Below are 57,671 nucleotides of genomic sequence, written 5' to 3' on the forward strand. Positions count from 1 at the left end.
TGGCCAAAGCTCATACACAAAAACTGATGCCAGCAGGTGAAATTGCGAACTCGATAATTACCGCCGTACTTGTCAACATACTTGGTAAACTCTTTGTGATTGATCAAACTCATCAACTGCGCAAAGACATATTTACCTCGATTCATTAGCTACCCTCTTTTGGGCGCTAATTTGGCCTTCTTCGCAGGCGATTCAAATCGTTTCCGAAGAAAACCGTTGTAACTTATTGATAAACAGAAACCTTATGAAGGTTCCTTGTTTTTTAACCGGACACTACTGAAAAAACATAACTTTAAAGGAAGAGGTTGCCAACGAAAAAGGTAACCTCTTTTTTTGAATAAATTTATTTTAGCTTTCACTGAAATTCCAATTAGATGATCCGCAATCACCGCTCTGAACTCCTCTCTGACAACTGGTACATTCTCCGTAAGCACACCTATGAATTTCGGCAGCAAGATGGCGAATGGGTAGAACAAGTGCGAGAAGCTTACGACCGTGGTAACGGCGCAGCTATACTTTTGTACAACAAAGCACAAGCGACCGTGCTGCTTACCCGCCAATTTCGCTTGCCTACTTTCCTGAATGGTAATCCTGACGGGATGATGATCGAAGCCTGTGCGGGCCTATTGGATGAAGCTGACCCCGCCGAATGCGTACGCCGTGAGACCGAAGAAGAAACAGGCTACCGTATTCAGGAAGTTGAAAAAGTGATGGAAGCATATATGTCTCCCGGAGCGGTCACGGAAATATTATACCTTTTCATTGGTGAATATGAAGCCCACCAAAAGGTGAGTGAGGGCGGTGGATTGGCCGAAGAAACCGAAGATATCGAAGTACTGGAATATACGCTCGACCAGGCGATGGCGATGGTAAAATCTGGCGAGATCAAGGACGCGAAGACCATTATGTTGTTGCAGTATGCAAAGTTGAATGGGGTGGTTTAGGGGGAAGGTATTTTCATCTCAAGAGACAATTTTAGAGATTTTGTCAAAAAAAAATTTCCGCAACTTTCGGGCAAGCCCTTGTGGTACAAACTCCTCAAAAAGAAGTGCAGAATACCGGAAAAGCCTAATTTTAGTGAGCAAACTAAAGAAAATGAAAAAGAGAAGCCAAATTGTTTCATTTCTACGGGAAATTGCCATCGTGGTCCTTGGGGTATTGATTGCTGTTTCAGTAAGTAATTACAAAGAAAGAAAAGACAATGAGAAGTATATCGAACAAACACTCTTGGCGATTGAAAACGAAATTAGGTTGAGCAACAATGAGGTAGATACTGTGCTAAAAAAACATGTCAAACTTTTTGAAATCCTGGAAGAACAAATAGAGGAAAAGGATCAGACACTCGGTGAATTGGTGGCAAATTCGGGTGGCTTTCAAGTCGCATCCATCAAGAATGTAAGCTTAAGGTTTTTCGTCTCCAACAAAGCCGAATTGCTTGATTTCAAGCTCATTTCGCAACTGTTAGATATTGAGTTACAAACAAACCTGCTTTCAGATAAAGTAAAAAGATTTGCGGATTTTGCCTATGAGCACGTTAACGACAAAGAGGAAGAGGTGATGTTGAAATTCGCCTATCTCCTAGCGGACGTAATTGATGGAGACGCAGACGCTTTTGGCATCCTATTCGGATTTCTTAGCGTTGGAGGAGAATAAAAAATATTTAAAAGATGGTACTCAATAAAGCCTAAATTAATCGGTAAGCCAAACGGATGAAATGCGCTTTCATACTATAGACATTATCGAAAACTTCCATCAGGGGTGATAAATGTTCAACTTGATTCAGCCCCACAAATATCGAAAAAACCGAAGTATGAAACTTCCAAAAATACTAGTATTGCTCGGCGGCGTTGTATTATGGGTTTTACTTGACATGTNCTTGCCCACCGAAGAAGAACGAGAAAAAGCCAAACTAAAAGAAATAGGCAATAGAAATATATTGGAAAAGCAGTTAGTAGGAAAGTGGAACCATAATGACTACCCTGCCGGGCTGGACAATGATAGATGTTACCACCTCTTGAGTGCAGACGCAAGTTATACTTATCGGGGCATCGAGAAAAGCAAGATGTATGGGGGTGGGCACTGGTCCATCCGCCTCAGTGACTCCGTTTTATTAATCGAAAAAAAACCTCCCCATGACGACATCATCTATAAAATAAAAGAAATATCGCCCGACCATGTGCGTCTGCAGCAAATTGGGAAGGATAGCCTCACCAGGTTGACAGAATGGTTCCGGCACCCATGAAATCCCGATGAAACGGTGAAAGACTCTCCAGCCTATGCAACGCAAGCAACTCCCTTACTCCACCAAATACCCATAAGCCCGCAATAGCTTCTGTAAGCGTTTAAAATCCTTGGTCCTTACCAGTATACGATAGCCTTCTGCCTTGCTGCAAAGTTCCCGAATCTTTTCGTCCTGGGCCAATAGTTGCAAGAGTTTCTGGTCATTGGGATTGATCGAAAAGACGAGGAACTCTTCTTCGGTTAGCGGATTGGCTTTCTGCGAAAGCTCCCTAAAGAAGGCCTGCCAATTGGCGGGTAGATCGCCTGGAAAGAGGGTGCTAAAAAGATCAATCTTCTGTTTTAGATCCTTTGCCGTATTGCAATCTTGCAAAAACATATCGGCATTGGTCTGGAAGCGTTTACTGCCTACGGGCCGCGCAAAAGATGCAATGGCACGGCTGGCCAATTCCATGTCGCCGGCAGTTAGCAAAATGGAGAGAACATCGTCAGAGAGTTCCAACTCAAAGGGCTGTGTGATTTCAGATTCGTATTCATCTGTGTATCCTAAAACATAGGCTCCCAAGGGGGTAAGTCGAATATATCTCACGCCATCGTAGGGACTGTCACAGGTGTAGCCAATCCCTTTACAATTGGGCTCTTCGCACACCAGGTCAAGGAGCCCCCAGGCCGCAAAGAGGAACAGGTGCGCACGCAGGATCGGCCATTGGATAAGTTTTTGCCCATAAAAGGGGGCAACCTCCATTGTTGAGGGAAAAGAACTGCTTGTAAATTCTCCCGGAATCTCCAACATTAAGCGGTTTAACTCTCTAGGCTCAACAAAATCAATATGGTAAGCAGTTCTTTCCTTTTGATGCTGCCAGTCTTTATGCGCTACCCAACCTTGTTCGTAGAGCGGCTGAAAGTACTCCACCGAATCATGCTCCACCTTTCGGAAAGCGGGCGCTCTTAAACTGGAAACGCCATTAACGTACGTCAGTAAATGCAGGGCGGAACGAAATTGCTGGGGGTAGGTTTTCGTAAAAAGATGTTTGATCAAATCCGGCGGACTGGCATTATTGGGCAAGTCATCCAGCTGTAGCAAGAGGCTGGCCAACATATTGGCCCGCATATGCATAAGTTCCTTTTGCTTGGTCTCCGGATAGAATTCTGTAAGTGCCAGTTTTTTACCCAAAGCGCGGATGGAAGCAGCATTGGGTCGCCCTTTTTTACTGAGTTTAGGGCGTTTGTTATTCAGAAAAATAATTAAGCCCGGCAACTCTCGTAAGATCAATTCTTCTCCATAAAAGACACCCATTTTCTTTGCACTCTCTGGTAGTTCTGGATAAGACGGCAGTCTTGCCTCAATCGGTGACGAGAGAATAGCAATGATCTTTTGCAACAGCTTGGGTAACAGAAAAACAATTTTAGCTTCTCTGCCATAATAATAACTAAACGGCTCACGGGAGGGTAAGACACGAAACTGGGGTAGTAGCTTTATGCTCGGCCGATTGTAACGGTGCATCCCACCTTCCTGATACTCTTTTTCGTAGGTGGTAATAGCCAGTTCGTCCTCAATCATTTGATGGTTGAGTGGCCCCTTCAAGGCAAGATATTCCATCAAGGTCTTCACCTCAGGGTCAAGGTTTGCGACAAAACGCTGATACAGGCTCCTGGACATGAACGGCAAGCTACACACCTTGATCATCAAAGATTTCTGAGGGGAGCGGTTGCCATAAGTTGCCCACTCGCGATAGATCGCCGAAGCAGCAGGTAACTGACTCAAAATCAGCTTCCGCTCTTCCTTTACGAAAGGTACTGCCAAGCGCCAAAAGGTTTGCGACAAATCGTTCTTGTTCAATTCGTCAAAACCTTCTGCAACATCACTCGTTTTCCAGCCCAAATTTCCATCTTCTTGTATCATCTCTCCTGGCTATTTCCCTAAGATAAAATCGATATCCTCTGCCGTAATATTCTTAGCTGCAGCGCCGTCAGCACCGATAATGTTATCAAACAACTCTTGTTTCTTTTCCTGTAAAAGTCGAATCTTCTCCTCAATGGTTCCTACCGTTATTAGCCGCAAGGCATGTACTTTATTGACCTGGCCTATCCGGTGTGTACGGTCGATGGCCTGCTTTTCGGCAGCGACATTCCACCAAGGGTCATAGATAAAGACGGTGCTGGCGGCCGTGAGATTGAGGCCTGTGCCACCGGTTTTTAGCGTCATCAAAAACACCCGACAAGAAGGGTCTTCCTGAAAACGGTCTACCAATTCCTGCCGGTTGCGGGTGGCTCCACTCATGCTTACGTAATCTACGCCTTGCTCATCAAGCGCATTGCCCAGCAACTCAAGGCCGGCGAGGAAGTTGACAAAAATGAGTGCTTTGCGGCCATTCCCGATCACTTCCCAAAGTTGTTCGAGCAGCAATTCTTTTTTGGCCGACTGTACTTTACCGTTGGTCTTACTTTCCGGGATCGTAGCTATCTGGCGGAGTTCGTTAAGGGCCTGAAATATGATAAACTGGCTCTTACTAATTCCCTTACTAGCTACTTGCTGCTCAATCAGCTCCTGATAGTATCGGCGGCGCATCTCATAAAGCTGAGCTTGTTCGGGGCTCATATCCACATACAGCGTCTGTTCTACCTTGTCGGGCAGATCATCCAATACATCTTCTTTGTGGCGACGAAGAATAAAGGGGAATATCTTCTTACGCAAATGGCGGGTCGCTACCGCATCGTTTTCCCTTTGAATGGGATAGCCATAATCCTGCATAAACTGTTTGAGCGTACCAAACATTCCAGGATTGAGAAAACGAAATAAGGAATACAATTCTCCCAGGTTATTCTCTATGGGCGTACCACTGAGCGCCAGGCGATGATCTGCCTGTAATAACAAAACAGCCCTGGTGGTTTGGGTTTCAATATTCTTGATATTCTGTGACTCATCCAGGATCACATAACAAAGATCAATGTCTTTAAGGTCTTTGATATCATTACGCATTGTAGCGTAGGTCGTAATCACAACTTGCGACCCGGCAGTAGCTTCCCAGTTTCGGTCTGTTCCGTAGTGGATGTAGGTGGTGAGCTGTGGCGCAAAACGCTCACATTCTTTACGCCAGTTTTGCAATAAGCTCCGAGGAGCCACGACCAGCGAAGGTCGCTTTTCTTCCGGGTTGCTGTAAACTTTGGCCAGCACACTGATGGCTTGTAGGGTTTTCCCCAAGCCCATATCATCGGCAAGGCAGCCGCCCAGGTTTTGCTCCCGTAGATAGTTCAGCCACTTGAACCCATATTTCTGATAGGGCCGCATGGTAGCGTTCAGTTTAGGTAGCTGTGTTTTCTTTTTTGCTAAATCAGCAAAACCTTCAAAAACAGCCCGCGAACGCTTAAATGGAGACTGATCGGTCTGCTCTGCAATCAAATCTTCGATGAGTGGCAAATCGAAGACCGATAATTGCAGGGTCTTTTTTTCTTTGTCTTTATGCTTAAAAAGCCGTTCCAGGCGGCGCACATAGTGCTCATCGACGATAGCTGTGGTGCCATCTCCTAAAACGACATAGCGCTGTTTTTGAAATTGCCGCAGCAAATCAAAAAGCCCGATGCTTTGTTCACCAAAATCAACGTCCACCTCTCCTTCCAAAAAGTCGATGCCGTGGCTGAGGCGCATACTTACCTTCGGGGATTGTACCGTGATTTTATATTCTTTCAGCTGCTCTGCTCCCAGTACGCGGTAGCTTTGCAATAACTTCGGGAGGTTCTCGGTAATAAAGGTGCTGGCGCAATCCTGCTCCAACACAAACAAATTATCTTCCCGAAAGAAAGACTGCTGTTTACCTCGCCCTTTTTGCAGCATCCGCTCCATGGAGTAGAGTAAATCTTCATACTGATTTTGGCGAATGACCCGCAGCGTGATTCTTTTCTCCAGTTCATTCACCTGAGCATAGCGAACAAGGGGGTAATCCTGCATCCGGTCAATGTCAATATGTGGCAGCGTTTGGCCTACCCTCAAATAGAGGCTCTGATCAACATCAATTTTTTCGAAAACCAAACAAGGCTCTGCTTCAATGAGCTGCTCGGTTTGATGAAGCTCATACTGATCGTAAACCAGTTTTATATTGTCAATTTGGCTAAAGTAAAGCGACAAGAAGAAAACNTCATCGGCTTTATTAATGGTGGTATTAAAAACAGAAAGGAAGGCAAAACCACCACCAAGAGGAGAGACTTCGATAATTTGCTGCTCCCAAAGCACCATGTCTTCGGTGAGCATTACAAAATCCGCGTGGCGCTTTTCATTAACAATCAAAAAATGCTTGGCCTCTAGCTGATCATCTTCTTTGGGGTCAAGTTGAAAAACCATCCGCCCTTTACCCGTTGAGAAAGTGATGCTTTCTCCTTTTTCGTTTTCCAATCGGGAGCAATGCCGCAACAAGGCCAGTAGATAGGGATGCTCGTGAAGGAAAATACTATTACTCGGTTGTGCCCAATCAATTACAAAATCCTGCTGCTGCTTTAATTGATGCAGGGTACTGAGCAGTTGCCTTTCATAGCCGACGCTCTCATTATAATCTATCTCTACTTCCGCCCCGTTGGCATTCACGACTCGTAGCGCGATTCCTTGCTCTTCTTTACATAACCGAAAATGGAAATCAGCAGAAGCCTGTGTCGCTTTCTTTTTTCTTTTTATCGCTTGTTCTTGCCTGAGGGCACTCAACCACTTGGGATCCATTCTTTGGGTAACTGGTTTACATGTGGCGCAAAAATAACGTAAAAAAACAGGGTAGGAAACAGCACAAAAACAAATTGAGCATTCGTTTTCCGAGTAGAAGGTTAAGTGTTTCATTTTGAGCGAGTTAGGTGTTTTGGAAACCTAAAGAAGGTTCAATTTGTTTTTTACGCAATACAATTGACTTATCTTTAGAGTATGTTTGGGACGGTTTCGTCACGAGAACCAAGGAGTTGCGATTCGCAGCAGGAACAAGTCCCAAACACACTCTAAAAAGGACTAAAAATATTCCTTATGCCCGCTCGCCCCTCTTTGCCTCCGCTTGAACCAGCCGAGGATACACTGGCCATTTTCGGCCGCCCTTCCGGCTGGATGCTGTATTGGGGGAGTGGGGTGATTGTAGTGTTCTTTGCTTTGCTGCTGCTGTTTATCAGTTGGGTCAATTATCCAGATAAGATTACCACGGAAGTGGTCATCACGGCAGGGGCTCCTCCGGTGCCGGTGGTTACGCGCACAGAAGGTGTTGTTGCTCAAGTTTTCGTAACAGAAGGAGAATTTGTCGAAACCAATGCGCCGTTAATCGTTCTCGACAATCCTGCCGATTTGCAAGATGTCTTAAAAATGGAGGAATTGATCGCAAATCTAAGGCCCTTTTCCAGCCCTTTGGATATCCCTTCCGTTAGTCTTCCTTCCTCCCTTAAGCTGGGGACCATGGGGCGTACTTATACCCAATTGCAAAACCTTAGTACAGAAATCGACTATTGGCTGCAGCGGCAGAGTAGTAGTCCACGCGCCCAAGAGATAACAAAACAATTGGAAGAGATAAAAAAGCTACAAGCCAGTCTTCAGGAGCAACTGGAAACCCAGGAGTTAGAAACAGCAATTGCCCGAAACCAATTGAATCAATACGAGGAGCTTTTCATTAAAGAAGCAGCCAGTCAACTGGAGGTGGATCAAGCTGCAACCAATTATTTACGTTCGGAAAGGCAAATAAAACAGCAAGAAAATCGGCTGACCGAAAGCCGGAACAGAGAAGCTGAACTCCGCGAAAGCCGCCTCGCGCTGGGTGAAAATGTCAGCGACCAAATCATGGAACGCTGGCTAAAGTGGCAGGCTTCGTTGCGCCTTTTACAGCAAGAGCTTTACGAATGGCAAGAACTTTACGTGCTACGGGCAACACAAAGTGGCAGTATTTCTTTCTACGAAAACATCTATCCCGGCCTTTTTGTGCCCCCCCACCAGGTCGTCATGGGTATTGTTCCTGCCGACACTACTGGCGTATACCTTGCTGAGGGGCTGCTCCCACAAACAGCCAGTGGTAAAATTCTTCCCGGAGCCAAAGCCTACCTGGAGTTGGATGCTTATCCTAGTCGCGAATTTGGACAGATCCGTGCAGAAGTACAACAAATAGCATTAGCTGCAAATGCAGAAGGAGGAAGCTACCGCTTGGTCTTGGGGCTCCCAGACAGTTTACGTACTTCTTATGGTATAACATTACAAGCTCGGCAACAAATGCGCGCTCAAGCCGTCTTGCTTAGCGAGAACAAAAGCCTACTCAGGCGGCTGCTCGATCATTTATGGGAAGTGGGAAGAAATGAATAAGTTGGACTTTTGCCCAAAGTCCGAGAGTCCAGCCCAAAAGATCAGGAGAAGGGGAATAAGCGGCACCTGCCCACTAACAAAAAAAGTAACGGAAACGCTAATAATTTCAAAGTAAAGCTTATCTTTGCAGCCCGTTAGGAAATTTTTCAAACAAACAACTACTAATGTTCGCAATCGTAACCATAGCTGGTCAACAGTTCAAAGTTGAGGAAGGTCAGGAGATCTTCGTCCACCAGCTAGAAGCAAGCGAAGGTGATAAAATGTCGTTTGATCAGGTTTTAATGATCAACAACGACGGTAACACCTCGATTGGCACGCCGGTTTTGGACGCCAAGGTTAATGCTACGGTATTAGGCCACCAGAAAGGCGACAAAGTGATCGTATTCAAGAAGAAGCGCCGTAAAGGATACCGCGTCAAGAATGGTCACCGCCAGCATTTTACCAAAATTAAAATAGACAGCATTGCCGGCTAAGTCGGTTGCATCATTGTTCATCTAAAAAGCATTAAACCATGGCACATAAAAAAGGTGTAGGTAGTACCGACAATGGACGCGACAGTCAGAGTAAACGACTTGGCGTTAAGCTATTCGGAGGCCAAAACGCTATCGCAGGTAACATTATCGTTCGTCAGCGTGGTACCAAGTACCATCCTGGTGATAACGTATACATGGGGAAAGATTTCACCCTACACGCTAAGATCGACGGTACGGTAACTTTCCGCAAGCGTCGTTCTAACCGTACTTACGTAAGCATTCTTCCTGCTGATGCAGTAGCTGAAGCACCTGCTGCTCCAGTAAAGAAAGCTCCAGCTAAAAAAGCTGCTCCAGCTCCTGTAGCTGAAGCACGTTCTGTAGCTGCAGAAGCACCTAAGGCAGAAGCACCAAAGAAAGCTGCTCCTAAACAGAAAGCTGCTAAGATTGAATTACCAAATGGTAAGAGCATCAAGCAGGATGACCTCAAGATGGTAGAAGGTGTCGGTCCTAAGATCGAAGGTCTACTACACGACGGTGGCATCATGACTTGGGAAGACTTAGCTAATGCACCTACGGAAAAAGTACAAGGCATCCTCGACGAAGCCGGACCACGCTACCGTATGCACCAGCCTACCACATGGGCCAAGCAGGCACGCCTTGCTGCCGATGGCAAATGGGACGAGCTGGTAACTTACCAGGATTACCTTGATGGTGGTCGTGAACCAGAAGACAAGTAAGTTAGCCTAGCGCTAGTTGCTACTATAAAAAAGCCCCGCTGCCATTTGGTAGCGGGGCTTTTGTGTTTGGCGCTAGATGAAATCGTTTGGTTGTAAAAGTGTAGGCTGGACTTCAGTCCGGCCACAATCGCAATATCTTCCCGCTCGGACTGAAGTCCAAGCCACGTCTTAAGCATTCAACCCCAAACGATTTCATCTAGCGCCCACCTTTTATTAGCGCAAGCGAGCACTAAACCCCACGGCCAGCATACTGAGATAATGTTGGGCATCGCTACTAGAAGCTACGGATGGCTTGATCAGGTTTAATTTAATAAGAAGAATTCCTAATACCGCTCGATAACATCGGGGTATAAGGTTCGCCGGTCACGTTTTCGTTTCTGGCTTTCAAGAACCGGGGCTGAAAGTTTATCATCCAATAAACTTGGCAGCAATGGTATCGTCATGTTCCCTTTTAAAGGAAACGTAAGGTAAGCAGCACTTCTGTCAGGTAAAGATTGTTCCTCTTCCTCTTCTATTGGTGTGCTGTCGTTTATTTCTGTAGATAAAAAGTTTGTAGCCTCTGGCGCCGCTTCCACAAACTCAGTGGTATTGGCAGGAAGCTGACGGTACTCGGGATTCGTCGTGCTTCCTACCTCCACTTTAAAGGGCGCGTTCTCAGTGTGTAATGGGTTTTCTGTAGTCGTTGTAATATTAAAACTACTCAGAGTAACAGTGTTTTTATTTGGATCATTAAGCACCCACCAGCACAAGGCTCCAATAATGATCAAAATCAAGCCTCTAAATATCCATGCTGTCAAGCGGCCGCCGGCTGGCGGAGTCTCTTCTTTGGGGGCCATTGTACCACCGCCTTGGTCCAGGAGTTCATCCATCTGCTCCCAGGCCGAGGCATCAAAGGCAAATTCGTGTGCTTCTACTTTAGACCGAAGCTCGTCTTCCCATTTGTTGTAGTCGAAACTCATGCCGATCTGCCTTTTTGGTTATACAATTGCCCCAGCCAAGACTGTAAGGTCTCGCGAGCTTTAGCTAGTCTCCATTTACTCGTACTGAGGGTGATGCCCAACAGGTTGGTAATTTCCTCATGTTTGTATCCTTCGATCACATACAAGCTGAAAACAACACGTAAATGATCAGGTAAGCGCTGAATAATCTGAATGAGTTCTTCGACCGCCAGGTTTTCCTCGGCCTTGCTTCTCATAATGGGTACGTCTTTGGCTTCCAGGCTAATACGTTCCCGATAGCGCTGCTCGTAACGTAAGTGATCCATCGTTGTTCTGAAAGTAATGGTTGCCATCCATCCCTGGAATGACCCTACTTCCCGGTATTTTCCCAGCCCATTAAAAATGGTTAGAAATGCCTGATTCAATATTGCGGTAGCTTCCTCCTTATCGCGGGTATAGCGCATCGGAATACCTAGAAGTTTACCGTAAAAGCGACGGTAAAGCTCCTTTTGCGCCAACCGATCCCCCGCCAGGCATCCCTGTCGCAAGTTCTCTTCGGTGCTATGTTTTCCGTATGACATATACGTTGATAATGTTTTTTATAGAAGGATTTTATAAAGAGTGCTGTTTAATATAGCCGTCTCAATCATGCCTTCTATCCCTACTATCGTTGGAAAAATTAAAAAGGTTAGTGAAGCAGCCATCTTTTTTTATTTTTTTTGAACTCGGTTGATCGCTGAGGCTTATTTGGTTATATCTACATCACTTCAAAACACATCTTACAAACTTGTTCTTTAATACACAATTATTTACATAATTGATATTCAACCCAAGCATCTTTCCAGGTGGACAAACGAGCTTTAATCTAATACATGATAGCTATGAGCGATACTCCTTTCCGTTTAGATCGGACGAAATTCAAGATGCAGACCTTTAATGAAGCTAGCCACCAGTTAAGCTACTGGCAAACTAAAACACCTGTTGAAAGATTACAGGCTGCCTATTTTTTGATAAGTCAAGCCTATAATTTCGACTTGAATAATCCTCCTAAGGAACAGCACGAAAATAAAACACGATTTTGACTTTCACAATAGTTGGCCAAGCGGTTCATTTTAAGCGGGTTAACTATTTGAAAGTCTTATAAAAAATCGTGTTTTATTTTCTGCGCAATACTAAGATAGATCGGCAGAAATTTTTCATACGTAAACATGCCCATTGATGAGTAATATTTTTAACGAGCTTCTAGAAGCAAAAAGAGCCGTATTACGCCCTAAAGATCAAGACGATATTGAAAACCTAACAAAACGATAGCTTCGATTTCATCCCTCCCTTTTCCTCTTTCATCGAATATTTTTCGGTTTTTTCCGCACAATTCCCACCTTAGAGTGTAATATTTTTGAGTCCGGTGTTACTAATAGATCGCAGTTTGTTTTTCACCAAACAATCCACTGCGAACAACCAGACTCAATACAATCATTTTCGTAAAAAATAAACCAGAATGAAACACATTTTCTTGCTTTGCGCATTGTCACTAGGATTTTTCATGGGTAACGCGCAAGAGAAAGCCGTTACGGATATTACTGCTGACGAGATCATAGAGGCTTACCTCGAAAACATTGGTGGTAAAGACAACTGGAAAGCCCTCACTTCTATACGAATGGAAGCCAAAATGGCTCAGATGGGTATGGAATTCCCTGGCGTAATCATGCAAATGCCACCTAACAAGCAGCGCATGGAAATCAATATTCAAGGTCAGGAGATGATCCAGGCTTATGATGGAGAAACAGCTTGGTGGATCAACCCATTTATGGGAGCAGCTGATGCACAGCCGATGCCTGCCGAAATGGCCAATGAATTTACCAAAGAAACCTTTGAGGATGATTTTATCGACTACGCTGACAAAGGTCACATGATTGAGCTACTAGGTGAAGCCGAAGTGGACGGAGTGATGACTTATGAAGTAAAATTGACTAAAAAAGACGGTACGGAGGAATTCCATTATTTTGACCCAGAATACATGGTGCCTATCATGCAAAAAACCATTGTGGAAGAAGGACAGATGGCCGGCCAAGCTGTAGAGACCTACCTAAGTGATTACGAAGAGTATGAAGGATTAATGATCCCGATGTACATCGAATCAAAAGTAGGCGGTGCTACTCAATTTTCATTGACGGTAACCAAGATTGAACTAAATTTAGAGTTAGATGAAACGATCTTCGTCTATCCTAAAGCTGCAGACAAAGGCAAGTAATTCTTCTGCTTGCCAGCAACTAATTCACTGGCCCTACGGCAAACGTCGTCAGGGCCAGTGTTCGTTAAACGAGAAATTCAACCTATTATGCGAATTCTTTTTACCTCTTGCACCCTTCTTTTCAGTCTTTTATTTTTCCAGCAAGCCCAAGCCCAGGATAGCCAAATTACGACCAGCTCTATACTGATCGACGGCCTTCGTGCCCGACAGATCGGCCCAGCAGTAATGAGTGGCCGCGTGAGTAGCATTGCGGTACACCCGGATGACCCCACCACTATTTATCTAGGTTCTGCTGGTGGAGGCGTTTGGAAAACCGTTACCGGAGGTACTGTACTCCGCCCCGTTTTTGATGACCACACCCAGTCCATTGGCAAAGTGGCTATTGCTCCCAGTGAGCCGGAAACGGTGTACGTAGGTACTGGTGAACAATGGACACGTAATAGCGTCTCTGTCGGAACCGGCATGTACAAAAGTACCAACGGCGGCACAAGCTGGAAGGCTATCGGCTTAGAGAATACCGAGCGTATTTCCGACATCATCATCCACCCTACTGATCCTAATACAGCCTATGTGGCCGCTCTCGGCCATTTGTGGAACGCCAACGAAGAAAGAGGTGTTTTTAAAACTACCGATGGTGGGGCAACTTGGGAGAAAGTACTTTACATCGACGAAAACACCGGCGCGACCGACCTTGATTTCGACCCAGAAAACCCTGAGGTTGTCTACGCTGTCACCTGGAGTTTTCGGCGTTACCCATGGTCATTTGACTCTGGATTTACTGGAGGTAGCGGTGTTTACAAAAGTACCGATGGGGGAGGTAATTGGACGCCAATTCAAAATGGTCTCCCTGATGAAAAACTCGGTCGTATGGCTATTGGTGTAGCCCCCACTAATGGCGACGTCATTTACCTTTCGGTAGAATGTAAAAGTGCTGATAAGAAAGGTTTATACCTTAGCACCGATGCTGGTGCCAACTGGGAAATGGCCAGCAATGACTTTGGTACCACTGTGCGCCCTTTTTACTTTAGTAACCTGACTGTTGATCCTACCAATGATAGTATTGTTGCAAAGTGTGGATTGAACGCTATTATCAGTGAAGACCGGGGCCGCGTTTTTCGGGCAATAGGAAACAGTGTCCACTCCGATATTCACGATATATGGATCGACCCTGCCAACCCCAAGCACATTCTGGTAGCAACTGATGGGGGTATCTACGAAAGTATCGACCGGGGCCGGACCACCAAGATGTGGATGAACCTACCTGTTTCTCAATTTTACCACGTAAGTGTAGATAACGCTAAACCTTTCAACGTCTATGGTGGCTTACAAGATAATGGCTCTTGGGTTGGCCCCTCACGCCGAGCCGGTGGTATTAGTAATAATGACTGGACCAACGTCTACGGTGGCGATGGCTTCTACACCTTTCCTCACCCTATACACGAGGATATCATTTTTGCTGAATACCAGGGCGGTAACCTCGTTCGCTACAATAAAACAACAGGGCAAGCCAAGTCAATAGCCCCTTACCGTGGAGAAGGAGAGGAGGAACTACGCTACAATTGGAACTCACCAGTTCATATCAGCACTTTGCGCCCGGAACGGATGTATTTTGCCAGTCAGTATCTTTACCGCAGTGAAGATATGGGTGAAAGCTGGGACCGTATTTCTCCAGACCTTACCACAGACAACCCAGACAAGCAGCAGCAGTTTGCCTCTGGCGGATTGAGTATTGACAACTCTACAGCAGAGAACAACTGTACCATCTATACCATTGCAGAGTCGCCAGTAGCCGATCAAACCATTTGGGTGGGTACTGATGATGGTCATCTACAGGTCACCAGTGATGGTGGCAAAAACTGGCAAAACGTCATTGCTAATGTTCCCGATCTTCCGGAAAACACCTGGATCACTTTCGTTGATCCCAGCCCACATGACGCGAAGACTGCGTACGTGACATTCGACCACCACCGTATGGGCGATATGACGACCTATCTCTATAAAACTACCGACCTGGGGGCTACCTGGATTTGCCTGACCAACACAGAAGATGTATCAGGCTATGCATTGAGTGTTCGCCAAGACTTGGTACAACCCAACCTCTTGTTTTTGGGCACCGAATTTGGTCTATACATTTCACTAGACGATGGTACGACCTGGGCACGTTTCACCAACAATATGCCGAAGGTAGGCGTACGTGACATGGTGATCCATCCTCGTGACAACGCACTGGTAATGGCCACCCACGGCCGGGGTATTATCCTACTGGATGACTTGAGCCCATTGCGGCAAATTACCGCAGAAATGCTCACCGAAAAAGTAGCTTTCTTTGAACTCCCTCCAACACTACTGCGTGACCCTGGTGCAGGCGGAAGCTGGTTTGGTGGTTCTGGTAACTTTACGGCAGGCAACCCCAGCTCGGCAGCCCCAGTGATGTACTACAGCCAGAAACGCCATACTTTTGGTAAGATGTATATCGAAATTTACAAGGATGGTGAAAAGATAAAGGAAATTCAAGCGAGCAAATCTGCGGGAATCAATGTGGTGCGAATGCCTACCAGCCTGCCACAACCCAAAGCAGCACCTACCCGCAACCGGAGTGCCCTCTTTGGTTCCATTTTTGGCCCTAACCTGGAAGCTGGGGAATACGAAGTAAAGCTGATCAAAGGCAGGGACACTTATACCACCAGCTTTACTCTGGCTTTTGATCCTGATGCCCCTTATACCCTTGAGGAACGTGCTTTGCAACGCAAGGTCACCCAACAGCTTTATGACATGAGTGAAGACCTGGCCTACATTTACCAGGTATATGACCAACTTGCAGGTCAGTTAGAAGCCTTGGACGGATTAAAGAAGAAGCGACAGTTAGCGGTAGATCGTTTGGCTCAGGACATTCGCACAACCATGAATTCCCTGGTAGCTCTGGAAGGTGACTTCTATGTAGATGAAGGCGAGCAGATTCGGGAACGTATCTCGAACCTTTACATGAAGGTGAGCCAATACCCCGGCAAACCTTCTGATTCGCAAGTAGGAGAAGCAGATCGGCTAAGCCTTGCCATGCAGCAAATCAATGTTCAATTCGCCCAACGCCTTAGTAATGAGGTAATGGCTATCAATGCCTTGCTGGTAAAAGAAGACCTGGAGCCTTTGAGCTATGATAGCAAAGAGACTTTCTTTGCAACCGAAAGCGATAGCGGCAGCAACGAAGGCGGGCAACTAGATTGGAAAGGAAATGAAATGTACCGCGCTATGAACAGCACTGCCTTGGGGTGGCGCTGGATCATGATGTGGTAACTTTTTAGGTACTTGGTACGAAGTATTAGGTTTAAATATTAGTCATCCCGAATTTTGATTGTCATCAAAATCCGTGCTGACCAATCGCAAAACCTATAGTTAAAGAAGAAACCCCATGATTTCACTAATAGAAATCGTGGGGTTTCCTACAAAAAGTCAGATAAATCACTCTTTTCAGGTATTTACGGACTCTTTCTAAGTTAACGTCAGGCTGGATTTTGGCTAAGGCCAAAATTCGGGATGACTCATGTTTTTGGGCAAACCTCTCAGCGTTTCCACGGCCTATTTTAAGAAAAATCTGTGTTGATCAGTCTGATCCGTTCAATCCGTGGTCTATCCTATCCTAGTTGCCTCGGTCGGATCCCCAACCATTATACTAATCGTCTAGACGAAACTTGACCGGAAGGTTGAACTGTACCTTCACCGCGCGGCCTCGCTGCTTTCCTGGCACCCATTTACCCGGCGCACTCATTTGCTCTACAAGGCGTACAGCTTCCTGGCCACAGCCTGCTCCAATATCACGAATAAGGCGAATATTACTTAGGCTGCCATCTTTTTCTACAACGAAAGTTACGACGGTCGTTCCTTCTACGCCATTTTCTTTAGCGATGGCCGGATATTGTAGATTATCATAAATAGCAGACAACATTGCCTCTTGGGCACATTCCTTTTTTTCGCTTCTAGTGGCCAAGCTTTCGCAATCAGCTTGCATATAGCGTGGCATATTCTCCACTACTTTGAATATTTCGGCAGCTTGCTCTCTTGCTGGTGGCGGCGGTGGTGGAGGGTAGTTCTTATCTGCTTCTACTACAGGAAGGTCTTCTTCTATTTCTGCCTCTACTACAGGTAGTGGCGGCGGCGGTGGCGCATCTTCCGTGACCTCTTCATCTCTCCATTCTCGAGCGACTGGACTTTGTTGCAACATCTCCCGTGATGGCGCTATATCTGCTACCGTGATTTCCATTTCTTCCTCAACGGCTTCCTCTTCTTCTTCAGGAGTAGGAATTTCCTCTTTATCGAGTTTAAACCTAACAGGAAGATTGAACCTTACAGCAACGGATCTACCCCGTTGTGTCCCAGGATTCCAACGGATGTTTTCCTTATTCATCTTGTGGATGACCATAGCGGCGGCGTCTCCTAAGCCCGCGCCTGGATCACGTACTACTTTAATGTTTTCTAAAGAGCCGTCTTTTGCAACAATAAAAGTTACGACTGCCATGCCTTCCTGGCGATTTTCTCTTGCTTTTTCAGGGTACACCAAGTTGGAATAGACATAGGCTAACAAAGCTTCCTGCGAGCATTGCTTGCGTTCTTGTTTGTCAGTCATCTCTTCGCAGCCTGGAAATTCCGGCATCTGCTCTACGACCATAAATATTTCTTCCGATGGTGCTGACGCTCTAGGGGGCGGCGGAGGGGGGGCTGGTTCGTCAATGACTTGTCCGATGGCCATTACGGATACCATTGAAAATAGTATCGTCAAGAAGCTTAGTTTTAAGCGCATAGTTTCTTTTTTGTATGAATAAATCAACCTTTTTGAAAAACTTGATTGCTAAAGGTCGGGTTTAGTAACCAATTTTGGAAAAAAAATGCCGCTAAACGCCTTCTAGCCAGTCTCGTTCTTTGCGGGATAGCGATGCTGCATCTATTAAAACCACTTTTGTATTGGGAGAAGGCATAGTTAACATTCCATCCATTTCACCTCCTGGACTTATAATTAGTTTCTCGCACGTCATGTCACCTGAAATTATACTTTCCGCTTTTATCTGAAGAAGGCCACGGGTATACAACTGCCCTTTAAATGTACCATAAATGATAACCTTGCCTCCTTTGGAAACGAGGGTGCCTTTGATGTTGCCTTTATTCACAAACACGGCCTTTTCATCTATCAAGATAGACACGCCTTCAAGGTTCGCAGTGCATACGGTAGATTCCGTGATGATAATTTCTTTTGTGCCAGCATCCACTTGGGTTAATAGCGCAAAGGAGGCGTACTTGCCTTCATTGAGGCGTTTCCAGAGGCGGCGTAGCATAGACTATTGTTTAAGGAAGGATTTCAGAAATACCTCTCCGTTGGCTAGGTTTGCTTTTAGATAAAATACCCCTTTCGGTAAAGTGCTTATATCAATTGTACTAATATCCTCACCCACTAGTAGCAAACGCCCAGCTGTATCAAGGATCACATAACCGATAATGGATATAGAGGATGGCACATCCAGGTGAAGGAGATCACTAGCCGGATTGGGGTAAATTTTGACCTCGTCTTTGAGCGGAATATCCCCCACATTGGTCAACGAATCACAGGACAAGAAACCGGATTCGTAACTCACAGTTCCATTATTGTAGCAGACAAATTGTCCAGAGCACCCCATGGTCACCAAAAAACACGTTTCGCCAGTAAGCCCCATGCCAGTGCTTCCTATATCCTCGATAATGATGCTTTTAGTGGTACAACTTTCTATTCCTTCTTCGGGGGTAACAAAGGTCTTGTACATTACGCCATTGATCTCTATTTCTCCCACTGTGATGACATAATAGGGAATTAGATGAGGCAGCATTTCATCCTCCATATAGCCAGTAATGGAAAAAAGCCTGCGATCTACCGGATCGTAAGACATGACCGTATCGCCGGCCTCTGCCTCAAAATCGTACATCAGGTAAAAGGAAGGATCCTCGTAAAAATAGACTTTGTGGTCGTTTTCCCAGACCAAGAGCGAGTCTTGTGTTAGCCAGTCCATTTCTTCATCGCTCCATTGATAACCGGTAATCCATGAGCAGTCCTTATCGTCAATAAATTGCTCGCTGGTGACGGTGTATTTGATGTGGTTGCCCTCGCAATAGACATCAAAACCCTCGTACTTCCACTCGGCGTGTAGTGGGGCGTAGGTCTTCTGGCTGTAGGTTATATTGAGTAATAAAAAGAGTGTAGCAAAGGTCAGAGATGGTTTCATAAAGCACGTTAGTTTTTCAAAAAAGAGCGTTAATAAATCGCATTTATTCAAAATAAGGAATTTCACAAATTACTGAACCATGTAAGAAACGTAAGGTCATCCAAGTTACTAAATAAGAGATACTTGCGTGTTCCTATATGCCCCTAATATGTTTCAGACCTCATTTCTTGACTAAAGTCAATGGATCGCGGATGATTACAGCTGACCTTTGAAGAAAATTACTTCTTATGAGACAGCATTTCATTTTTTCAATCGCATTATGTTTTCTGATTCTTACAACGGCTTCCGCCCAAACAGCTGACGAGAACACGTTTACACCAAAACATTTCATTGGCAGCACCTTTTTTGTATTAGCTACGCCAATCCTTTCGCCATCGCCCGAATATTATCAACTCAATTACGGTTACCGATTCAGCCCTAAAGATGTGATTTCCATCGAGGCCATCACCTGGGCGTACCGAGGACCACTGGGCATACCTTACGGGCCTGATTATGACAATGAGAGCTCCAACTTTCCCGGCAAGGTAAAAGCCTATGGCCTCGGGCTGGCTTACAAGCGGTTCTTATGGAAAGGCATTTACGGGCAAGTACACGCTACGGCCTTTCGGCAAAACTACCTGGATGAAGGAGGGGATAAGATTCAACACGGGTTTCAACTTTTTACGACCCTCCGGTTTGGTTATCACTTTGAGTTGTTTAATAACCGCCTATTTATAGAGCCTTCCATCGCCGCTACCAGTTGGCCCATCAACACCAATCTGCCTGCCTCTTTTCAGGCTGAGGAAGATAAGTGGAATAAGTACTTTTTATTCGAACCAGGATTGCACTTTGGGGTGAATTTTTAAGTTCACTTAACCGCGAGACGCTTTCTTATTCTGGAAAGCGTCTCCGGTTTTACTCCCAGATAACTAGCGATTTGATGCTGCGGCACCCGCTGGAGTAAGTCTGGCCGAGTGGCTTGCAACGAAAGGTATTTATCTTCTGGCGTTTTTCTGGCAAAGGCTTCCGTTTCCTCGTTTTTTTGGCCCACCATCTTCTCGAATTCTACCCGGCAGATCGCTTCAAACCGAGGAAACCTTTTGTATAAAGCGGCTTCCTTTTCTGTATTGATAACCGCTACCGTCGCCTTTTCTGAACAAACGAAAAAATACTTCGACGGACTTTGGTTGGCCAAGCTATTAAAATCAGCAACAGAATCACCCTCGGTGTAAAGCCCCGAAGTAACTTCCTCTCCGTCTTCAATATGGTACCTTCTGATGCAGCCTTCAATGACCAAAAATGCATCTCTGGCAATTTGCCCTTCCTTTAGCAAGAAAGTGCCTTTCCCGAATATTTTGATTGGAAAACTTTGCTCGATGGCCTGCTTCTCTTCCGTGGAGAGCCCGGTCATTTGAGACAATTGTTCTACGAGTATGTGGCTCATCTATTATTCGTCTTTTACGCCTATCCCAAAACCTGTTTATCTCCAAGGAAAGGTTGGTCATATTGTCTTTCGCCTGTGGCTTTGAAAATAGCATTGGCTACGGCTCCAAAAATAGGGGGAAATGGTGGTTCTCCCATGCCTGTCGGAGCGATTTCGTTTTGCACAAAATGCACGTCAATTTCTTTAGGAGCTTCACCCATCCTGATCATGCGGTATTTATCAAAATTACTCTTCTCCGGCACACCATCCTTGAAGGTCAGCTCTCCGTAAAAAGCATTCCCGATACCATCTGTGATAGCGCCTTCGGCCATGTTTTTAGCAGCATCCGGGTTCACGACGATGCCGCAATCAATAGCGCAACATACTTTTTGCACCACAGGCTTGCCCTTTTCTATCGTCAAATCCAGAACATGAGCAGCATAGGTGTTATGGCAAAAATACGCCGACACGCCTCTATGGACATTCCCTTGGTTTTGCCCCCAGGCCGCTTTTTCGCGAACGAGCTCCAATACTCCGGCATAACGCTCGGCATCATAGTCATTTTCTTCCCCAACCGGGTTATCTTTCGCTTGTTTCAGTAAGTCGAGTCGGAATTGAATCGGATCCTTACCCGCAGCCTCGGCCACTTCATCCAGAAACGACTGTTCGGCCCCAGCCATAAAATTGGAGCGTGGCGCACGATAAGCCCCGATGGTAATATTGGAGTCAATCGACCATTCCTCTGCCAAATAATTGGCTACCGCACCGGCAGGGAAACGATTGGCAAACAAGGGGCTTTCTGGAATACCACCCGCTTTCACATGTAGTGCTACCAGGTTGTTGTTTTCATCCAAAGCAGCCCGGTAAGTAGCTTGGTAGGTGGGGCGATAAATACCGTTGGTCATATCGTCTTCACGCGTATAGATCAGCTTTACAGGAGCATGTACTTTTTGCGAGATCAACGCCGCTTCCACCACGTAGTGAGCATACGCTTTACGACCAAAACCACCGCCCATTCGTGGCATTTCCATTTCGATATTTTCCGCCGGAATTCCCAGGCCAGCAGCAATGGTAGGGATGATAAAGCCCGGGATTTGGATCGGCGCGGCAATCGTTGCTTTATCTCCTTCTACATGCGCAAAAGCGTTGATCGGCTCCATGGAGTTGTGCGCTAGATAGGGCGCGGAATAGCTTCTTTCAATAACCTTTGCGGCATTCTCAAAAGCCGCCTGCGGGTCGCCGTCCTGGCGGACGATCTTCCCTGGCTTGCTCGCTACTTCCGCTATTTGCGCCTTATGGCTATCCGTAGATTCCAGGCCAGCGGGAGTATGCTTGGTTTCTTTTCCTCTAAATCCATTGATCGTTTCGGTAGTTGCTGTAATGGGTTTCCAGCTAGCTTTCAGTTCCTTTTTTGCCTGCATCACTTCCCAGGTAGAGTTGCCGACAATAGCGACCAGCTCAGGGAATGCATTGGTGTCAAACCCTCCCTTTTCATATCCGTCGGGGAAGCTTTTTATCGTAACGATCTCCTTGATCCCGGGCATTGCTTTCGCGGCTGCATCATCTACCGATTCCAGGGTCAGACCAAAAGCGGGTGGATGCACGATCATGGCAATCAACATTCCTTTCTTATGGTAATCCATCCCAAATAGGGACTGGCCTTGAACGATACTTTTGGCATCTACATTCTTGCGGGAGGTGCTAATGATCCTAAAATCCTTCACCTCTTTCAAGGTCACTTCTTCCGGGATGGGCAACTTTGCTGCCGCCGAAGCCATTTCTCCATACCCCGCTGAGCGGTCGCTGGCTTGATGGTGCAACATGCCAGTGGTGGTGGTCACTTCTTCCAAGGGTACTTGCCAAGCTTGAGCCGCCGCTTGCCGTAGCAGGTGCTTGGCCGATGCTCCAGCCATCCGTAGCGGTTCCCATCTCGACATGATGCCCCGACTACCGCCCGTAAACTGAAAACCGAAATTTTCAGGATGATAAGGCGCTTGCTCCACCAGCACTTTGTCCCAATTCACATCCAATTCTTCGGCCACCAGCATCGGCATCGAGGTACGAACATTCTGCCCAAATTCAGGGTTGGGCGTATAGATCGTCACCACACCGTTGTCTCCAATTTTCAGGTAAGCATTGATCTCAAACCAGGCCTCTGGCATCGCCATCACCTCTTCTTCCGTCTTCGACTGGCAAGAACTCAACCAGCTAAATCCAAGCATCATACCGCCTCCTGTCAAAGCAGCGGATTTCAAAAAAGAACGGCGACCAATGGATGTTTTAAGGGTAGTCATCTTATATTAGTTTAATCTTTGTATTAATAATCCGGGGCCTCCCTTCGGGCGCTACGTTCTGTAGCTCTCTCTCTTCGCTCGGCCCCCAGGAAAACCTGGGGTCTGGCCTAACCGGCCACTACGTCACATCGCTAGGCCAGGGTTTCCACCTGCTTTGCAGGGGTGTTTACAACTATCCTACTTTCGCTGCCGTTTTTATGGCTGCTTTTATTCGGGTATAGGTGCCACAGCGGCAGATATTGCCGTGCATAGCCATGTCAATATCCTCATCGCTGGGCTTGGTGTTGTCACTCAACAGCGCAGCAGCACTCATAATTTGCCCTGCTTGGCAATAGCCGCATTGTGGCACATCATGCTCCAGCCAAGCTTGCTGAACAGGATGATCTCCCTGCTCAGAAAGCCCCTCAATAGTAGTTATCGCCTGATCGCGCACCGCAGAAACAGGAATGATACACGAACGCATCGCAACCCCATCAAGGTGAATGGTGCAAGCTCCGCACTGCGCAATCCCGCAGCCATATTTTGTTCCCACCAGATGGAGGTGATCCCGCAATACCCATAGTACCGGCGTCGCAGGGTCGACGTCTAGTTGGTGATTTTTGCCGTTAATTTTCAAATTAAAATTTGCCATGGTTTAATTTTTTAGTCTAGGTTAAACGGTTGATCGTACAACCGCTTTCCGGTTGCCTGGTACATTGCATTTGCTAATGCGCCAAAAACGGGTGGGAAAGCTGGTTCGCCCAAGCCTGTGGGGTCAATATCGTTTTGTACAAAGTGAATCGCTATTTTTTTCGGTGCTTCCGACATCCTGATCATTCGGTACTGATGGAAGTTATTTTTCTCGGGCACGCCATCTTTGAAGGTTAATTCACCGTACAGGGCGTTTCCTATCCCATCTACGATAGCTCCTTCCGATAAGTTGATCGCCGCATCCAGGTTGATCACGATGCCACAATCAATGGCGCAGGACACCCGTTCCACAATAGGTTTATTGTCCTCGACCTTTACCTCCAAAACCTGTGCCGAATAGGAATTATGACAGTAGTAAGCCGCTACGCCTCGATGCGTATTTGCGGGAGTATTGCCCCAGTCTGATTGATCCCGCACCAGTTCCAAAACGCCTGCATAGCGCTCTGCATCGTAGTCATTGTTTTCGCCCACGGGCTTGTCCTTTGCCCGTTGGAGTAATGCTAAGCGGAAATCAATAGGGTCTGTCCCCACCGCCTCGGCAACTTCATCCAGGAAGGATTGTTCGGCACAAGCGATAAAATTGGAGCGAGGTGCCCGAAAGGAACCAATGGTGATATTGGAATTCACGATCCAGCTTTCCGCGAGGTAGTTGTCGACGGCTCCGGCAGGAAAACGGTTGGCGTACAGCGGGCTTTCGGGGATACCTCCTGCATTAATGTGTAGGCCCGTCAAGTTGTTATCTGCATCAATAGCGGCGCGATAGGTGGCCTGGTAGGCCGGGCGATAAATCCCCCCCGTCATATCATCTTCCCGGGTGTAAATCAATTTTACGGGGGCGTTCATTTTTTGCGAAATGAGTGCGGCCTCCACGACCCAATGGGCATAAGAGCGCCTGCCGTATCCACCTCCCAGCCGTGCCAATTGGATGTTGATCGCTTCGACGGGTAGCCCCAAGCGGGCGGAGAGGGTTTTTTCGGTCAATTCTGCTTTTTGTAAAGGCCCGATCAATTCTGCTTTTTCTGCGGTTACGTGCGCAAAGAAATTCATCGGCTCCATGCAGTTGTGAGCCAGAAAGGGAGCCGTGTAGGTCCGTTCAATAATTTTTGCCGCATTTTTAAAGGCCGCTTCCGGATCGCCATCTTTGCGGACTACCTGCCTTGGTAGGGCTGCGCTTTCTACCATCCTCGCCAGGTGATCAGCGGAGTTCTCCAAGCCAGCAGGGATGGTAAACGTTTGCTTTTCGCTGCCGTAGGGCGTCCGCTCTTCCGTATAGGCCGCGAAAGGTTCCCATTCAATGGTAATGGCCTTTTTCGCGTTCATCACTTCCCAGGTGGTATTGCCCACAATAGCCACCACTTCGAGAAAAGTACAAGTATCAAAATGCTGCCTTTCGAAGTCGTCCTCCAACACCTTCACCGTGAAAACATCCTGAATTCCGGGCATGGCTCGAACAGCGGTATCGTCTACGGACTTTAGTTTCACACCAAAGGCTGGTGGGTGAACAATCATGGCAATGAGCATACCTTCCTGCCGGGTATCTATCCCAAACAAGGGTTGGCCGGTTACAATTTTTTTTCCGTCAACGTTTTTCTGAGAAGAGCCGATGATATTAAAAGCTTTGACCTCCTTCATTTGCACTTCTTCGGGGATGGGGAGTTTAGCGGCCGCTGCGGCCATTTCTCCGTAGCTCGTTGATTGGCCACTTGCCTGGTGGTGCAATACGCCTGCTCGGGTAGTCACTTCAACTACGGGGACCTGCCAGGTCTGGGCCGCTGCTTCCCTGAGCATTTGCCGGGCCGTTGCTCCAGCCATTCTCAGGCCATTCCAGCCGTGTCGAATCGCTTGGCTGCCGCCAATAAACTGACGGCTGTACAATTCGGTATTCAAAGGGGCTTGTTCTACGATGACATCCTTCCAGTCTACATCCAGCTCCTCAGCCACAATCATGGGCATGGAGGTCTTGACATTTTGCCCGCCTTCCGGGTTGGGAGACATGATGGTGACCTGTCCGTTATCTCCAATTTTTAGATAACCATTGAAATCGAACCACGCTTTAGCAGGGGGCGCAGCATCTTTGTCGGAGGAGGACTCGCAAGCGGTAAACCAACAAAAATTAAGCATCATTCCTCCTCCGGCGATGGCGGTGGTTTTAAGAAAAGACCGTCTGTTGAAGGAAGTTTTTACGCTGGGCATTGGCTGCTCTTTTTCTGCAAGAAACAAATTACGAAAATCTTTGTGGAATGAATAAAGCTCAAGGCTGCTTAGTGCATCTCAATTCAACAACTTCGTAAAGGACAAAGCAGCTAATTTCCATTCACCTTCTTGTCTTTTGTACACTTCTGTCACCATAAATGGATTCGTGACTTCGTTACCTCCAACAACGGCCAGTAGGGTTATGCGGTTCAGTAAGATGGCGGTATCATCAATGATGTTTACCGATACTTCATGGATGTCCGCCTGCTTGTAGTGAATGCCTCCGCTCTGGATGATCTCGAGTTCTTTTTCTTTTCCCCAACTTCCTCCCATGTGAACGAAGACGGCATTTTCATGGAAAAGATCAGCAAGGATATCCACTTTTTTTTTCGCCATCCACTGCCATTTCTCTTTGGAGAGCTCAATGATTTCCTTTCCTACTGCACTGTTGTTCATTCCGTCCGTTTTGATACTATTGTATGCTTCATCTGTCAATTTTTCTAGCCATTGGGTGGGTTGGTTTCCGGTAATTGCGAGGTAAGCGAAATCACTGTCCGGAGTTGCAGCATGCCAATGTTCCACACCAGGGAGACATTTGATGACGTCTCCTTTCTGAACAACTTGCACTGGCTTGTCTCTTTCCTGATAGTAGCCAATACCATCAGTGATGAGCAGTTGCTGTCCGGCAGGGTGAAGATGCCAATCTAATTTGGCACCAGGAGCAAAAGTTGCAAGCGTAAGATTATAATCGAAAGGAGCATCAGCGTCACTTACATGATAGAGCCAAACATCTCCGGTATGGTGAACGTTGGGTGCTTTTTCTCCTTTCGGGAAAAGAGGTGTTTCTTGAGCTACTAGCGGAGCGTAAAATGCGGCAAGCAATAAAAAGGAATAGTATATCAGTTTCATCGATCTTTGTTTATTGCTACAAAGATCATTGGAAAAACCTGTACCTGTGTTATACAGATTACTGTAAGACCTACCAATATTGCTGATTACGGGCAGCCTTTGTGTTTAATGGGCTAATAAAGCGGTAAATTTGAAATAGATAACTAACTAAGATTATGGATAACTTAATTCGGTTTGAAACCGTCAGTGATTATAATGTCTTCAACAATGCAGAGACCCTGCACCCGATGGTGAGTGTGATTGACATGGCGAAGGCCAACCCAAGACATGCTTACAATATGTATTTTGGCTTCTACACCGTCTTTCTAAAAGAAGTAAACTGTGGTGATCTGCGCTACGGGAAAAACACTTACGACTACCAGGAAGGAACCTTGGTATTCATCGCGCCCGGACAAGTAGTGCGGGTAGAGAACACGGGCGAAACTTACCAGCCGAAAGGCTATGCCCTTGTTTTTCATCCCGATTTAATTCGAGGCACCTCACTGGGGGGGAGCATCCAGGATTATACCTTCTTCAGTTATCACTCCAATGAGGCACTCCACATTTCAGAGCGAGAAAGAAAGATTGTACTGGATTGCTTCACCAAGATTGCCTATGAATTGGAGCACGCCATTGACAAGCATAGTAGAACACTCATCGTTTCAAATGTTGAAATGTTGTTGAATTACTGTATTCGTTTTTACGACCGTCAATTCATTACCCGTGATGAGGTGCACAAAGGCGTTTTAGAAAGGTTTGAGCATTTATTGAATAATTATTTCCAAACCAATCGACCGCAGTCTCTTGGCTTACCATCAGTAGCTTGGTGCGCCAACGAATTAAATTTTTCCGCCAGCTACTTTGGTGATCTCGTAAAAAAAGAAACCGGTAGAACAGCTCAGGAATACATACAGGCTAAAGTGATTGATATGGCCAAGGAAAGAATCTTTGACCAAAGTAAATCCATTAGTGAAATTGCTTACGAATTGGGCTTTAAGTACCCACAGCATTTTACCCGGCTTTTCAAGCAAAAAACAGGAATAGCCCCAACGGAGTATCGGGCGTTGAATTAACTTAACGTGTGGTTTGCTCGCCCTGAAAAACGAGTAACTATTTTATGTTCGCTTTACGATTATTTGCTCTTCTCTAAACGCTTCAATAAGCGTGTTTAGGATGTCTTCCTCCTCTGTTTTTGTCTCTAAACCTTTAAAGGAAATATAGTAGTATTCGGTCAAGGAAATTTTAAAAAGTATACCGGTTTCGGAAACTAAACACTTTCGCATACTACTAAATGCATGCGATTTAGATACTTTATCATAGGTGATTTTTAAAGTATCCTTTGAAATCTCAAAGACCATATTCTTGTTAAAGATGGTCTCTTTTTCCTTTTTCTTGACCCAGCGCTTCTCTCTACCTGGGTATTTGATTATTTCAAACAAGCCAATTGCCACCATAGGCAGACCAATTAATTTGTTTTCCTCATTCAACAGGTAAATAAGTGTGCCAACTATAAGGAATATAATAGCTAGAAGGAATTCATTTCTACCTAGGAATGTAAAATTGAAAGAAGACTTTGCGTGTTCTTCCAATAAGCTTCGGCTTTGTTTTTGATTAATTACGAATTTCATTATTGTTTAGTTGCATGTGAAATATGGGATATGGCTTACCAGTACCGTCCAGTGCCGAGCGGCTATAGATCTTGAAGCCAAATCTTTCGTAAAACCCAAGTGCCTGCTTATTGTCTTCATTGACATCCACCTTCGTGACGCCTTGCTCTTTGATCGCGTATGCTAGGAGTAGTTTTCCTATACCATTCCCTCGCTCATCAGGGTGAATAAACAGCATTTCCAAGTTGGTTTCTGCTACACCACTGAATCCAATGATTTCCCCATCCGCGTTTTTCACACACCTTAATTCCACGGCATCCAGATAGGTATTCAAAATCAAAGGCTTAAAGTACGCAATGTCCTCTTCTTTCAGAAAATGATGGGTGGCCCTAACGGATAGCTCCCACACATCAACGACTTCTTGATATTCCGATTCTTTTATTTCTTCGACTTGGTAATTCATTTCAGACAGTTTCTACAACCAATTATTGACCACCCAGAACAAGATCAGAAAAAAAATAGTACAAACGATCAATTGCATATATGCCTCCTGGCTGAGTGGTGTTTTATTTAAGATCACTACTCCACTTAAAAATGTGATAAAGCAAATAAGCGCTGCGTATTTGCCTAGCAAATTCAAATCATTATCAAGTCGATCAGTATAATCCATTCTATACGTTTTAAGGGCTGTAATGGATTTAAAAACAGGGCTATAATCGAAAACTACTTCGCTTTCGTCTCCATCAAAAGAGTATACATTATCGGTACTAAAACGGAATCCTTTTTGTGTGTAATGGGTAGCTCCTGTATTAAACCCCAACCGCGTCTTCCAAACCGTTTCTATTACAAAATCTGTTGTCGTTCTCTTTGGTAATAAATAGAAGTCGACTACGTACAAGACAGAGATAAAAAGTAACAATTGATATATCTTCCTCGAAACACGTACAACGTTTTCCTTCATCATCGGATAATGATATTGAAGCGGAGCTAGTTTGTTGTCTTTGATTAGATCCGTAATTAGTTCCAGTACCTCTTTACCATCTGCGATCCTCTCAAAGGAGGTATGGTCTCTTCTTTTTCCGGTTACAAAATCAATGGTCTTGATCCTCTTTTTATTGTGATTTGGAAACAACAAGGTCGTCGTATCGTCTTGATAGCTGATTGGTGATATTGATATCACTTTTGAAAGAGGAATCGCCGCTATTTTCTTAAAAACGAGGTAGTCAAATCTGATGAGCAGGTAGTTAGAAGTGACGGCGTACCTGATCCGTTTGTTCGACTTGTTTCTTAATAATTCAAAAACAAAGACCAAACAGACTCCTACTAGACTAAAGGGCAAAGCGGCCACTAATCCATCTTCTCCATAGATCACTCTTGCGAGGACAAACAGTACCATTAAATAAATGATAAAATTAGAGGACGCTCCTATCATCACATCATGATAGGGCCTACTTTCTAAAAGACGAATAGACATATCTACTTGAGGGTTACCCTCCCAGAAGATTTTTTCATTGCTTCTAACATATTTACCCCACACCGGGTGGGTTTCTTCGTCTAAAATATGGTCATATCTACTACCCATATTTAAGTCGCATTAAGCATATTGAATGTAGTTTGGAATCTGATTTTCAAAGTTCTTAACGCTCACTTTGAAGATGGTTTTATTTCGTCTTTTTCTCTTTCGAGAAATTCAGCCAAAGAAGTAGGCTTCTTGCCCGTAATACTATAAAAATCATTTGTAATTTCAGGTTCTTCTTGTATTCTTGGCAAAAAATGAAGCATGGTCATCACCAAAGCGAAACCAGACTTCCTACCTTCTTTTCTCTTTTTGAAGTAGAAGCTCAGCGGATTCCTACTTTTAAACGTAATATCTTCCCCTGTAACCTTGCTCATTAGATCCGCGACCTCTTGAAAATGTTTGTTTTCTTCCCCTGTTATGATGTAAGCATTGTTATGATATTCCTCAAATGATTTAATCAGTACAGCAGTGGCTTCTCCAATATTTTTTACGTCAATCCAGTTGAATTTAGCTTGCGCCGAAGGCAGGGTAATCGTTTGGTCTTTCCGTATTTCAGGAAGTAGGGTGGTTGTCAGGTTTTGCATAAAATAGCTAGGGCGTACAAAAATGTATTTGAACCCCAACGATTTAATAAGCCTTTCGATCTTGTTATGAGGAATCACAGTGCTTTTTTCTGCCCCCTGCACCGATAGGAATACAACCTTATCGACGCCATTTTCTTTAGCGGATAACAAAAGAGGTCGAAAAATCACTTCCACCTGTGAAATAGGAGGCGGGCGAAGTAAAAAAAGGATATCAATATCTTCAAATGCTGTATCAAATAACTCCTCGTTTTCAAAATCAAACTGCCTATAGCTTAAGTTTTGAACGGCAGGAAGCTTTTCTTTAGCAGTTTCAACATTTCGGACAGCAGCAATTATTTCAGATGCTTGATCCAATTCACATAGATAGTGAATTACTTCTCTACCTATGTTGCCTGTTGCTCCTGTTATGAGTGTCCTTTTCATTACCTCTTCCTGTCAATTAAAAGCTAGTGGCCTGTCGAATATGCATTATCTCGCCCCTTCCACACTTTCTTCCAACTCATTGAGCTGCTTGGTCAGTTCGGCCAGCCGAGCGTAGGCATCATCTCCGGGGTGTTGGTCGGCACCGCGTAGCATATACCCCAGGTACCCGATTTGGCCGAGTAATTTTGGCTGGGGATAGATCATATCTTCCTCCGTCTGTAACTGTGGTAAAGCCCTGCTCAATGCTTCCGCATAGGCTTTCTGAGTGCTATCCTCATTGGCTGTTTTTAGTGCTTTCTCCCATGACTGCTCCAGCTTACGGGCACGTGTAAGAAGGTTGGTAATTTCTGTCGTCAATGCGTATTGCGCCTTCATGTCAGCAACCGAGACACCTGTCGCTATGACCCTGGGATCAGGTAATAGATAAAACTGCTGACTCGCCTCCCATGTTCCTACTTTCATGGTAAGGGTATACTCGCCGGGATTTACCAGCGCGCCATTGCGATATGACCTGTTTTTGTTGGCCGACCATGGGCCGCGTGCCTGCATGTCCCAGCGGTAGCGCTGCAAGCCAGGTTTGGCACTCAAAGCCCTGGTGATCAAATACTCTTGCTGGTTGAGGCCCATGTTTTCGACCAACTCTCGACTAGCTTTGATGCTATCACTGGCCAAAGTTGTTATCCAAGCACCATCCGGGCCGGAAATTTGTAGTTCAACCGGAGCTTTGTTTCCTTTTGGCACAAAATAATCCACCCATACCCCCGGGCTTGTATACTCCAAGTCCTCATTGTTACTGCGCCCCATTGGAGAACGATGACGAATAGTGGCGGGAATGGTAAATAGATGTGGCTCGTCGGCCAAATCAGCCAAAGCTTCATCATGGAGAATACGCACATTATCCATGATCCAGAAGCCCCGTCCCATCGTTGATAAAACCAAATCTCCCTGATGGATTTTGATATCCGTGATTGGCGTCACCGGCAGGTTCTGTTGGAAGGATTGCCAGGTCTGGCCATCGTCCATAGACAGGAACATCCCAAATTCTGTGCCTGCATACAAAACACCTGCACGTTCAGGGTCTTCTCTGACGACTCTCGTGGGAAAATCCTGCGGGATACCACTCTTTGGGCCACTCAGCAGTGTCCATGATTTTCCGTAATCATTGGTACGATAAAGGTACGGTCGCCAGTCGCCCAATTGATAGCGTAGCACAGCAATATAAGCCTTGGCTGCATCGTGTGGCGAAGGCTCTACGGCGTCTACCCGCCCGCCTTTGGGCAAGGAAGCTGGTGTCACGTTTTGCCAACTGCCACCGTTGTCGCGTGTAACATGGACGGGGCCATCATTAGCACCCACCCAAATGATACCTGCCGTAATCGGCGATTCCCGAATAGCATAGATGGTGCTGTAGAATTCCTCTCCTGTAATGTCTCTCGTAATCGGGCTGCCTGAAATCACTTGCTTATCGGCCTCAAAAGCCGTCAAGTCAGGAGAAATAATTTCCCAAGTCTGCCCATCATTCTTGGTGCGGTGTACGTACTGCGAAGTGTGATAAATCACATCGGGGTTGTGAGGAGAGACATGAATAGGTGACACCCTCTGGAAGCGAAACTCCAGGTCTTTGGGATTGTGTCCATACATATTGGAGGCTCCCACATAGTAGGAGCGCTCTACGCCGGTACGCTTGTCGAATACGCCGAAGCGGCCTTTACAATTACTGTAAACGATGTTATGATTGCCGGGTTTCGGTACCGCAGGGCCCGTTTCACAACCACCGGTGTTAATAACCCAACCCATACCAGCCGCTTGCCGCGAATCTGGCGGAAGGCTAGGCACGGCAATGGTCGTATAATTATCTTGCTGCCCACCATAAAGCCAGTAAGGGAACTGATCATCTACTTCGACTTGGTAAATCTCGGCAGTGGGCTGATTAAACTGCGTCGACCAGGTTTTTCCACCATTATGGGTAACGTTGGCACCACCGTCATTGGCCTGAATAAACAACTGAGGGTTATCAGGATTGATCCACATATCGTGGCTATCTCCGTGCGGAGGATTCATGCGCTGCCAATCTTTTCCGCTATTATCTGAACGATAATACCCCGTAGCCAGGGAGTAAACCACCTCACAATCTTGAGGGTTGACCCGAATATTGGTATAATAAAAAGGACGCGACCGAAGGCCACCAAAATCCGATACTTGCGTAAAAGAAGCCCCTTGATCGACGGACTTATACAGTCCTCCTTCTTTATTTGGTGCCTCTACCAATGCGTAAACAATGCGAGAATCGGCAGGACAGACTGCTACATCAATTTTACCAATTAGGTTACTGGGCAAGCCTTTGGTGACTTTATCCCAAGTGTCTCCACCATCGACCGATTTATAGACGCCACCTTCCTCTGCTGTTCCACCGCTGATGATTGTCCAAGGCTTACGGATGGCTTTCCAGGCGGCGGCAAAGAGGATATTCGGATTACCCGGCAGCATTTCCACATCAGAAAAACCTATTTCATCAGAAAGGAAAAGCACCTTTTCCCAGCTACGTCCGCCATTACGGGTACGAAATATACCACGTTCGCTGTTTGCCTGAAAAGGCTGTCCAATGCCTGCTACGAAAACCGTATTGTGATCTTCCGGGTGAAGGATGAGGGCACCAATTTGGCCAACCCTTTCTAGTCCGACTGGCGACCAGGAATTACCCGCATCAATAGATTTGTAAACGCCCTTGCCTACAATCACATTGCTACGCAAACCATCAGAACCAGTACCGGTATAGACAATATTAGGATCTTTTTGCGCAACGGAAATAGCACCTATAGAAGGTGTGGGCAGGAAGCCATCACTGACATTATGCCAAGAAGTCCCGTAATCGGTCGTTTTCCAAATACCTCCTCCTGTGGCTCCGAGATAGAAGGTGCCGGGCTCCATGGCTGTGCCTGCAACCGCCGTTACTCTGCCACCACGAGTAGGGCCTACTGCACGGTATTGCAGTACGTCCAGCGAGGGTTGTGCATAAACAAAAGCTATCTCAAAAAAAGAAATGACTATCGTGAATAAGAAGGTCGATAATAATCGCATGCGAATTTGGTATATGGTGAACAGATGGGATGGGAAGATAAGAAGAAATCAAAATTTACCAGTACCTTTATTCTCTATTATGTACCAACTTGCTTTCTATGTCTTTTCCTCCGGAGCCTTCCGAAAGTAATATCAGCGGCATTTATAATTATTGTTTTCGCTGGTGTGAACGCTGTCCTTTTACGGATCGTTGCGGCAATTATCAGCTCCTGGATGAACTGGATGAAGATCACCATAGAAAGAAGGTTCAACGCGTATTTCGGCAAGTACCTCTACTTTTTACCGACGTATTAAATGCGCTAAAAAAATCGTGCGAACGAGCAAATTACGATTGGGAAGATATTAAATGTGACGTAGACCAAGAGATCGTTGCTACTTCGGAAACATCCCTGCGAGAGCTGGATCAGCTTTCCCGACAATTTACCATTGCGCTCTTGCGCTGGTTTGGCGAATACCGCAGCCAGGAAAAACCCACCAGCTGGCACGATGCTCAGGAAATATTACAATGGTATGGTGCCCTTCTTTCGTCAAAGACCCACCGAGCCGTCAATTCCCTGGAAGAACCCTGGCCTGACATGCCGCCCGACAATAGCGCCGAAGGCATAACCAGTGACGGCAATGGCAGTGCCAAGATTGCGTTACTGGCCATGGCTCGCTGTTTGGCAGCGATATCCGTGATGCTTCAAGAGCCCGCAGGTTTTGAAGAAGAACTCCTCACCTTCACACTCGATATCTTGCGCATGCAACAAGCACTGCGTCACTTTTACCCTTATGTGAATGCCTTTGAAAGAGTCGCCTTTGATGAAGAAGAATACCAGGAAGAGATAGAGGCATTTTATGAAGGTTACCTCCCGCTTGACCCCTTCCGTGATGGGCCCTGGGCGGCAGTAGGTAGTCGCGCGCCACAGGAGGAGGTGAGGAGGTGAAGGTGTAGACCGAACGTTAATCGTACCAATACGATCTACGGTTAGGCTACGGAGTTCAGTTACAAACCTGCTTACCCCGCGAAGCGAGGTAGAGTGAATCCTCGCCTTATCTAATAACAAGCTTGACAGCTTCTTGGTATTTAGTATCACTACAGCGGACGAAATAGACACCAGGAGCAAGGCTAAGACTCAGGAGCAATGATTGTTGCTGAAAATCGTGAGACTGTAGCCAAACAGACTGACCGTTGCTGTCAAATATTTCGACGATTGTCTGGTGTAAATGAGCACTTTTTAGTTCAAAAGTACCGTCACTGGGGTTAGGGAATACCGCTAAAGGAGACTCCGCTGTTGGTAAGCTCGCTTCCCTAATGACCGAATAACTATAGCGGTCATCCCAGTCCATTTGCTTGAGGCGATAGAAATATTTTTGATTATTAAACGGCCCTTGATCGGTGTATTGGTAATTTCCATCACCTGATTGCTCACTATCTACCCAGCCAATATCAGCAAAATCTCGGCCGTTGGTACTGCGCTCTATTTGAAAACCTTGGTTGTTTTCTTCTGCACTCACCTTCCAATAAAGCTTGATTGCCTTGTCGGTTGAGGCAACACTGAAGTTTAGCCAGGTAACTGGCAGTGGAGAGCTAATGCTAAAAGTAGTGGAACCAGCACAAGCCGATCCTGTGGCAGTATTGTTTACAGTAATGGTATGCCCAAGCTGGTTGAAACCAGTATTGCTCTCCCATACATCGTCGGAGTTCGGGAGTGTATTTGCAAGGCGGATGGAATAGTTGGGGTTGCCATAAAGCGTCGGTTCAGGGTCAGGCAGATGAAGCAAGAGTTCGTATTGCCCAAATGGGATGTTATTGGGTAAACAAAACGTCTGATTCAGGTTGGTCGTCGTTCCGGGCTGCCATTGTTGGGGGTTACTGTTAGGAGCCGCATAATATAGATCATTTGTAGTGGTATTTCGTAGGATGTACTCCACTCCACGCGGGTTAAAAGGGGCAGCGTAGCCTTCATTGGTGATGCTAAGGTCGAGCGTTACCTGCTGACCAGGTTGGGCTTCCGCTGGGAAACTGCCGGATTGTAGTACAAATCGATAGCCTAGTTTGAGTTTAATATCATCCAGGCAAACCCCAATCCACTGGTTATTGACATCAGCATTGTTGTAATCGGAGTTGAGAAACGAATAATGAAAAAGCGCGAGGTCACTATCTGCTCGGCCACCATCAGCGCTACATTGCTCATCACCACTCATATCTACATTGGCCGCACAGGTTTCTCCACCCACCACGACCGTTTGTGAATCCTGAGCTTTGTAATTCCTAAGATCAGTAACCATTGTTGTGTGCGCAGGCGACCATTCGTCGTAATTGGTAAAGGTGCCAAAATCTGCATTGCTTGCCAGAAAACAATCATTGTGAAAACCGATCCTGCCACCACTTGGTGCACTGGTTGTTGGTGCAGCATTGCCGTAGACGAATTTTTGCTTTTGTTGTGGATAGCGCACCTGAATCATACGATTTTCAGGGAGTGCTGCCAGTAGTGCGGTAATTACTTCGTTTCGGTCATCCCAGTTCTGGGCGGTCAGATAACCAGTACCACCATCTTCAGGTAGAGCGGCAAATCCGAAATGGTCAGTGTAGTAGCCTTCGCCGTATACTCCAATAAAGCCAGACTGGACGGCAGCGATTACATCAGCATTAGCTTGTAAGATGGGGGCTATTTGTTGGATATGACTCAAAACCTGACTCTTAGTTGCATCTCCGTAAGGAGGAGGGTCATCATCTCCTTCGTTAATGTAAGAAAATCGCACAATCAGCTTTGCACCTGCATTTCGAATGGTGTTGAAATCGGTCTGCATATCCTCCAGGAAGGCTTCGGAAATCGGGCCATTTATAAAATTCGTAAGCATAAAATACCGGTAGACCAGGGTACTGTGAACCTGATAATTGGCCTGCCAGGGCATAAAGTCGTTTCGCAAACCTGCTATGCCTCCTTCATCGAGCAACCCGTCATTCGAATTCGTAGGGTAGTAGAAACCGCGTTCCGGATTAGGGAAGTCAATCGACGAATTGGTGTAATTGACATTGGTTTGTGCTACGAGTAGAAAGGGGAAAAGAAAAACGAATAGGATAATGTAGGAAGAGGTTCTGAGAAGGGGGTGAGGGGCCATTATTGTTGGTCTTTGGGAGGTAAGCATATAAATAAATAGAGCGTTTTGTGCCGCTAAATTTACAGAATAGTAGGGAGTGTATGCAGCACATTTTGGCGGTAGCTGATTCTTTTAATACATATAATTATCACATAAGTGATTGATTTTGTTTGATTCATCACTTACAAAACGCGCGATCATGAAAAATTTATTGCTCTTGTTTTTTAGCTTTCTCCTGTTGTTTGGATGCCAAAAAGAAGACCTCCCTTCTGTTTCTGGTGGGTTAACAGTGCTTCCTTCCGAACCCGTCACAGCCCTGTTGGGTGGGCAGATTAGCACAGAGGAAAGTCTACCCGTAGCTGGGGCTAAAGTTATCGTAGGCACGCAAGAAGTTACGACGGATGCCAATGGCTTCTTTCTGTTTCCTTCCTTACAAATGAACCAGAATGGTACGGCTGTTCAGGTACAAAAAGAAGGCTTTTTTAATTACGTTACCTGGATTTATCCCTCCGCAGCATCCCAGAATTTTGTGAATGTAAACTTGTTACGTCGAGAGACCGTCGCCAGTTTTATGGCTTCAGAAGGGATTATCTTCGATCTTGAAGAGGCGCGCATTGAACTACCCACCGCAGGTTATGTCGATGCTACAGGGCAACCGTACACCGGTAGGGTAGAGGTCGCAGCCCGCTGGCTGGATGCTGCGGACCCGACCCACTTGAACAGCCAGGCGGGAAGTAGTATGGGGTTGACAGAAGAGGGCGATTATCAGAGTATCCTACAAACGGGTACCTTGATACTGGAACTTTTGACCCCTACGGGAGAAGAACTAGCCTTGGCCGAGAACGTGACAGCGAAACTACGGTTACCTGTAGCCGAGCAATGGAGGGGAGGCGTAACCTCTGAACGTCCGATGTGGTACCTTGATGAGGAGCAAGGAATATGGATAGAAGATGGCAAAGCAAGCTGGAAAGGCGATTATTACGAAGCCGAAGTAAGCCACTTTACCTTCTGGTGCTGCTGTCCGCCTTTTCCTCCTGTAAATCTTTATGGACGGTTGATTACTGCCGATAACGAGCCTATTGTACAACGCATTGTTAGTATGGAGGTCATCAATACAGGACTATTACAAGGCGGTGTGCGTACCAATGGATTAGGCCGATTTAGCGGCTTTGCGCCGGAAGACGAGGAGCTTCGTATGGTTGTCTGGAATGCTTGTGGCGAAGAAGCATACAGTGAAAATATCGGAAGTCATACGACCACGACCGATCTGGGGACTTTTGTGCTCACCAATGAATATTATTTTCGGTTTGCGGGGCAGGTACTTGATTGTAATTTTGAACCGCTCCCCAATGCTTTTGTCACTGTTCGCCATAATGGTTACAACCGCACCTATATTGCCGATGGGGCAGGAAACTACACAATGGGTCTCTACCTATGCGCTCAAAGTGGTAGTGCTGTACCATTTGAACTACGCCTTGCTGATATCAATACCGGTTTTGTATCGCCTTGGTTAGAGCAGGAGCTCATGCATGATATGGACTTCAGTGTGCAGTTGGCCTGTACAACGCCGGAAGAGGATTTTATTGAAGTGAATTGTGCTGGCGAAACAAGGGTCTTCCTTACGCCCGATGCAGGCATGTACTACGGTGGCACCCAATTGGCTATTTGGGATTCTTTGAATGTTGTTGGCCAAGGTGGAGGCGTTACCGAAGTGAAGATTTTTGGAGAAGGAAATGTTTTTCCTTCTGCTGGATCAATCCTGAATTCTATAGAGGTGGAGTATCAATTTATAGCGATCAATGGCGATCAGTTTAGGATGGCTTGTTACGAAGGCAGTAACATTCCTTGTAATAACTTTAGTGTTACGATCACCGAAAATGAAGGCCCTGGTGGCTATGTGGCAGGGGTGTTTAGTGGATCATTGATCAATAGTCAAAACAACAATCAAGAGACGTCGTTAAATGGCAGATTCCGCGTTAGGCAACCTTGATAAAACATTATGGTTGTTAAATATCCTGAAAGAAAAAGTGGCTACGCGATGCATCGCGTAGCCACTTTTTTAAAAGTATGGTGTCTCTACAGAAACATAATTATTTCCGTGCTAGTGCACGCTTGGCGGCTTTCACCACATCGGCGACACTGAGGCCATATTTGTCTAGTAGTTCCGCAGGAGTACCACTTTCTCCAAAGGAGTCGTTCACTGCTACAAATTCTTGTGGGACAGGGTGATTACCGGTGAGCACTTGCGCAATGGCATCACCGAGGCCGCCCATGCGGTTGTGTTCTTCACAACTGACGGCACAGCCCGTTTTCTTAACGGAAGCAAGGATAGCTTCTTCATCCAAAGGCTTAATGGTATGGATATTGACCAAGTCTACGCTGATCCCTTCTTTAGCCAGTTCTTTAGCAGCCTCAACGGCTTGCCAAACCATGTGGCCGGTAGCAAAAATGGATATATCCGTACCTTCTGCCATGTGCAATGCCTTGCCAATTTCGAAAGGCATATCTTCCGTAAACATCGGCCAGCTTGGGCGACCAAAACGGAGGTAGACAGGTCCATCGTGATGCGCAATAGCAATAGCGGCAGCTTTGGTCTGGTGGTAATCACAAGGATTAATCACGGTCATGCCAGGTAGCATCCGCATCATTCCTAAGTCTTCCAGAATCTGGTGAGTAGCACCGTCTTCGCCTAGCGTAAGGCCAGCGTGGCTTGCACAAATTTTTACGTTTTTGTGGCTGTAGGCAATCGACTGACGAATCTGGTCATAAACACGACCTGTCGAAAAGTTAGCGAAAGTAGTGGTGTAAGGAATCTTACCACCATTGGCTAGCCCTGCTGCAATCCCCATCATGTTCGCCTCGGCGATACCAATCTGGAAATAGCGTTCCGGGTAGTTGTCAATGAAGTTTTGAATTTTTAGCGAACCTGCCAAGTCAGCAGTCAGGACAACCACCTGGTCGTTTTCCGCAGAAATAGCATCAATACCGGCACCAAACCCGTCGCGGGTTGCTTTCTTGCCAGTGCTTTTTATATTATCGAGCATGATTGTTTGATATTATTATGGCTAACGCGCCTGAGCGCGTAGTCTCTTGAGAATGAATTAATAGTCACCTAAGGTTTCTTCCAATTGGGCCATTGCCTTGGCGGTCAGTTCTGCATCAGGTGCTTTACCGTGCCATTTGTGGGTGCCTTCCATGTAATCCACTCCTTTACCCATTTCGGTTTTCATGTCGATAAAGATGGGTTTGCCTTTACCGGTGAGCGATTTTGCTTTTGCGAGGGTCGCTACCACTTCCTCCATGTTGTTGCCGTCCATGCGGAGAACTTCCCAGCCAAAAGCGGCATATTTCTCGCCTAGATCACCAATGTCGAGTACCTCGTCAAGGCTGCCATCGATCTGTTGGTTATTACGATCAACAATGGCAATGAGGTTGTCTACTTTGTTATGTGGTGCAAACATTACAGCTTCCCATACTTGCCCTTCTTCCTGCTCACCATCTCCCATCAGGCAGAAAACTAGCTGTGGGTCGTTGTTGAGTTTCTTGGCCAGCGCAGCACCAATGGCTACACTAAGGCCCTGGCCTAAAGAACCAGAAGCTGTACGAACACCAGGAAGACCTTCGTGGGTCGTTGGGTGTCCTTGTAGGCGAGTATTCAACTGACGAAAGGTAGCCAGCTCTTTCACTGGAAAGTAACCGCTACGTGCGAGTACGCTGTACCAAACCGGAGAGATGTGGCCATTAGATAGGTAGAACATATCCTCCTGATCGCCACTCATGCTGAAGCTGGTATCGTGCTTCATGGTCTCAAAATAGAGCGCTACCAATAGATCTGCGCAGCCAAGGGATCCCCCTGGGTGCCCGGATTGGGCGTCAGCTACTTGCCGGACAATGTCACGTCGTACCTGTGAGGCGATCGACTTTAATTCTGCAATATTTGCCATAATAGGTATTTGTTATAGCGGATTAACCACTACTTTTTCAGTTGATTGATCTGGAATGCTTTGCTGGAACGAAGTTAAGGCAAAGATTTGGCCGAAAAAAATAATGCCAGTTTAGAAACCAAAAGAAGTAATTAATCAATGCTTTGCCAAAGCAAAAGGGCAACCCAGTTTCCTGGATTGCCCTTTTAGTTATATAACGAACCAACTGAATTAGTTCAGGGCGTCCGTTAATTTTTTACCAGCTTTGAACTTAGCTAAGTTCTTAGCGGCGATCTGGATAGTTTCACCCGTTTGTGGGTTACGGCCAGCACGTGCAGCACGGTGGCTTACGCTGAAAGTACCAAATCCGATCAAAGTAACAGAGTCATCATTCTTGAGGGCCTCGGTGATTCCGTCTAATACGGCATTCAGAGCGTCGTCTGCTTGTCCTTTGGTAATGCTCGCTGATTCAGCGATCTTGCTAATCAAATCTCCCTTATTCATTAATAATAGTTTTGGTTTAGGAAAATTGTGGAGGCAAATTTAAGCTTACGTTTGAATTACACAACCCCTAAGCCCCTATTTTCTTGAAAAAAATGGAAGTTAGGGGTGATTTTTCTTGGCTTATAATCCTTTTGCGTATACTTTTGAACCTTGGTTGTACTTTTTCGACGCCAAATTGCGTTCAAACACTGCTTCCTTGGCGAAGTAAAATTGAAAAATATCTTTATGAAACGTTTCCTATATCTGTTTTTGGCCTTTTTTCTGGTAGTTGGTACCAGTAGCTTGCAAAGCTGTAGCCGCAAATCGGGCTGCCCTGCCTATGAAACGACTAAGGTCAAAACCAAGCGCAACGGTAATCTTTCGAAGCGCAAAGGGAAAAGTGAACTATTCCCCAAAAAGATGCGGCGTAAAGGAAAATAGTGGTTGCGTAAAGTTTCGTTACTGATGTTTTTGTAGCCCCAAAACATCCCCGAGTTATATGGAATCGTTGGATTGAAAAGCGTACCCCAAAAACGATTTCATCTAGCTCAACGATCCAACGATCCAACGATCAACCATCTAACCAACAACCATTACCCATTCTCCCCCTCACTAATAGCCTCCCCTAAAAGGTTGAAAATAGTAACGGTAAGGAAAATAGCCATACCTGGAAATATAGCTAGCCACCAAGCACTTGGTGCTGAACGCGCAAAACGTAGCAATTTACCCCAGCTTGCTGTGTCAGCTGGCATTCCAATGCCTAGAAAAGATAGGCCCGCTTCGATGAGAATAGCTCCTGAAATACCAAAAGCCAGTGCTATGTAAACAGGCCCTAGTGCATTAGGCAGCGCATGTCGCCAAAGACTCCTCATCGGTGACACGCCTAGCACCTTAGCTGCTTGTATATATTCTAATGACCGAATTTGCAGCATCTCACCCCGAACAAAGCGGGCAACACCTGTCCAGCCTAGTAGCCCCAAAATCATAATGATAGAAAAGATACTGGGCTTAGGAACGATAGCAACAATGGATAGCAAGAGGAGAAGCCCAGGAATGGAGTTGATAGTCTCAATCACTCGCATGACGATGGTATCAATAGGTATAGTTACTTGCTTTTTACTACTGAAGGTTTTTTCAGCCAGCCAGCTACATAAAATACTGCCAGCGGCTATAAAAAATACACCGCCAGCAAAATAACTGATCTCCTGATCGGTGTCCAATAATGGGCGGCGTACCAAAAATCCCCAGTAAAGGCCCAAAAATGCACCAAAGAACCCTCCCAGTACCCGAGAGCGTTGAAGCCGTAGATCGTGGTTTCCAAAATAACCGGCGAGGCTCCCAAGGAGTATCCCAATAATTCCAGCCAGCAGCATCGATAGAATACCGATAATTAATGCAATGCGGGTGCCCCAGATCATGCCTGCCATTACATCTCGCCCCAAATCATCAGTACCCAACCAATGGCGATGACGCCAGTTTTTGACCTTCTGAGAACTGAAAGGACTGGTGTAACGATTATTATAAAGGTCAATCTGATTAGGAGCGTAGGGGATAGGTGGCCAGATATCCCATTGGTACTTGTCTTCTTTCCAGCGTTTGTTGGCCTGATCAGGAGGCCATTGGCTTATTCCTAAATCAACAGCTACTGCTTTGAATACAGGTGCGTACCACTGGTTGTCGTATTTGCAAAAATAGGGCTTGTCGTTGGCCAGGAAATTAGCGAATATGGCGATAAATACTAGAAACAATAATCCCCTTTTAGCCCAACGCCATGACCGGCGACGATTGATTCGCTCCAGGATTTTATATCTTATTTTATGAACTGAATTACCCATGAGCTCCCTGTTTTTGTTGATTGAGCTGAACACGAGGATCGGCCCAGGCATAAAGGAGGTCGGCGAGCAGTATGCCCACAATGGTCAGGATAGAAGTAAGTAATAAGAGCGCATAAACGACAGGCCAGTCTTTGCTAACAATAGAATTGATGGTCAATAATCCTATACCAGGAATATTGAAAATTTGCTCAATAATAATTGATCCGGCAATAGCGCGAGGTAGCAAGCTGCCAAACATAGTGATGAGTGGAAATAGCGCATTGGGGAAGGCATGTTTCCATAGTACTTGCCTTTGCGAAAGCCCTTTTGCTTTGGCGGTTCGAATAAAATCCGATTGTAGAATAGCGACCATGGAGGCCCTTACTTGGCGGGTGACAAAGGCCAGTGTGCCATAAACCATACAAAAGACAGGGAGAAAGAAGTGGTGTACCCTAACACCGAACCCTTCTAGCCAACTGGCCTCGGGGCCAATCTCGCCTACGCCCATGCTGGGGAAAAGATTTATCCACTCAGGGTTGGTCAGGAATTGGCAGAGCATTGTAGCGATCCAAAAACTAGGCAGAGCATAAAGAAAAAACAAAGCAAGGTTTAGCTGCCGTTCAAAGCCAGTACCCGCCTTAAGTGCAGCGTAGACGCCGAGAGGAATAGCTAACAAATAAGCAATCAAGATAGCACTGAGGTTGAGCCGAAGCGTCCAGCTAATAGCATTACCGATTTTCTCTGAAACATCTTGTGAGGTGATGGTGCTTACGCCTAAATCACCACTTGCGATTTTGCTTAACCAGCGATGGTACTGATTTTGTACGCCGTTCCAATGAAAGTCGGGCAGGTATTTCTTTCGAGAAAATGGAGCTTCTTGTAGTTCGGTGAAGTTTTGGCCTAGTTGAGTTACCCCTTTACCGCCGAAAGCGAAAAGGGCACTGTCTAAAAGAAGTTGTTCTTCCAGTAAGTTTAAACTGTTAGCAATTTCCGCTGGCTGATACTGAGTACTAAGGCGTTCTAGCTGGTTACGAACTTCAATGAGCGCATCACTGTGGAAGGAGAGGTCTGTACGGTTAAATTGAATACGTAAAGTCCGCAGTTGTTGGTAGTAGGCTTGCGTATGGTTCCAGTCATGGGGGAACTGTCCAATGAGGCGGCGAACATTGGCCTGGTCGGCCAGGGGAAGTATCCGATGGAGGGTATCGGGATATGCCGCCGTATGGATACTAAAATAGAAGAAGGGCAAATCCTGCCCTTCTTCTTTTGCCAGTCGCCAATAAGTTTCCAGGTATTCCTCGTAAGATTGAACACCATTTAGCGGCGGAGGCATCTTTTGATCTATTGGGTCACCTGGTGTACACTGGTTGAGCCCAAATACCAGCAGCGAAACTACTAGTAGGGTCGGGATCAATAGTGCAATTCTTTTCAGGGAGTACCTTAGCATCAAAAGAGGGGTTACATTTCGTCAACGAACGTGGTGACTCCAAGCTCAATAGCGTTTAGGCAGCGCTCAAAGACATCTTTAAAAATATCAGGTTCACCAACAAATAACTCAACAGCAACCCAGACATTGTCATTGGTCGTATAAGCTTTGGTACACTTCATGGTCCGGTTAACCTCGTCACAAGCTTGTACCACCTGAAGACCTTCAGATACGCTCTCAATAGGCCAGATGTTGGCAAGAACAACTCTGAAAAACTCCGTGTCACCTTCATTTACTTCAATGAAAAAAGTACGGTCATTGTATATAAACTGAACATCACCGTCCCCGTCAATACTGTTTTCATAACCTTTGCCATCCAGGAAATTGGAGTACATAGCTTGTAGTTTAGCTTCAGACCACTGTGCTTGTAATGTGGTGCTAAACAGACTAGTCATCAATAAGACTGCGCTAAAAAGAAGAAATTGTTTTCTCATGTTTAAAATAGAATTAATTATAGAGATGTGTTTATTTTTTTGAGCAATACCTATTGCTGAAATTCAGCCACCAGGGCTACCTGACGCCAAACCCGGAAGACATTACTGTAACAAATTTTTGCTATTTCATCCTCCTGATAACCCCGACGAAGAAGCTCCATGATTAAGTTTGGATACATACTTACATCTTTAAGGCCAGTGGGTAAACTGTCGCCAACACCATCAAAATCACTACCAAAAGCGACATAGTCGACCCCACTGAGTGCGACGACGTGGTCGATATGATCGGCCACCGTATTTACGTCAGCAAATAGGGCAGGGTGCTCTTGTTGAAACTTTTCAATGATTGGTTCAGCTGCATCATCGCGGAAAGATAAATCTTTTTCTGCTAAGATATCTTGCAGCAATGCACGAAGACTATCGCGTTGGGCGGCTACCTTGCCATCCAGAAAAGTACTGCCAAAATTGATTTGGATAACGCCGCCTTTTCGTGCCAAAGCCTTGATCATGTCATCGTTCATGTTGCGCTCGAAGCCAGGCGTGAATTTTCGTGCAGAGCTGTGGCTGGCAATGCACGGTGCCTGAGAGAGCTCCATCACCTGCCAAAAGGTGCTGTCGCTTACATGGCTGATGTCTACCATAATGCCTACCCGGTTCATCTCGGCAACTACTTCCCGACCAAAGGGACTAAGCCCGTTCCAGGTGCGGGTGGTATCGTAGCTGCTGTCACAGATAAGGTTGTCCTTTGAATGAGTGAGGGTGATATAATCAATCCCACGCTTGCGGAAGTAGGCGACGTTGCTGAGGTCATCTCCGATAGGGGCACCGTTCTCCATACCCATGGGCAGGGCAATTTTTCCAGCCTCAAAAGCTACGCGTACATCTGCCGGGCTATTGGCGAGCATAAACTTATCCGGATGAGCTACCGTGATGGCGCTGACCATGTCAATAAGAGAGTCGGCAAGTTCTTTGGCTCCGCCTTCTGTTTGGTAAGAAGCAGGGATGTAAATGGACATAAAAGGGGCATCTAGCCCGCCTTTTTTAGAACGCTCATAATCAAAATCACCGTCCTTGGTGCTAATAGGAATGCCCAGATATTCCTTGGTTGGGCGAAAGTTCTGAATCCGCAGTCGGTAGGGAAGATCTACGTGCCCATCGGTGATAATGTAACGCTCTGCCAATTGCTGAGCTTTGGCGCGTAAAGCAGCATCTATTGATTGCCCCGAAAGGGTAGAAGAGGTTATTATAATGAAGCTAAAACAGAGGGTAAGGAGCATTTTTTGAGACATACGGAGGAATGTTTTTTCGAGGAGGATCATTTATTCTAAGAGTAAAGGTAAAATAAACACAACTATTTTCCGGGGTTTTGTTGTTATAGAAATAGAAGATCCTAACCACTTCATTGCTCCATGCAACAGCAAACCATTTTGATCACCGGAGGTAACGATGGCATTGGCCGTGCTACCGCTCAAGTCCTGCTTGAACGGGGACACCGCGTAATTATTGCTGGCCGCTCGAAGGAGAAATTAGCGGCAGCGGTAGCTACACTTAGGTATCGTACGAATAAAGAAGCCATTGATTGGCTCTACTGTGATTTGGCTAGTTTAGAAACAGTTAGAGAGGCTGCAAGTACTTTTACGACGCAGTTTGGTAAGCTAGATGTCTTGATTAACAATGCTGGTGTTTTTACCAATGAACTTCAGTATTCCGAAGACGGGATTGAATTACAATTTGCAGTTAATCACTTGGGGCATTTTCTTCTCACCAAGTTGTTATTACCATTATTAAAGGCTGCTCCGGCAGGCAGGATTGTGAATCTAGCTTCGGTGGCACATTTTCACGGCAAGCTGGATTTTGAAAGCCTGACAGGAGAAGATGGCCCCGAATGTTACAATGGCCTTGAGGCTTATGCACGTAGCAAGCTGGCCAATGTCCTTTTTACACGTGAATTGGCCCGCCGGTACCCGGAAATTGAAAGCAATTGCCTGCACCCAGGGGTTATTCGTACCCGAATTGCAAACAAGGAGACCCGCTGGTTTATCTCGCTATTCTGGAATCTATATAAGCCTTTTATGCGTTCTACGCGTTGTGGTGCCCGCACCCCACTTTACCTGGCGATGAGCCCCGAAGTACGGAATGTCACTGGGCGGTATTTTGACGAACGACAATGTTGTCGCAAGCCATCGATGTTGGCCCGTGACCCCGAACTTGCCCATGAATTATGGGAATGGAGTGATGTAATGACGCAAGAGATGGCTTAAATCAAATCACGAAGCCTAATTTCTTTCTGAATTCTTTCGTCTCCTCTCTTTATGAGCAGCCGTACCCTTTTGCCGGGTTTTTTTCGTAAAAATCGAAGAATGTTTTCCAGCCCACGTAGATTGGCAGGAACACCATTTAGAACTCTGATTTCGTCTCCTTTACGGATATCTACTTCGCCCGCCGGGCTATCCTTAATAACATTGAGGACGATATATTTATTCAACTGTTCTCCGGTGACGATGACACTCATGCCACTGCGGTCGAACTTGAAGGCTTCGGTGAAATATTTGTTAGGTTTTAAATAGACCTCCTCTCGTACGTAATCAATGATAATGTTGAAACGCTGTAGGATAATATTGCCCATTATTCCATTACGATTATTTAGAAAAGTACTGTCTACAACGTACTGTTCGGCGACATCTTGAAAGTTGGTGACAATGTTATTGAGTTCCAATTGGCCTATACTCAGTTTGGATGTTCGCCCGACGTAACCATCAATGCTCCCTCCCAAGCCATGCCCAATGGTGGTGCGGATGAGTTCAGGAGGTAACTGCAAAAGGCTATCAGAATGGGTGTAAAGGAGAAGAGCGAGGCTGGCCCCAGTATCCATAAGCAATTTTATCTCCGTCGATTGGTCGGCTCGAATACTGGCTGGAAGGTTGAAGTATGGCTTGTGTCGACTAAATTCAGAAGGAATATTAGGGAAATTTCTAGCTCTTGGAGCCGAAAACTTGCTAGGATCCTGAAAAATGATTTTTTGCCGACGGTAATCAATATGAATGACAAAACGCCGCAAGATATCGGCTCCTAAAATACCGTGTACTTCAATACCGGCATATTCCTCAAAACGGAAATAATCTTCTTTCATAACCAATACTGCTTGACTGGAAACTTGAAGGTGTTCTCCAAATTCCATCGAAATGCCAGGGGCAACATAGGCAGTCAACTCTGTGGTTAAATCGGAACCGAAAATGCTAATTTCTCGCTGATAATTGATGTTGAGAAGATCAGTGATTTCTTTTCTGGTGAGAATGGTATTCTCTGCACCTGTATCAAAGATGAATTTTAAGGGGAAAATCTTATTGAATACAACGCTTACAACAATGAAATTATTAACGTACTCAAATGGGATTTCTACCTTCCCGCTACCTCGTGGGATAGAGATCAATTCTTGTTGCGTGTTGGCACTCAACGTGCCCAAACAGAGGCAGAGGAACAACAACAGTTTTGGATACATGACAGAAGGGTTTGGATATTTGGGTTGATTCCTTTCACCTAAGTAAGGTGACCGTTGTTACGTAATGTCCGAAAAAAAAAGGAAAGCTTTAGATTATCGTAGATAAAAAAAGAGTAAGCAGCGTAACCAAGTTTGGTTGCGTTTAGACTTCGTATGGTCTTGAGAAGCGTAATATAATTTTGTTTGACTTGTGTTGAGAAAAATCTTTTTTAGTATCCTTGGTTATTTCATACTTTATTCTGACTTTTACGGCAGTTAGTGTAGATATAACACCAAAGACCTGAGCCCAATGACCTGGGCCATAGCGTAACAACTAGTTTGCTTCTAATCCCACGACAACCAAAAAACGAAAACAAAGAGTTTGTAGAGAACTACCCCTTATTGCACTTAAAGTGAAATAACTAGTAGTGTGCTCTATTATTTTTATGGTAATTGTTTTTTTAAATTAAACCAAAGTAGTGTATGAAGCTTAAAGTCGACAAAGTATCGCGGTGGATGCTGTTACTGCTGGCAGTTGCATTTTGCAATTTTGCAGTAGCGCAGACCATCACGGGTACAGTTACCGACGCTGAGAGTGGCGAACCATTAATTGGTGCCAATGTCTTAGTTGTAGGAACAGCTACCGGTACCGTTACAGATTTTGACGGTACGTATTCTCTTAATGTTCCAGCTGATGCCAAGCAGTTGGAATTCTCCTACACCGGCTTTGCTGCTCAGGTCATTGATCTCAACGGACGGACAACTATTAACGTAGAAATGTCTTCTGGTGAATTATTGGATGAAGTAGTAGTCATTGGTTACGGAACTGTCAAGAAATCAGATTTGACAGGATCTGTAGCTTCGTTGAAAGCCGACGATTTTAACCAGGGTGTTGTTGTTGCTCCTGATCAGTTGATCCAGGGTAAGATTCCTGGTGTACAGGTGGTAAACAATTCTGGTGCACCGGGTGGTGCAACTACGGTACGTATCCGTGGTAGTGCGTCTATTCGTGCAGGCAACGAGCCTTTGTACGTAGTAGATGGTATTCCTCTTGATGGTCGTGCTGCTTTACCAAGCGGTATCCTTGTAGACGGAGCTAGCACAGAAGGGGTAAACCCATTGGCATTTATCAACCCTAGCGACATTGAGTCGATTCAGGTATTGAAAGATGCATCTGCAACAGCTATCTACGGTTCGCGTGGTGCAAACGGTGTAATCATCGTTACCACTCGTAAAGGACGTGCTGGCGAACCTACCTTAGGTTTCTCTGCTAGTGTTGCTACTTCTTCTGTATTGAAGGAATACGAAACGCTTGATGCTGATGCTTACCGCTCTGCCTTGGACCAGTACGGTTTGACCGGTGGTGATTTTGGTGGTAGCGAAAATGCATTTGATGCAATCACGCGTAATGCTTTTACTCAGAACTACAACCTTTCTATAGGTGGTGGTGATGACAAAGGCAGCTACCGGGTATCTATGGGTTACCAAGATATTCAAGGTGTTATTCAGCAGAGTAACCTAGAGCGTTATACTGCCAATATTTCTGGTAAGTACAACCTTTTGAATAACGAACGCCTGAATCTTGATTTCAATTTGATCTTTGCTCGTAACAACTACGAGATTGCTCCTATTACTACTGATGCTGGTTTTACCGGTAACTTGGTTGCTCAGGCGCTACAGTGGAACCCAACGCGTCCGTTGGTTAACCCTGACGGTAGCTATGACATTGAGCTAGGTTCTACAACGATCAACCCTGCTGCTAATAATGATGCTTATATTGATGAAGCGGTAGTTAACACTACGATCATCTCTATTGCTCCTTCTTACAAAATCACTGATAACCTTACCTATAAGTTTCAGTATTCTGTAAACTCTGGTGTTGGTGAGCGTCGTGCACAGATCAAGAGCTTTATCAATGTTCAAGGTGTTGAAGGTCGTGGTGTAGCTGCGATCAACAACCGTACCCTTACAGGTCAGCAGTTTACGCACATATTGAACTGGGATTACGATCTAAGTTCTGACATCAGCTTGAACCTTCTAGGTGGTTACGAATACCTGAAGTATGAGAACGCGGAAACTGGCCTATTTGGTCAGGATTTCCTTGAAGATGGCATCGACTACACAGATATCATCCAGAGCACTTCTCCTGGTTCTCGTGTTATTGGATCATTCACTGATCCTGTAAACGAGTTGCAGTCTTACTTCGGTCGTGCTAACTTGAGTTTCTACGACAAGTACTTGATTACAGCTACTGTACGTGCAGATGGTTCTTCTAAGTTTGGTGCAAACAACCGCTACGGTGTATTCCCATCTGTTGGTCTAGCTTGGAACCTTGCTAAGGAAGACTTCATTTCTAGCGGTGGTACTTTCAATGATTTGAAGCTACGTGCTAGTTGGGGTATTACTGGTAACCAGGAATTCCCTGCAGGTGCTTCTCAGGCGCAGTATCGCTTCCGTGGCGGTGGCGGTCTACAGCGTGCCTTTGCTGAAAACCCTGATCTGAAGTGGGAAACTTCTACGATGATCAACGTTGGTTTGGATTTTGCTATCCTTGACTACCGCGTAAGTGGTAGTGTTGATTACTTCGTGAAAACAACGGAAGACTTGTTATTCAACTCTCCTGTAGTTGCTCCTGCACCACCTGATAACACCACCCAGTGGAAAAATATCGCTGGTGAAGTAGTAAACTCTGGTGTTGAACTTGGTTTGAGCACCTTCTTGGTGAACAACGATAACCTTACTTGGGACTTGACCGTTAATGCGGCATTCCTGAAGAACGAACTACAGAACTACGAAGGAGCGCCAATTACAACTGGTGCACTATTCGGTCAGGGTATCTCTGGTTCACGGGTTCAGCGTTTGGAAAATGGCCAGCCATTGAACGCTTTCTACACACGTGAGTTTATCGAGTTGGGTGATGATGGTGTTGCTATCTACGCTAACGATGAAGCATTTGCTTACGTTGGTGATCCTAACCCAGATATCTTACTTGGTCTTTCTACGACCTTGTCTGCTGGAAACCTAAGTGTAGGTTTGAACTTCAACGGTGCCTTTGGCCACCAGATTTACAACAATACAGCTAACACTGTGTTACCGATTGGTAACCTGGGTTCTCGTAATATTGATGCTAACCTGATTGGTAAAGACCCACAAGAAAGCCAGGCTAACCCAATTAAATCTTCTTCTCGTTACATCGAGGATGCTGATTACTTGAAGTTGGCTAACGCTACAATTACCTACAATTTGGGTGATTTAGGCAATGGTGTACGCAATGTTAAGATTGGTTTGACGGGACAAAATGTATTTGTTTTGACAAACTACTCAGGTTTTGACCCCGAGGTTAATACCTTGAACGTAACTGATGGTGTACCTTCGTTCGGAATTGAGTATATTCCTTACCCAAGTGCCAGAACCATCTTGCTAAGCTTGAGTGCAACATTTTAATTCAAAGACAAAAAGTTTTTTAGAATGAAACTTCGTAACCTATTTTTCGGGCTGTTGGCTTTTTCTGCCTTCGCTTGTACCGATCTCGAAGAGGAGCTGCAAAGCACCCTTTCCGGTGATGCTGGTGATGCGATCTTGCAGGACAATGCTGACGTTGACGCCCTTTTGCTCGGAGCCTATGAGTCGCTCCGCACGCCAATGCAGGACCAATCTCGGCTCTGGGCGGCACAAGAACACACTACTGATGAAGTAATCGGGCCAACTCGCGGTGGCGACTGGGACGATAACGGTATCTGGCGTGTACTTCACAACCACACCTGGGATGCAGACCATGCATTCCTAAGTGATACTTACCGGGAGCTTTTGGCTACCCAGTTTGCATCAACGGATATCCTTACTTTCAACCCTACTGCTGAACAGGCTGCCCAGGCACGTTTCTTACGCGCTTTCTCGGTATTCCTCGTAGCAGATGCTTGGAACCAGGTACCTTTCCGTAACATTAATGCGGATGGTGTAATTGACCTTTCTTCTGATCCAGAAGTACTGGTAGGTGATGAAGCCATCGCTTACGTTATTTCTGAAGTAGAAGCGATCCAGAATGACCTTCCTGACGGACCTGCCTACTTGGCTAACAAGGACGCAGCGAAAGTACTGTTGATGAAAGCTCACTTGAACCGTGGTACGATCAAAGATCGTGCGAATCCTAGCTTCCCTTCGGAAGATATGGCTAAGGTGATTGATTTGGGTAACCAAATCATCAACAGTGGTTCTTACAGCTTGTCTGACAACATGTTTGACAACTTTGCACCTAACAATGATGCGATCTCTACGGAGAACATCTTTACTGCGGAAAACCGTGGTGGTGTAAGTTCTGGTAACGTTCGTGCTCGTTGGTTCTGTACCCTGCACTACAACCAGAATCCTTCTGGTTGGAATGGTTTCACGACCATTTCTGACTTCTACAACAAGTTTGACGCAGCAGATCAGCGTATCGGTGGAGCTTATCCAAGCATGACTGATGTTTCTGGTATCAATGCAGGTTTCCTTGTAGGCCAGCAGTTTGATCAGGATGGCAATGCTTTGGAAGATCGTAAAGGAAATCCTTTAGCGTTTACTCCTGAAGTTGCACTGGTTGAGTCTGGTGATAACCTGGAGGTAACTGGTATCCGTGTTATCAAGTACCCTATCGACTACGCAAGTGGCGATAATGTTGATAACGACTACGTATACTACCGTTTGTCTGATGTAATGTTGATGGTTGCAGAAGCTGCTCACCGTATTGGTGATGATGCTACCGCTTTGGATCTGGTAAATCAGATTCGTACCAAGCGTGGTGTTGCTGCGCTTACCTCTATTGATCCTGATGCATTGATCGACGAGCGTGGCCGTGAATTGTACTGGGAAGGTCACCGTCGTACGGACTTGATCCGCTTCGGTAAATTCTTGGGCACTTGGAACGAGAAGCCTGCTTCTGGTAACGAGCGTCTGCTGTTCCCAATTCCTACCATCCAGCTTTCTGTTAACCCTAATTTGGTGCAGAATCCTGGTTACTAGGCTTTAGGTAATTAATCAACAGTGTACTTGGGTACCTGATGTTTAGATAAAGCAAATGAGAATAGGTCAACCAGCAATGGGGGGCCTATTCTTATTTAAGATGTAAAGATTTAAAATCTGAAATATCCTATCATTCTCTATGAATAAACTACTATACCTCCTCTTTATCGTTCCCTTCTTTTTTATTCAATGTACTTCTTCTGAGGATAATACTGCTACGAGTGTTTATTCACCGCCAGCTGATGCACGATTCGTAGAAATGCCGACTGCCGAAACGGGCATTGATTTCGTGAATGAGGTGGAAAATACCCGCGATTTCAATATTTTTAGTTACCGAAATTTCTATAACGGTGGCGGCGTTGCCATCGGAGATATTAATAATGATGGTTTGCCGGATATTTATTTTACCAATAACAAAGGCAAGAACAAGCTTTTTCTCAATAAAGGTGATTTTAAGTTTGAAGATATTAGTCAACCCGCCGGTGTGGCTGGAGAACGGGGGTGGAGTACGGGAGTTGTAATGGTGGACATTAACGCTGACGGCCTTCTGGATATTTACGTTTGTAATGCAGGCTATGTAGAAGGCGACGATCAAGCCAACGAATTGTTTATCAATAATGGCGACCTAACCTTCACAGAAAAGGCAGCGGAATATGGGCTCAACCAGGGTGGTTATACGACCCACGCTGCCTTTTTTGATTATGACCTCGACGGTGATCTGGATGTCTACATTCTGAATAACAGTTTCATGCCCGTCAATACGCTCAACTATAGCAACAAGCGGGAACTCTATGCGGAAGACTGGCCAGTACGCGACTTTCTCAAAGGAGGTGGCGATAAACTATTGCGTAACGAAGACGGCAAATTTATAGATGTCACCAAGGAAGCCAACATTTTTGGTAGCCTCATTGGTTTTGGTTTAGGGGTTACTGTGGGAGATGTTAACGGCGATTTATGGCCGGATCTCTACATCTCCAATGACTTTTTTGAACGCGACTACCTCTACATCAATCAACAAGACGGCACCTTTCAGGAAGAAGTCAAAGACTGGATGGAACACCTGAGCCTGTTTTCGATGGGCGCCGATATGGCGGACATCAACAACGATGGTTATCCCGAAATTTTTGCTACGGATATGCTGCCGGATGAAGATTACCGCTTGAAAACTACCACTACCTTTGAAAATTACAACATCTATCAACTCAAGCAGCAGCGTGATTTCTATCACCAGTATATGCAAAACACGCTACAGCTGAATAATCAGGATAATTCCTTTAGTGAGATTGCTTATTTCAGCGGTGTCTCTTCCTCCGATTGGAGTTGGGGAGCCCTTATGTTTGATGCTGATAACGATGGATTAAGAGATATCTATGTTTGTAACGGCGTTTACCAGGATGTCACCAACCAGGATTTTATCAACTTCTTTGCGAATGAGATTATTCAAAAAATGGCGCTCACCGGTAAAAAGGAAGAGATCGAAAAAATCCTGGAAGAAATGCCTTCCACACCTGTTCGCAACCGCTTTTTTCACAACAATGGTGATTTGACTTTTGACGAAAGTAGTGAGGCCTGGGGCTTTGGCGAGAAAACCTTTAGCAACGGTGCCGCTTATGGCGACCTCGATAATGATGGCGATTTGGACTTGGTGGTGAATAACCTCAACCAGCAAGCTTTGGTCTACCAGAATAAAACGGATAGCCAGGACGAAAACCATTACTTAAGTGTGAAGCTAAGCGCACCAGCGCCCAATACGTATGCCTTAGGCGCGAAAGTATTTGTTTACCAAAATGATCGCCAGCTCAATTTTCAGTTGGTGCCTAGCCGGGGCTTTCAATCTTCTGTGGATTACAAGATGGTATTTGGGTTGGGGGAAAGCGGCCAGGTAGATTCCGTTCAGGTAATCTGGCCAGACCGCACCAGCACGATGCTTCATGGTGTGAAAAGTGACCAGGTGTTAAATATTGACTACGCCACGGTAGAAAAACAACCTTACACCCCTGCCAAGGCTGGTATGGATGCTAAAAAACTGCTGCTACAAGAAGCTTCTTTGGACGTTACCCCTCATACCGAAGATCGCTTTATCGATTTCTTCCAGGAAGGCCTGACCATGAGGATGATTTCCCGCGAAGGGCCTAAGACTGCTGTTGGTGATGTCAATGGTGATGGCCGCGATGATATCTACTTGGGTGGTGCTTCTGGCTGGCCAGGACAAATGCTTATTCAAAAAGGAAATAGTTGGCAAGCCACCAATATCAAAACCTTTGAGCGGACCAACAATTACGAAGACACTGCTGCCGCCCTCTTTGATGCTGATGGTGATGGTGACCTGGATTTGTTTGTGGGCTCAGGCGGTAACAATATGCCAGTGGGGCATCGCTATATGCAAGACCGGTTGTACATCAACGATGGCAGAGGCAACTTTGAAATGAACCCTCGCGCCCTGACGGCCAGTGGTTTCAATACCTCCGTTGCTGTACCCCTGGATGTTGATCAGGATGGCGACTTAGACCTTTTTGTCGGTAGCCGGAGCATACCTTCTCAGTATGGTAGCAACCCACCTAGCTTTATGTATATCAATGACGGTAAGGGGACTTTCCGTGATGAGATAGAAACCTATGCACCGGAATTGGCCAGCCTGGGCATGATCACCGACGCTGTAAGCGCCAACCTTATGGGGGATGAAACCCCTGAACTGATTGTGACCGGAGAATGGATGGCCCCTGCTGTTTTTCAGTGGGATGGCGAAAAATATGCCAGAACAAAGACCAATCTCGATGATAAATCTGGCTGGTGGTATGCCGTAGAAACAGCCGATTTGGATGGTGATGGTGATCTTGATTTGGTGCTGGGTAATCGGGGAGAGAACTTTTATTTTACCGGTACACCGGAAGCGCCTGCCAAGTTGTGGCTCTCCGATTTTGATGACAATGGAACCACCGAGAAAATTATTACCCGTAGTATTGATGGGCGTGATATGCCTATCCCAATGAAGGATGAGTTGACGGGCCAGATTGTGAGCCTGAAAAAACAAAACCTGAAACACGCTGAATACGCTCAACGTAGCATCGACGAGTTGTTTAGTGCCGAAGTAATGGCCAAGGTGAAGGTTAAAGAAGGCAACTTCTTCCGCTCCATCATCGCGCTAAACGATGGTAATGGACAATTTACGATACAGGAATTGCCTGCCGAAGTACAGTTTTCCTGTGTTTGCGATATTTACTGTGGCGATTTGAATGGAGACCAACTGCCTGATCTAATGCTAGGTGGTAATGATGGTGGATTTACGCCGCAGTTTTCCAAGTTGGATGCCAGTTTTGGCCACGTTTTAATCAATAGCGGCAATGGGCAGTTCAATAGAATTCCGCAAAGTGAATCCGGCTTTTTTGTTAGGGGAGATATCCGACAGTTGGTGCCAGTAGCCAAAGGGGGGCAACCTTACGTATTGGTAGGTATCAACAATGAGGCTGCCCAGTTATGGAAGATTAATAAATAAAGAAACAGTACACGAAAATATGAGGAGTACGATCATCTTAATTGTAGGGGTTTTAGCCCTCGTTTTTACAGCTTGTAACCCTTCAAGCAACAGCGTAGAGGGACCTCAGCGCTCAGAAGACCCGAGCTTTCGGCTGCTTACCAAAGCAGCTACAGGTCTGGATTTTACCAATGAGTTGCGCCAGTCCAGCGAGTTTAATGTATTTAATTACATGTATTTTTTCAACGGTGGTGGTTTGGCTGCTGGCGACTTCAATCAAGATGGTAAGGTAGACCTTTACTTTACCAATAACATGGGCCCTAATAAACTCTTCTTGAATGAAGGAGGAATGAAATTCCGTGATGTAACCGACGAAGCCAAAGTAGCTGGTATGAACGGCTGGACAGCGGGCGCTACCGTGGTGGACATCAACAACGATGGCAAGCTGGATATTTACGTTTCCCAAATGGGCGAATACAAAACCATTCAGGGGCGCAACCAACTCTATGTTTGTCAGGAGATCAAAGATGGTGTTCCCATCTTTGCAGAAGAGGCTATTCCTTACGGACTCGATCTGGCTGGTTTTGGTACACAGGCTGCCTTCTTCGACTATGATCTGGATGGTGACCTGGATATGTACC

45 protein-coding genes and 1 pseudogene (1 of these 46 running past the window's edge) are annotated in these 57,671 nt (G+C 45.8%); 18 read left to right on the forward strand and 28 right to left on the reverse strand.

The window, feature by feature from the left end; all coding sequences use genetic code 11:
* The coding region (locus A3EU_RS35475; RefSeq protein WP_020535825.1) for a DUF4372 domain-containing protein at window positions 1–146 on the reverse strand (146 nt) is incomplete at its 3' end.
* A gap of 228 nt (window positions 147–374) precedes the next feature.
* Here A3EU_RS35475 and A3EU_RS0109035 point away from each other — a divergent pair.
* Together A3EU_RS0109035 and A3EU_RS0109040 are read left to right on the forward strand one after the other, a co-directional pair.
* Complete coding sequence (locus tag A3EU_RS0109035; RefSeq protein WP_020535826.1) at window positions 375–944, forward strand: NUDIX domain-containing protein; 570 nt, start codon at window positions 375–377, stop codon at window positions 942–944.
* Between the two features lie 133 nt (window positions 945–1,077).
* Complete coding sequence (locus A3EU_RS0109040) at window positions 1,078–1,653, forward strand: hypothetical protein (protein ID WP_156825714.1); 576 nt, start codon at window positions 1,078–1,080, stop codon at window positions 1,651–1,653.
* Between the two features lie 643 nt (window positions 1,654–2,296).
* Here A3EU_RS0109040 and A3EU_RS0109050 read toward each other — a convergent pair.
* Complete coding sequence (locus A3EU_RS0109050) at window positions 2,297–4,141, reverse strand: hypothetical protein (protein ID WP_020535829.1); 1,845 nt, start codon at window positions 4,139–4,141, stop codon at window positions 2,297–2,299.
* Between the two features lie 9 nt (window positions 4,142–4,150).
* Window positions 4,151–7,057 (reverse strand): DEAD/DEAH box helicase, encoded by a 2,907-nt coding sequence (locus tag A3EU_RS0109055; RefSeq protein WP_425412665.1) that lies wholly within the window; start codon window positions 7,055–7,057, stop codon window positions 4,151–4,153.
* A gap of 177 nt (window positions 7,058–7,234) precedes the next feature.
* On the opposite strand from A3EU_RS0109055, the gene A3EU_RS0109060 reads away from it, so the two are divergent.
* From A3EU_RS0109060 to rpmA, 3 genes are all read left to right on the forward strand, one after another.
* On the forward strand, window positions 7,235–8,542 hold the full coding sequence (locus tag A3EU_RS0109060) for an HlyD family secretion protein (protein WP_020535831.1): 1,308 nt from the start codon (window positions 7,235–7,237) through the stop codon (window positions 8,540–8,542).
* A gap of 164 nt (window positions 8,543–8,706) precedes the next feature.
* Window positions 8,707–9,015, forward strand: a complete 309-nt coding sequence (gene rplU / locus A3EU_RS0109065) for a 50S ribosomal protein L21 (protein ID WP_020535832.1) — start codon at window positions 8,707–8,709, stop codon at window positions 9,013–9,015.
* A 38-nt stretch (window positions 9,016–9,053) separates the two neighbouring features.
* A complete protein-coding gene (gene rpmA / locus A3EU_RS35370) occupies window positions 9,054–9,752 on the forward strand; it encodes a 50S ribosomal protein L27 (RefSeq protein ID WP_020535833.1) in 699 nt (232 codons plus the stop codon).
* Between the two features lie 323 nt (window positions 9,753–10,075).
* On the opposite strand, the gene A3EU_RS0109075 is transcribed toward rpmA, so the two are convergent.
* Complete coding sequence (locus tag A3EU_RS0109075) at window positions 10,076–10,711, reverse strand: hypothetical protein (protein WP_020535834.1); 636 nt, start codon at window positions 10,709–10,711, stop codon at window positions 10,076–10,078.
* Window positions 10,708–11,271, reverse strand: coding sequence for an RNA polymerase sigma factor (locus A3EU_RS0109080; protein ID WP_020535835.1), 564 nt, complete (start codon window positions 11,269–11,271; stop codon window positions 10,708–10,710). The genes A3EU_RS0109075 and A3EU_RS0109080 overlap by 4 nt, the downstream gene beginning before the upstream one ends.
* 300 nt (window positions 11,272–11,571) lie before the next feature.
* Here A3EU_RS0109080 and A3EU_RS34790 point away from each other — a divergent pair, with 300 nt between their 5' ends.
* The 3 genes from A3EU_RS34790 (at window position 11,572) to A3EU_RS29900 (ending at window position 16,232) form a co-directional block, all read left to right on the forward strand.
* Window positions 11,572–11,772 (forward strand): hypothetical protein, encoded by a 201-nt coding sequence (locus A3EU_RS34790; protein WP_020535837.1) that lies wholly within the window; start codon window positions 11,572–11,574, stop codon window positions 11,770–11,772.
* A 416-nt stretch (window positions 11,773–12,188) separates the two neighbouring features.
* Complete coding sequence (locus A3EU_RS0109100) at window positions 12,189–12,941, forward strand: LolA family protein (protein ID WP_020535839.1); 753 nt, start codon at window positions 12,189–12,191, stop codon at window positions 12,939–12,941.
* Window positions 12,942–13,028: 87 nt separating this feature from the next.
* A complete protein-coding gene (locus tag A3EU_RS29900; protein ID WP_020535840.1) occupies window positions 13,029–16,232 on the forward strand; it encodes a WD40/YVTN/BNR-like repeat-containing protein in 3,204 nt (1,067 codons plus the stop codon).
* 376 nt (window positions 16,233–16,608) lie between these two features.
* On the opposite strand, the gene A3EU_RS32645 is transcribed toward A3EU_RS29900, so the two are convergent.
* The 3 genes from A3EU_RS32645 to A3EU_RS0109120 all read right to left on the reverse strand — a co-directional run bounded on the left by A3EU_RS32645 (window position 16,609) and on the right by A3EU_RS0109120 (window position 19,180).
* A complete protein-coding gene (locus tag A3EU_RS32645; protein WP_020535841.1) occupies window positions 16,609–17,733 on the reverse strand; it encodes an energy transducer TonB in 1,125 nt (374 codons plus the stop codon).
* A gap of 91 nt (window positions 17,734–17,824) precedes the next feature.
* On the reverse strand, window positions 17,825–18,262 hold the full coding sequence (locus tag A3EU_RS0109115; RefSeq protein ID WP_020535842.1) for a bactofilin family protein: 438 nt from the start codon (window positions 18,260–18,262) through the stop codon (window positions 17,825–17,827).
* Between the two features lie 3 nt (window positions 18,263–18,265).
* The gene (locus tag A3EU_RS0109120; RefSeq protein WP_020535843.1) at window positions 18,266–19,180 is read right to left on the reverse strand and encodes a T9SS type A sorting domain-containing protein; all 915 of its coding nucleotides are present in this window, start codon (window positions 19,178–19,180) and stop codon (window positions 18,266–18,268) included.
* Between the two features lie 227 nt (window positions 19,181–19,407).
* On the opposite strand from A3EU_RS0109120, the gene A3EU_RS0109125 reads away from it, so the two are divergent.
* Window positions 19,408–20,025, forward strand: a complete 618-nt coding sequence (locus A3EU_RS0109125) for a hypothetical protein (protein WP_020535844.1) — start codon at window positions 19,408–19,410, stop codon at window positions 20,023–20,025.
* A gap of 2 nt (window positions 20,026–20,027) precedes the next feature.
* On the opposite strand, the gene A3EU_RS0109130 is transcribed toward A3EU_RS0109125, so the two are convergent.
* The 6 genes and pseudogenes from A3EU_RS0109130 to A3EU_RS35380 form a co-directional block, all read right to left on the reverse strand.
* The gene (locus tag A3EU_RS0109130; protein ID WP_020535845.1) at window positions 20,028–20,603 is read right to left on the reverse strand and encodes a Crp/Fnr family transcriptional regulator; all 576 of its coding nucleotides are present in this window, start codon (window positions 20,601–20,603) and stop codon (window positions 20,028–20,030) included.
* A 20-nt stretch (window positions 20,604–20,623) separates the two neighbouring features.
* A complete protein-coding gene (locus A3EU_RS0109135) occupies window positions 20,624–22,876 on the reverse strand; it encodes a xanthine dehydrogenase family protein molybdopterin-binding subunit (protein ID WP_020535846.1) in 2,253 nt (750 codons plus the stop codon).
* A gap of 172 nt (window positions 22,877–23,048) precedes the next feature.
* Window positions 23,049–23,507: a (2Fe-2S)-binding protein gene (locus tag A3EU_RS0109140; protein ID WP_020535847.1), complete on the reverse strand. Its 459-nt coding sequence runs from the start codon at window positions 23,505–23,507 to the stop codon at window positions 23,049–23,051.
* 11 nt (window positions 23,508–23,518) lie between these two features.
* Window positions 23,519–25,759, reverse strand: coding sequence for a xanthine dehydrogenase family protein molybdopterin-binding subunit (locus A3EU_RS0109145; RefSeq protein ID WP_020535848.1), 2,241 nt, complete (start codon window positions 25,757–25,759; stop codon window positions 23,519–23,521).
* Window positions 25,760–25,837: 78 nt separating this feature from the next.
* Window positions 25,838–26,215 (reverse strand): DUF4440 domain-containing protein, encoded by a 378-nt coding sequence (locus A3EU_RS35375; RefSeq protein ID WP_044085649.1) that lies wholly within the window; start codon window positions 26,213–26,215, stop codon window positions 25,838–25,840.
* Between the two features lie 84 nt (window positions 26,216–26,299).
* A pseudogene (locus tag A3EU_RS35380) lies at window positions 26,300–26,668 on the reverse strand (cupin domain-containing protein); the annotation flags it as partial.
* 155 nt (window positions 26,669–26,823) lie between these two features.
* On the opposite strand from A3EU_RS35380, the gene A3EU_RS0109155 reads away from it, so the two are divergent.
* Window positions 26,824–27,720, forward strand: a complete 897-nt coding sequence (locus A3EU_RS0109155; protein ID WP_020535850.1) for a helix-turn-helix domain-containing protein — start codon at window positions 26,824–26,826, stop codon at window positions 27,718–27,720.
* 42 nt (window positions 27,721–27,762) lie between these two features.
* Here A3EU_RS0109155 and A3EU_RS0109160 read toward each other — a convergent pair whose 3' ends face one another.
* The 5 genes from A3EU_RS0109160 to A3EU_RS0109180 form a co-directional block, all read right to left on the reverse strand.
* On the reverse strand, window positions 27,763–28,275 hold the full coding sequence (locus A3EU_RS0109160) for a hypothetical protein (RefSeq protein ID WP_020535851.1): 513 nt from the start codon (window positions 28,273–28,275) through the stop codon (window positions 27,763–27,765).
* A complete protein-coding gene (locus A3EU_RS0109165; protein ID WP_020535852.1) occupies window positions 28,259–28,717 on the reverse strand; it encodes a GNAT family N-acetyltransferase in 459 nt (152 codons plus the stop codon). The genes A3EU_RS0109160 and A3EU_RS0109165 overlap by 17 nt, the downstream gene beginning before the upstream one ends.
* 12 nt (window positions 28,718–28,729) lie before the next feature.
* Window positions 28,730–29,836, reverse strand: coding sequence for a hypothetical protein (locus tag A3EU_RS0109170; RefSeq protein WP_020535853.1), 1,107 nt, complete (start codon window positions 29,834–29,836; stop codon window positions 28,730–28,732).
* Between the two features lie 62 nt (window positions 29,837–29,898).
* Window positions 29,899–30,780, reverse strand: a complete 882-nt coding sequence (locus tag A3EU_RS0109175) for an NmrA family NAD(P)-binding protein (RefSeq protein ID WP_026211305.1) — start codon at window positions 30,778–30,780, stop codon at window positions 29,899–29,901.
* 45 nt (window positions 30,781–30,825) lie between these two features.
* The gene (locus A3EU_RS0109180; protein WP_020535855.1) at window positions 30,826–33,858 is read right to left on the reverse strand and encodes a WD40/YVTN/BNR-like repeat-containing protein; all 3,033 of its coding nucleotides are present in this window, start codon (window positions 33,856–33,858) and stop codon (window positions 30,826–30,828) included.
* Window positions 33,859–33,956: 98 nt separating this feature from the next.
* Here A3EU_RS0109180 and A3EU_RS0109185 point away from each other — a divergent pair, with 98 nt between their 5' ends.
* Window positions 33,957–34,784 (forward strand): hypothetical protein, encoded by an 828-nt coding sequence (locus A3EU_RS0109185; RefSeq protein ID WP_020535856.1) that lies wholly within the window; start codon window positions 33,957–33,959, stop codon window positions 34,782–34,784.
* Between the two features lie 106 nt (window positions 34,785–34,890).
* On the opposite strand, the gene A3EU_RS29925 is transcribed toward A3EU_RS0109185, so the two are convergent.
* Window positions 34,891–36,963 (reverse strand): DUF4832 domain-containing protein, encoded by a 2,073-nt coding sequence (locus A3EU_RS29925; protein WP_020535857.1) that lies wholly within the window; start codon window positions 36,961–36,963, stop codon window positions 34,891–34,893.
* A 178-nt stretch (window positions 36,964–37,141) separates the two neighbouring features.
* On the opposite strand from A3EU_RS29925, the gene A3EU_RS0109195 reads away from it, so the two are divergent.
* Entirely contained in the window at window positions 37,142–38,932 is a 1,791-nt protein-coding gene (locus A3EU_RS0109195; protein WP_020535858.1) for a carboxypeptidase-like regulatory domain-containing protein, read from the forward strand.
* A gap of 100 nt (window positions 38,933–39,032) precedes the next feature.
* Here A3EU_RS0109195 and A3EU_RS0109200 read toward each other — a convergent pair whose 3' ends face one another.
* The 3 genes from A3EU_RS0109200 to A3EU_RS0109210 all read right to left on the reverse strand — a co-directional run bounded on the left by A3EU_RS0109200 (window position 39,033) and on the right by A3EU_RS0109210 (window position 41,369).
* The gene (locus A3EU_RS0109200) at window positions 39,033–39,986 is read right to left on the reverse strand and encodes a transketolase family protein (protein WP_020535859.1); all 954 of its coding nucleotides are present in this window, start codon (window positions 39,984–39,986) and stop codon (window positions 39,033–39,035) included.
* 57 nt (window positions 39,987–40,043) lie between these two features.
* Window positions 40,044–40,886 (reverse strand): transketolase, encoded by an 843-nt coding sequence (locus A3EU_RS0109205; RefSeq protein ID WP_020535860.1) that lies wholly within the window; start codon window positions 40,884–40,886, stop codon window positions 40,044–40,046.
* A 210-nt stretch (window positions 40,887–41,096) separates the two neighbouring features.
* Window positions 41,097–41,369 (reverse strand): HU family DNA-binding protein, encoded by a 273-nt coding sequence (locus A3EU_RS0109210; protein ID WP_020535861.1) that lies wholly within the window; start codon window positions 41,367–41,369, stop codon window positions 41,097–41,099.
* Window positions 41,370–41,594: 225 nt separating this feature from the next.
* Here A3EU_RS0109210 and A3EU_RS0109215 point away from each other — a divergent pair, with 225 nt between their 5' ends.
* Window positions 41,595–41,789 carry a hypothetical protein gene (locus tag A3EU_RS0109215; RefSeq protein ID WP_020535862.1) on the forward strand — a complete coding sequence of 65 codons (195 nt, stop codon included), beginning with the start codon at window positions 41,595–41,597 and terminating at the stop codon, window positions 41,787–41,789.
* Between the two features lie 152 nt (window positions 41,790–41,941).
* On the opposite strand, the gene A3EU_RS0109220 is transcribed toward A3EU_RS0109215, so the two are convergent.
* Genes A3EU_RS0109220 through A3EU_RS0109235 form a run of 4 tightly spaced genes read right to left on the reverse strand, consistent with a single transcriptional unit; the run spans window position 41,942 to window position 46,371 of the window.
* Window positions 41,942–43,183 carry an ABC transporter permease gene (locus A3EU_RS0109220; RefSeq protein ID WP_020535863.1) on the reverse strand — a complete coding sequence of 414 codons (1,242 nt, stop codon included), beginning with the start codon at window positions 43,181–43,183 and terminating at the stop codon, window positions 41,942–41,944.
* Window positions 43,176–44,609 carry an ABC transporter permease gene (locus tag A3EU_RS32650; RefSeq protein WP_052331292.1) on the reverse strand — a complete coding sequence of 478 codons (1,434 nt, stop codon included), beginning with the start codon at window positions 44,607–44,609 and terminating at the stop codon, window positions 43,176–43,178. The genes A3EU_RS0109220 and A3EU_RS32650 overlap by 8 nt, the downstream gene beginning before the upstream one ends.
* Before the next feature lie 11 nt (window positions 44,610–44,620).
* Window positions 44,621–45,082, reverse strand: coding sequence for a YbjN domain-containing protein (locus A3EU_RS0109230; protein ID WP_083937338.1), 462 nt, complete (start codon window positions 45,080–45,082; stop codon window positions 44,621–44,623).
* A gap of 50 nt (window positions 45,083–45,132) precedes the next feature.
* A complete protein-coding gene (locus A3EU_RS0109235) occupies window positions 45,133–46,371 on the reverse strand; it encodes a dipeptidase (RefSeq protein WP_020535866.1) in 1,239 nt (412 codons plus the stop codon).
* Window positions 46,372–46,491: 120 nt separating this feature from the next.
* Here A3EU_RS0109235 and A3EU_RS0109240 point away from each other — a divergent pair, with 120 nt between their 5' ends.
* A complete protein-coding gene (locus tag A3EU_RS0109240; protein WP_020535867.1) occupies window positions 46,492–47,343 on the forward strand; it encodes an SDR family oxidoreductase in 852 nt (283 codons plus the stop codon).
* Here A3EU_RS0109240 and A3EU_RS0109245 read toward each other — a convergent pair.
* A complete protein-coding gene (locus A3EU_RS0109245) occupies window positions 47,340–48,581 on the reverse strand; it encodes an aspartyl protease family protein (protein ID WP_020535868.1) in 1,242 nt (413 codons plus the stop codon). The genes A3EU_RS0109240 and A3EU_RS0109245 overlap by 4 nt on opposite strands.
* Before the next feature lie 462 nt (window positions 48,582–49,043).
* On the opposite strand from A3EU_RS0109245, the gene A3EU_RS0109250 reads away from it, so the two are divergent.
* The 4 genes from A3EU_RS0109250 to A3EU_RS0109265 form a co-directional block, all read left to right on the forward strand.
* A complete protein-coding gene (locus tag A3EU_RS0109250; RefSeq protein WP_020535869.1) occupies window positions 49,044–52,004 on the forward strand; it encodes a SusC/RagA family TonB-linked outer membrane protein in 2,961 nt (986 codons plus the stop codon).
* Between the two features lie 24 nt (window positions 52,005–52,028).
* Window positions 52,029–53,558 (forward strand): RagB/SusD family nutrient uptake outer membrane protein, encoded by a 1,530-nt coding sequence (locus A3EU_RS0109255; RefSeq protein ID WP_020535870.1) that lies wholly within the window; start codon window positions 52,029–52,031, stop codon window positions 53,556–53,558.
* A gap of 139 nt (window positions 53,559–53,697) precedes the next feature.
* Entirely contained in the window at window positions 53,698–57,051 is a 3,354-nt protein-coding gene (locus tag A3EU_RS0109260; protein WP_020535871.1) for a VCBS repeat-containing protein, read from the forward strand.
* Between the two features lie 19 nt (window positions 57,052–57,070).
* Window positions 57,071–57,671 carry the 5' end (the start) of a VCBS repeat-containing protein gene (locus A3EU_RS0109265; protein WP_020535872.1) on the forward strand. 2,741 nt of this gene lie beyond the right edge of the window, so 601 of the gene's 3,342 nt are visible here — the first part of the coding sequence; it begins with the start codon at window positions 57,071–57,073; its stop codon lies beyond the right edge, outside the window.

Source organism: Lewinella cohaerens DSM 23179 (assembly GCF_000379805.1).
Lineage (GTDB): Bacteria > Bacteroidota > Bacteroidia > Chitinophagales > Saprospiraceae > Lewinella > Lewinella cohaerens.

What these genes read in the sequence shown, in the direction of transcription:
- A3EU_RS0109035 (WP_020535826.1), top strand. Translation starts at nt 375, where the DNA reads ATGATCCGCAATCACCGCTCTGAACTCCTCTCTGACAACTGGTACATT.
- A3EU_RS0109050 (WP_020535829.1), bottom strand. Translation starts at nt 4,141, where the DNA reads ATGATACAAGAAGATGGAAATTTGGGCTGGAAAACGAGTGATGTTGCA.
- A3EU_RS0109060 (WP_020535831.1), top strand. Translation starts at nt 7,235, where the DNA reads ATGCCCGCTCGCCCCTCTTTGCCTCCGCTTGAACCAGCCGAGGATACA.
- rplU (WP_020535832.1), top strand. Translation starts at nt 8,707, where the DNA reads ATGTTCGCAATCGTAACCATAGCTGGTCAACAGTTCAAAGTTGAGGAA.
- rpmA (WP_020535833.1), top strand. Translation starts at nt 9,054, where the DNA reads ATGGCACATAAAAAAGGTGTAGGTAGTACCGACAATGGACGCGACAGT.
- A3EU_RS0109075 (WP_020535834.1), bottom strand. Translation starts at nt 10,711, where the DNA reads ATGAGTTTCGACTACAACAAATGGGAAGACGAGCTTCGGTCTAAAGTA.
- A3EU_RS0109080 (WP_020535835.1), bottom strand. Translation starts at nt 11,271, where the DNA reads ATGTCATACGGAAAACATAGCACCGAAGAGAACTTGCGACAGGGATGC.
- A3EU_RS34790 (WP_020535837.1), top strand. Translation starts at nt 11,572, where the DNA reads ATGAGCGATACTCCTTTCCGTTTAGATCGGACGAAATTCAAGATGCAG.
- A3EU_RS0109100 (WP_020535839.1), top strand. Translation starts at nt 12,189, where the DNA reads ATGAAACACATTTTCTTGCTTTGCGCATTGTCACTAGGATTTTTCATG.
- A3EU_RS29900 (WP_020535840.1), top strand. Translation starts at nt 13,029, where the DNA reads ATGCGAATTCTTTTTACCTCTTGCACCCTTCTTTTCAGTCTTTTATTT.
- A3EU_RS32645 (WP_020535841.1), bottom strand. Translation starts at nt 17,733, where the DNA reads ATGCGCTTAAAACTAAGCTTCTTGACGATACTATTTTCAATGGTATCC.
- A3EU_RS0109115 (WP_020535842.1), bottom strand. Translation starts at nt 18,262, where the DNA reads ATGCTACGCCGCCTCTGGAAACGCCTCAATGAAGGCAAGTACGCCTCC.
- A3EU_RS0109120 (WP_020535843.1), bottom strand. Translation starts at nt 19,180, where the DNA reads ATGAAACCATCTCTGACCTTTGCTACACTCTTTTTATTACTCAATATA.
- A3EU_RS0109125 (WP_020535844.1), top strand. Translation starts at nt 19,408, where the DNA reads ATGAGACAGCATTTCATTTTTTCAATCGCATTATGTTTTCTGATTCTT.
- A3EU_RS0109130 (WP_020535845.1), bottom strand. Translation starts at nt 20,603, where the DNA reads ATGAGCCACATACTCGTAGAACAATTGTCTCAAATGACCGGGCTCTCC.
- A3EU_RS0109135 (WP_020535846.1), bottom strand. Translation starts at nt 22,876, where the DNA reads ATGACTACCCTTAAAACATCCATTGGTCGCCGTTCTTTTTTGAAATCC.
- A3EU_RS0109140 (WP_020535847.1), bottom strand. Translation starts at nt 23,507, where the DNA reads ATGGCAAATTTTAATTTGAAAATTAACGGCAAAAATCACCAACTAGAC.
- A3EU_RS0109145 (WP_020535848.1), bottom strand. Translation starts at nt 25,759, where the DNA reads ATGCCCAGCGTAAAAACTTCCTTCAACAGACGGTCTTTTCTTAAAACC.
- A3EU_RS35375 (WP_044085649.1), bottom strand. Translation starts at nt 26,215, where the DNA reads ATGAACAACAGTGCAGTAGGAAAGGAAATCATTGAGCTCTCCAAAGAG.
- A3EU_RS0109155 (WP_020535850.1), top strand. Translation starts at nt 26,824, where the DNA reads ATGGATAACTTAATTCGGTTTGAAACCGTCAGTGATTATAATGTCTTC.
- A3EU_RS0109160 (WP_020535851.1), bottom strand. Translation starts at nt 28,275, where the DNA reads ATGAAATTCGTAATTAATCAAAAACAAAGCCGAAGCTTATTGGAAGAA.
- A3EU_RS0109165 (WP_020535852.1), bottom strand. Translation starts at nt 28,717, where the DNA reads ATGAATTACCAAGTCGAAGAAATAAAAGAATCGGAATATCAAGAAGTC.
- A3EU_RS0109170 (WP_020535853.1), bottom strand. Translation starts at nt 29,836, where the DNA reads ATGGGTAGTAGATATGACCATATTTTAGACGAAGAAACCCACCCGGTG.
- A3EU_RS0109175 (WP_026211305.1), bottom strand. Translation starts at nt 30,780, where the DNA reads ATGAAAAGGACACTCATAACAGGAGCAACAGGCAACATAGGTAGAGAA.
- A3EU_RS0109180 (WP_020535855.1), bottom strand. Translation starts at nt 33,858, where the DNA reads ATGCGATTATTATCGACCTTCTTATTCACGATAGTCATTTCTTTTTTT.
- A3EU_RS0109185 (WP_020535856.1), top strand. Translation starts at nt 33,957, where the DNA reads ATGTCTTTTCCTCCGGAGCCTTCCGAAAGTAATATCAGCGGCATTTAT.
- A3EU_RS29925 (WP_020535857.1), bottom strand. Translation starts at nt 36,963, where the DNA reads ATGGCCCCTCACCCCCTTCTCAGAACCTCTTCCTACATTATCCTATTC.
- A3EU_RS0109195 (WP_020535858.1), top strand. Translation starts at nt 37,142, where the DNA reads ATGAAAAATTTATTGCTCTTGTTTTTTAGCTTTCTCCTGTTGTTTGGA.
- A3EU_RS0109200 (WP_020535859.1), bottom strand. Translation starts at nt 39,986, where the DNA reads ATGCTCGATAATATAAAAAGCACTGGCAAGAAAGCAACCCGCGACGGG.
- A3EU_RS0109205 (WP_020535860.1), bottom strand. Translation starts at nt 40,886, where the DNA reads ATGGCAAATATTGCAGAATTAAAGTCGATCGCCTCACAGGTACGACGT.
- A3EU_RS0109210 (WP_020535861.1), bottom strand. Translation starts at nt 41,369, where the DNA reads ATGAATAAGGGAGATTTGATTAGCAAGATCGCTGAATCAGCGAGCATT.
- A3EU_RS0109215 (WP_020535862.1), top strand. Translation starts at nt 41,595, where the DNA reads ATGAAACGTTTCCTATATCTGTTTTTGGCCTTTTTTCTGGTAGTTGGT.
- A3EU_RS0109220 (WP_020535863.1), bottom strand. Translation starts at nt 43,183, where the DNA reads ATGGGTAATTCAGTTCATAAAATAAGATATAAAATCCTGGAGCGAATC.
- A3EU_RS32650 (WP_052331292.1), bottom strand. Translation starts at nt 44,609, where the DNA reads ATGCTAAGGTACTCCCTGAAAAGAATTGCACTATTGATCCCGACCCTA.
- A3EU_RS0109230 (WP_083937338.1), bottom strand. Translation starts at nt 45,082, where the DNA reads ATGAGAAAACAATTTCTTCTTTTTAGCGCAGTCTTATTGATGACTAGT.
- A3EU_RS0109235 (WP_020535866.1), bottom strand. Translation starts at nt 46,371, where the DNA reads ATGTCTCAAAAAATGCTCCTTACCCTCTGTTTTAGCTTCATTATAATA.
- A3EU_RS0109240 (WP_020535867.1), top strand. Translation starts at nt 46,492, where the DNA reads ATGCAACAGCAAACCATTTTGATCACCGGAGGTAACGATGGCATTGGC.
- A3EU_RS0109245 (WP_020535868.1), bottom strand. Translation starts at nt 48,581, where the DNA reads ATGTATCCAAAACTGTTGTTGTTCCTCTGCCTCTGTTTGGGCACGTTG.
- A3EU_RS0109250 (WP_020535869.1), top strand. Translation starts at nt 49,044, where the DNA reads ATGAAGCTTAAAGTCGACAAAGTATCGCGGTGGATGCTGTTACTGCTG.
- A3EU_RS0109255 (WP_020535870.1), top strand. Translation starts at nt 52,029, where the DNA reads ATGAAACTTCGTAACCTATTTTTCGGGCTGTTGGCTTTTTCTGCCTTC.
- A3EU_RS0109260 (WP_020535871.1), top strand. Translation starts at nt 53,698, where the DNA reads ATGAATAAACTACTATACCTCCTCTTTATCGTTCCCTTCTTTTTTATT.